The organism is Mycobacterium sp. ZZG, from assembly GCF_054786995.1.
The window spans coordinates 1-43,854 of the sequence record NZ_JBTBFV010000046.1; the positions used below are offsets into that span (position 1 = coordinate 1).

A 43,854-nucleotide genomic window follows, 5' to 3' on the forward strand; every position below is an offset into this window, starting at 1 on the left:
CTACCAGAACGCGATGCGCTGGTATCACTTCGACGCGTTCAGCCACATCCCCAAAGACCAGGCCACCGTCGGAGCCCTACGCAAAGCCGCCGAAGGACACGACGTCTCCATCCAAGCCCTATCCCACCATAAGGAGGGTGAACGAGGCGGCGGCGCAGGGCATTTCGATGCCCTCAGGGCAGCCGCCCGGGGGAATTCCGGCAGCGACTAGCTTTCGCCGAAATCGCATTCCATGCGCGAAAAGTCGCGCGATAGCCGCGTGGAATGCGATTTCGGCGGGTCGTTGAACATCAGCGCGTCAGCGAGTACCGGATCGGCAGGTGCTTGAGCCCTCCGACGAAGATCGTCGCGATGTGCTCGGGCTTGCCGGCCAGCTCGACCGACTTCAGCCGCGGCAGCAGCTCGGTGAAGAAGCTGTTGATCTCCATGCGGGCCAGCGCGGCACCCAGGCAGAAGTGCACGCCGTAGCCGAACGCGACATGCTTGTTGGGGTCACGGCCGACGTCGAAGGTGAACGGATCGGCGAACACATCCTCGTCCCGGTTCCCGGACGGGTATGACAGCAGAACCGACTCCCCCGCCGCGATTTTCACGCCGCGGACCTCGGCATCCCGCTGGGCGGTCCGCATGAATTCCTTGACCGGGGTCACCCACCGGATCATCTCTTCGGTCGCCAGCGGCATCAGGTCGGGGTTCTGCTGCAGCCGCCGCAACTGATCGGGGTTCTCGATCAGCGCCTGCAACCCGCCCGAGATCGTGGCGCTGGTGGTGTCGTGGCCGGCGGTGGCGACGATCAGGTAGTAGGAGACCGTGTCGATGTCGGACAGCGGTTCACCGTCGATACGGGCGTTGGCGATCGCCGAGGCCAGATCCTCGGTGGGGTGAGCCCGACGCGCCGCGGTGATCTCGTTGAAATAGTTGAACATGTCGAACAGCGCCAGCCCGCGTTCCTCCATCGAGGCCCCACGCTGAAGTTCGGCGTCGTCGTTGCCGAACAGTTCCTGCGTGTAGGTCAGCATCCGGCCGAAATCCGACTCCGGGATGCCCAGCAGGGACATGATCACATACAGCGGGAAGTTCACCGCGACCTCCTGCACGAAATCGCATTCGCCGCCGCGCTCGTACATCTGGTCGACGAAGGTCCTCGCCAGCTCGTCCACGCGAACCTTCAGCGCGCGCATGGCTTTCGGCCGGAACCAGTCCGCGCCGATCGCCCTGACCTTGCGATGCTGCGGATCGTCGAGATGAATCAGGGTGCTGATGCCCATGGATGCGTGCTGGGCGTCGCCTTCGGCGGTCGTCAGCACGGGCCGGGGCGAGTTCGTGAAGACGATGTTGTCGCGCTCGATGGCCATGATGTCGGCGTGCTTGGTGATGGCCCAAAACGGGTTGTAGCCGGCTACCTCGACCCACGACACCGGCGCGCTGGCGCGCAGGCGGGTCATCGCCGCGTGCAACCGCGCTTCGTCGGCGTAGGCGCTGGGATCGGCGAACACCTTGGCCGCCTCGTCGGCGATACGAACGCTCATCACATCTCCTTCATCATTCGCAGGCGCGCAAATCGGTGACCAGGTCGACCACCGTCGCCTCGTCGATGGACGGCGGAAAGCCCACCAGCACACGGTCGATCAGGCCGTCGCACCGTGCCCGGATCTTGTCCACCACGTCATCGACCAACGCGACGACGGCGAATTCTTCGAGGATGGCGTCGTCGACGAGCGACCCCATCGTGTCCCAGTCACCCAGCCGCGAGAGCCGGTGCATCTCGGTCTGCAGATCGCCCCAGCCGTGCAGCTCCAACACGTTTCGGTAGGCCGGCGTGGAGGCGTAGAACGCGATCTGCTTGCGGGTCGCCACCGCGGCCGTGGCCAGCTGCTGTTCGTCGTGGCCGGTGACGACGAACAACGGGCTGGCCACCTCGATGTCCGCGCGCTTACGGCCGGCCCGTTCGATCCCCCGCGTCAACGTCGGGACCGTGACCTCCCGGAGGTAGCGCTGCGTCGAGAACGCGTGCGCGAGTAGACCGTCGGCGACCTCGCCGCACATCTCGGTCATCCGGTCTCCCACGGCGGCGACGAAGACCAACGGATCGCCGTGCGGCTGGCCGGGCGGGACGAACATCGGCGTCATCAACTTATGGGTGTAGAACTCGCCGTCGAAGGCCAGCCGGGAGCCATCACGCCAGCACGCCCAGATCGCGCGCAGGGCGAGCACGAACTCCTGCATCCGCGCGACGGGCCTGCTCCACGGCATGCTGAACCGCTTCTCGATGTGCGGCTTGATCTGCGACCCCAGGCCGAGGATGAACCGCCCCTGCGAGTAGTCCTGCAGATCCCAACCGATCTGGGCCACCGTCATGGGGTTGCGCGCGAACGCCACCGCGATGCTGGTGCCCAGCTCGATGCTGTGCGTGTGTTCGGCGGCCAACGTCAGCGGCAGGAACGGATCATGATTGATCTCGGCCGTCCAGCAACCGTCGTAGCCCCGCCGTTCCAGCGTTCTCGCCGCGGCGGGAACCTGGGACAGTTGACTGACGACGGCAGCGTCCACCTTCAGGCCGCCTCCAGCACCCATGCTGAATGAAGCTACAGTAAGCAATTCAGTAAGGTCAACGCCGGAAGTCGCGTGCCGGCCGAGGACAGGAGTATGCGCATGGCCAGTGCCGAGGATTGGAAGGACACCCTCGACGAGCTCACGCGCCGGCGTGAGGTGTCCAGGGCCATGGGCGGCGACGAGCGCCTCGCCAGGCACCACGGCAAGGGCAAGCTCGACGCGCGCGGGCGCCTCGACCATCTGCTGGACAAGGGCTCCTTCCGCGAGTTCGGCACCCTGGTCGGCGGTGACATCGCCGCCGACGGCATCGTCACCGGCTCCGGTCTGATCGACGGCAGACCGGTGCTGGTCGGTGCGGAGGACTTCACCACGTTGGCCGGCAGCATCGGACCCGGCGGCAACGCGAAGCGGTACCGTCTGGCCGAACTGGCGCTGCGAGATCGCGTTCCGATGGTGATGCTGCTGGAGGGCGCAGGGTTCCGGCCCAGCGGCGAGCATTACGGGCGCACGCCCACCGACCTGCTGGCACAGGCACAGTGCTCTGGCAGGGTGCCGACGGTCAGCGGGCTGTTCGGACCGTCGGCCGGGCACGGCGCGCTGGTCGCGCCGGTGTGCGACTGGACGATCATGACCAACCAGGGCGCGATCTTCACCGCGGGCCCGCCGGTGGTGAAAGAGTCCACCGGCGAGGAGATCTCGAAGGAGGACCTGGGCGGCCCGTCGGTGGCGCTGGCCAGCGGGGTGATCCACAACCTCGGCCAGGACGATGCCGCGGTGCTCGACGACATCCGGCGCTATCTGTCCTACTTCCCGTCGAGTGCGTGGTCGTATCCGGCGCCGCGGCCGGCGAGCGAGTCGACCGCCCGCCGGGCCACCCCGGAGCTGCTGGAGATCGTGCCGCGTGGCAACCGCCAGGTGTACGACATGCGCGCGGTGCTCGACGTCGTATTCGACGACACCGCCTGGTTCGAGGTGCAGCCGAAGTTCGGGCCGGCGATGATCACCGCGCTGGCCCACCTCGGGGGCCACCCGGTGGCGGTGGTGGCCAACCAGCCCAAGGTGCTGGCCGGCTCGATCGACGCCGACGCCGCCGACAAGGCCGCGCACTTCATCATGGTCGCCGACGCGTTTCATCTACCGATCGTGTTCCTGGCCGACAACCCGGGGATGCTGCCCGGCAGCCGGTCGGAGAAGACCGGGGTGCTGCGCAGCGGGGCCCGCATGTTCGCCGCGCAGACGGCCGCGACGACGCTGAAACTGCATGTGACTCTGCGGAAGGCGTACGGCTTCGGGTCGATGGTGATGTCGCTGCTGGGCTTCGACAATCAGAGTGCGACGTTCGCGTACCCGGGCGCGACGATGGGCGCGATGAGCGCAGCGGCCCTGAGCCGGGCGTCGCACGCCACCGAGGACATCGAGGCCAAACTGCGCCAGGCCGAGGTGGACGCGTCGTTCCGGTCGGCGGGGCACCTCGGCTTCGACGACCTGATCCATCCCGAGGAGACGCGCGACGTGCTGCTCGACGCGCTCGAGCGTGGGCTCTACAGCCGGCAGCTCGCGGCGCAACCGGTGACCCGCACGGCGATCACCCCCTAGCCGCCAGGGATGTCGGCGTGTTCATCAGCACTGAGGCAGGACGGACACCCCGACCTCACGAGCTCCGGTAGGCGGCGATCACCGGCTCGAGTTCGTCGGGCGTGGCACCGTGCATGATCACCGCGTCGGCGCCGTAGTCGAATTCCTTGCGGACCCGGGCCGCGCACTGCTGCGGCGAGCCGGTGGCCGCGGGCTCCAGCCACTCGTCGGGGATCAGCGTGGCGATGTGCTCGATCTGCTCGGCGGTGGCCTTGTGGTCGATGCCGCCCCCGAAGGACTGCACCACCTTGTCGTCGCGGAACCGTTGCAGCACAGCCGGATCCCAGCCGTTGGTGTTGACCAGCAGGTCGCCGTACCCCTGCAGGTAGGTGGCCAGCCGGGCCACGGTTTTCTTCAACCGCAGTTCCTCGGGCAGGTGATCCCCGACCGTCGCGAAGCACGACCACACCCGCACCGACGCCGGGTCACGGCCGGCCCGTTCGGCGGCGTCCTTGACCGTCTTGACCGCGCGCTGCAGCGTCTCCGGGGTGAAGTAGGTATGCAGGATGACGTCGTCGAACTCGCGGCCGCCCAGCTCCAGTGTCTGCGGGCCGAACGCGACGATGGCCAGCCGGATGTCCTCGCGGAAGTCCGGATCCAGGAACAGCACCGGGTATTTGCCGAGCGGCCCGTCGTGGTTGAAGATCAGCTCGCCGCGCCAGAGCTTGCGCATCACCTGCGCGAAGTCCTCCATCTGCGCGGTGGTCACCGTCGGTATCCCGAAAGCGTTGTAGATCGCGCCGATACCGCGGCCGATGCCGAGGGTGAACCGCCCGCCGGAGAGCCGGTGCATGGTGGTGGCCCACGAACCGGTGATCAGCGGGTGGCGCGTGTTGTGGTTGGTGGCCGCGGTGGCGATCTGCATGCGGCTGGTGACGGCCAGCGCCGCGCCGGTCAATGACGAGGCTTCTTTGACGTTCCAGCGCTCGGAAATGAATCCCGTTCCGAAGCCCAGCTCCTCACCGCGACGGGCCTCGTCCATCAGCGTGGCGGGGCCCTCGCCGCCGGCTCCGGCCAGCAGGTAGAAACCGAGCTCCTCCGATACAGTGTCGTTTCCCGACGGCGCGTCGCTGCTTGCCTCCGACTGTCTCATTGCGATGTCGCTCCGCTCCCAGGCTTCGACGTCATGCCCAAACTCCTTGCTTGTAACCGCAATTCCAGACCTCGGTGATCCTGCCCTCGACGACGCGGAAGATCTCCATACTGCTGATCGTGTATTCGGTGCCGTCCTTGAGCGTCATCGGTGACTGGTACACGATCGCCACATGTTCGCCGTCGTCGCCGGCGACCACCAGGTTCAGGTCGAAACGGATGGTCTCGAACATATCCCAGTGATCGACGATGCGGGCCACCGCCTGCTCGTGGGTCAGAGTCGTCGACTCGCCGACATCGTGCCGGACCACCGTGTCGCCCATCAACTCCTCGGCGAGCGCGAGGTCGCGGTGATTCCAGACCACGAAGTTGTACTGCTCGACCACGTCACGCGCCGACCGCGTCATGCGAACACCTCCACGGCATCGATGTCGTCGACCGCGGCGACGGCGCGGGCAGTCAGCTCCAGACACAGTGCCCGGGAGCGCTCCGGCAGGGTGTCCCAGCCGATCAGGGTGATGACCGGGAGCACCATCACATAGGCCACCGCGAATCGATAGTGCCGCCAGGCGTCGTCGAAGCCGTAGGACGTGAGGCCCCGGTCCCGCAGCACCCCGAGATACTCCCGCACCAGCGACTCGTCGTGTCCCCGGCGCGCCGCGACCGGCAGACCCTGACTGACCAGGTAGCCGATGTCCGCGGCGCCGCAGCCCACCGACGCGAACTGGAAGTCGACGATCTTCAGACGGTCACCGTCGAAGAACATGTTGTCGGCGCGGATGTCGCCGTGCAGCAGCATCGAGTGCTCGGTCAGCGCCGACAGCGCCTGCGGGGCCGACTCGGCGAACCGGTCGGCGAAGCGCGCCACCCGGCGGGGCACGGCGGCGCCGGACTTGTCGCGGTATACCTGCCATCCCGGCGCGAACGCCGGCACCAGCAGGTCACGGACGACCGGCGTCGACAGACTCGGAAAGTCCTGCAGGACGCCGACATTCACCGGATCCGCTGACCACGCGTGCAGCGCCGCCAGAGTCGCGACCGCCAACCGCGCACGGTCGACCGACAGCCCCGCCAGATGGTCGGCATTGTCCCAGTCCCGCAGATCTTCGAGCAGCAGCACGAAATCGACGGAATCCTGGGCAATCCGGGCGGTGTAGACCCGCGGCGTGTCCATCGGGGCGCGCCCGGCCACGTCGCGGTAGAACCTGAGTTCGCGCCGGTAACCGTCGAGAAGTTCCATCGCACCACGCGCCTCGGACTCCGCGGGCAGTTTGGCGATCAGGCTGGCGGGCACCTCCCCGGTGCCGGTGAGGTACAGACGGTAGAGCAGAGACGAGAACCCCGAGTCCTCGGCGATCCGTTCGGCACGGACATCGGTCACCGTGCTCGCACCCGACAGTCCGGCATCGGTACGCAACGCCTCGGTCAGCCACCGTGGCGTGATCTCGGCGATGGAGCGGGGCACCGCCGCCGTCTCCCGCGCGTCGGTCATGCCACTCGAAGTCACCGTTGACCTCCCACACTTATTTGACGCCGCGCAACTAAGTTAGGGGTCCGGCGTTTAACATGCAAGGGTGCCTTCTCCCGCCGCAGGGTTGACCCAACCTCAGCGCCTTGAGCTCTCGGCTCGCAGACTCCTACAGGCCTCCGTGGCATTGATCGGCGAAAAGGGTTGGGAAGCAACGACAGCTGCGGAGATCGGGCTACGCGCCGGCTATAGCAGGGCGATGGTGCACGCCCGCTACGGCAGCAAGGACGCGCTGCTGGAAACCCTATTCGCCACCGAGTACGAGAAGAAGTTGAGCCCAGCGCCGGATCCCGGTTCCGACGGGCTGACCCAGGCGCTGGCGCATGTCGACCGGATCGCGCTGTTGCACGCCGAGGACCCGGACCTGTGCCGAGCAGTCTTCGTGCTGACCTTCGAAGCCGCCAAGACCAGCTCACAGGCGCATCCGTACATCCGCATGTGGCTCGAACGTGCAGCCAACACCGTCCAGGCCGGTCTGCGTCAGGGGATCGCCGACGGGTCCGTGCGGGCCGACGTCGATATCGCAAGAGCCGTCAACGATTTCGGCGCGTCCGTGTTGGGTACCGCATATCAGTGGATCATGCAGGCCTATCCGTACGACGTCGCCGAGGAACTGGCTTACGTACGAGGGCGACTGGTCAGCACCTACGGCGCCGGGTAGCGCGGGCATCACGCGAGTTTGAATCCGCGGTAACCCGCCTGCGCGACCTCGTCGCAGCGGCGACGGTACTCCGGGATGCCCGCGGTGTAGCCCATGTACATGCGCTTCTTGCCGGGCACGTTGCCGCCGTTGTACCACGAGTTGCACGACGGGTGTACGAGCACCGTGGGCGCCACCAGTGCGGTGGCATCGTCGATCCACTGCTGCTGGGCTTCGGGCAGCGCCTCGATGGTGTGGTAGCCATGTCCGCGCAGATAGGTCAGGCAGGCTCCGATCCATTCCACGTTCTGCTCCAACGGTGCGACGAAAATCGATGCCGCGGAGGGACTTCCGGGCCCCTGGATGGTGAACAGGTTCGGGAAGCCGGCGACCGCGAGACCGAGGTAGCTCAACGGCCCCTCCTCGGCCCAGAATCGCCCCAGCGACGCCCCGGCACGGCCGCGCACGTCGATCCGGCTCAGCGCGCCGGTCATCGCGTCGAATCCCGTCGCATAGATCAGCACGTCGAGTTCGTGCAGGCCGCGTTCGGTCTCCAGCCCGGCGCAACGCACCGACACGATGGGATCGTCGCGCAGGTCCACCAGCGTGACATTGTCGCGGTTGAAGGTCTCGTAGTAGCCCTGGTCGATGATCGGCCGTTTGCACGCGAATGGGTGGCTCGGTGTCAGCGCCCTGGCGGTGTCGGGGTCGGTGACGATGCGGGCCACGGCCTGCCCGTACAGCCGGGCGGCCATCTGGTTGGCCTCGATGTCGAAGAACAGGTCACCCCAGTTCAGCACACCCATGATGCCGTTCTCGTCGACCGCGCGCCGCCGCTCCTGCTCCGAGGCGGACTTCAGCGCCGGCTTGGTCAGCATCTCCAGCAGCACCGAGAATGCGCTCAGCCGCGCCGCGCCGACAGGATGTTCGCGCTGGGCGGCGCGGATCTGCGGGTAACGGGCCTTGAGCTCGTCGAGCTCGCCCGGTTCGAACTTGCGCACCTCCCAGGGCAGCGTGTAGGCCGGAGAACGTTGAAAAACTTTGAGCTGCATGGCTTCCCGCGCAACAACCGGGATCAGCTGAACCCCGGTGGAACCCGTGCCGATCACCCCGACCCGCAGACCGGTCAGATCGGCACCGCGCTCGGGCCAGCGGCTGGTGAACAACGAGCTGCCACCGAAGGTGTCCATGCCGGGTATCGACGGTTCCAGCGGCACTGACAGGATCCCGGTGGCGGCGACGACGAAAGGAGCCGCGAACGTCTCCCCCGTCCCCGTCTGCACCAACCACTCGCCGGCGTCCTCGTCGAATGTCATGGCCACGACGTCCATGCCGAACGCGATGTTGCGGCGCAGATCGAGCCGGTCGGCGACGAAGTTGAGATACGCCTCGATCTCCGGCTGGGCCGGCATGGTCTCGGTCCACACCCACTCCTGCTGGATCTCCTCGGAGAAGCTGTAGGAGTACTCGATGCTCTCGATGTCGCAGCGCGCCCCCGGATAGCGGTTGAACAACCACGTACCGCCCACGTCGTGCGCGCGCTCGAGCACCCGGACCCGCAGGCCGAGCTCGCGTAGGTGGTGCAGCGCGTAAAGGCCGGAGAAGCCGACCCCCACCACGAGTACGTCGAAGCGGGCCGCGCCATGTTCCATCGTCACGGTTCCTCCGGGCTCGACATACTGTCGCTGTTACAGTATCGATGCCCACAGGCACCCGTGGCGGATCCGCACAATCCGTTTCCGCCGTGCGCCGGATGGCCGCCGCAGCAGAGGAGTCGTCATGAAAGTCCCCTTCACCTGGAAGGTCACCGGGTGGTTCATGATCGGTTGGTCGGCCGAGTACGAGGTGGGCGAGGTCAAGGCGCTCAAGTATTTCGGCGAAGATCTGGCCGCATACCGCGACGAATCGGGTCGTCTGCACGTCCTGGAAGCGCACTGCAAACACCTCGGCGCGCACATCGGCCACGGCGGCAAGGTGGTCGGGGACTGCGTCGAGTGTCCGTTCCACGGCTGGCGCTGGGGCCCGGAGGGAGACAACACCTACATCCCCTACCAGCCGGACCGCCCCAACCGCGGTCTGCGATTGCGGTCCTTCCCGGTCAAGGAGCAGTACGGCTGCATCTTCGTGTGGCACCAGCCCCAGGGCAAGGAACCGCAGTGGGAACTGCCGGACATCTTCTGGAAGTTCCCGCAGTTCGAGACCGACGCGAACGCCTACTACCGGCCTTATCCGGAGTTCTCCAGCCGCGCGGACGCCATTCCGGTGCATCCGCAGATCGTCGCCGAGAACGGGCCCGACAGCTCGCACTTCCGCTATGTGCACGGCGCGTCGGTGACACCGGTCTGCCTGCACTGGGAACACGTCGACCAGGAGTGGCGGTTCCTGACCGGCTGGCCCGACGCGCGCAGCGACGACCCGGACGCGATGGCGCTGAAGATTCACAGCCACTTTTCCGGCCTCGGGTTCGCGATGAGTGCGTTCGAAGGTTCGTCGAACCACCGGCTGATCTTCGCCTGCACGCCGGTCGACGACGAGGTCTCGGACATGTTCTATTCGATCTGGTGGCCCAAGCTGATCGGGGAGACCTCTGATGTGCCGCCGCCCGAAGTGATCGAGAGGGTGCAGCGGCAGTTCCTCAAGACGGTGTGGGAGGACTGCGACATCTGGCGCTATCAGAAGTACGTGGAGAACCCGCCGCTGGCCAAGATCGACGCAAAGCCGTACATGGCGATGCGCAAGTGGGCGCAGCGGTTCTACGAGGTTCCCGCCGAGGTGCCGCCGGCGGGTACGACCACCGCATGAGGGTTCCCCTCGCCGAGCTCGTGGCGCCGGCGCATACCGCCGTGATCACCCAGGAATGTCAGGGCGCGGTGGTGGGGCCCGACGCCGGCCTGGCCGCGCTCGCCGACGAGGCGCGTCGCGAGGCGCTGCCCAACATCGCCCGGCTGTTGCCGGTGGCCCGCGCCGCGGGCGCATCCGTCGTGCACTGTCTGTTTCAGCGCCGCGCCGACGGGCGCGGAGCCAACCACAACGCCAAGATCTTCGCGCTGGGGGCCTCCGCTGTGGACATCACCCCGGGTAGTCCCGGCACCCAGCTGGTACCGGAGATCGACGCCCAGCCAACCGATCTGGTACTGCATCGGTGGCACGGGCTGGGGCCGATGGGCGGCACCGACCTGGACGCGGTCCTGCGCAACCTCGACGTGCGCACGATCGTCGCCGTGGGCGTGTCGGTGAACGTCGCGATCACCAACCTCGTCATGGACGCCGTCAACGCGGGCTACCGGGTGGTCGTCCCCCGGGACGCCGTCGCCGGGGTACCGGCGGACTATGCGGCCGCCGTCATCGACAACACGCTGTCGCTGCTGGCGACCGTGACCACCACCGACGAACTGCTCGACACCTGGAGGTAGCCCCATGGGCATACAACTTTCGGCCATCTGTCCACTCGGCGGGCGTCGCCGTCTAGAGTCCATCGCATGACCGAGTCGATTCAGTTCACCGTCCCGGCTGCCGCCGACGCCGTCGCGGCCGTGATCGGCGACCGCGAGTTCATCGTCCAGGGCGACCGTCGCTACACCTACGCGCAGATCGTGCAGCGTTCCAACCGGCTCGGCGCCTACCTGCACGCCCGGGGGCTCGGCTGCCATACCGAGCGTTCCGAGCTGCCGGGCCACGAGGTCGGTCAGGATCTGCTGGGCATCTACGCCCACAACGGTCCCGAATACATCGAGGGCATGCTCGGGGCGTGGCGGGCCCGCGTCGCGCCGTTCAACGTGAACTACCGCTACGTCAAGAGCGAGCTGCACTATCTGCTGTCGGACTCCGGCGCCACCGCGCTGCTCTATCACGGCGCATTCGCGCCGCGGCTGGCCGAAGTACTGCCCGACCTGCCCGACCTCAAGGTGCTCATCCAGATCGCCGATAATTCGGGCAATGAATTGCTGCCCGGCGCAGTCGATTACGAGTCGATCGTGGCCGACGAGCCCTCCGATCCGCCGCCAGTCGAACCGTCGCCCGACGACCTCTACGTGCTCTACACCGGCGGAACCACCGGCATGCCCAAGGGGGTGCTGTGGCGTCAGCACGACATCTTCATGACCTCGTTCGGCGGCCGCAGCCTCTACACCGGCGAGCTGATCTCGACGCTGGACGACGTCGCGCGACGGTGCGTGGAGTCTCCCGGCACCAAGCTCATGGTGTTGCCTCCGCTGAAGCACGGCGCCGCGCAGTGGGCGGTCTTCACCGCGATGAACACCGGTCAGACCGTGGTCTTCTCGCCGGTCACCAGCCACCTCGACGTCGACGACGTGATCGCCACCATCGAACGGGAGAAGGTGCTGGCGGTCACGGTGGTCGGCGACGCCATGGCCCGGCCGTTGGCCGAGGCGTTCGAACGGACCGACGCCGACCTGTCGGCGTTGGCCGTGGTGGCCAACGGCGGCGCACAGCTCACCCCGACCGCCAAGCAGCGCCTGATCGACGCCAAACCGAACCTGATGGTCGTCGACGGGGTCGGCTCGTCGGAGACCGGCGCCCAGATGACGCACATGTCGGCGCCGGGCGCGGTGTCGACCGGGAAGTTCACCGCCGGACCTGACACGTTCGTCGCCGCGGAGGATCTCGGCTCGATCCTGGAACCGGGCCATGACGGGATGGGCTGGCTGGCCCAGCGCGGCTACGTCCCGCTGGGTTACAAGGGCGACGCCGCCAAGACCGCGGCGACGTTCCCGGTGATCGACGGGGTGCGCTACTCGGTCCCCGGCGACCGGGCCCGACACCTCGCCGACGGGGCGGTCGAACTACTCGGCCGCGATTCGGTCACGATCAACTCCGGCGGCGAGAAGATCTTCGCCGAGGAGGTCGAGTCGGCCATCGCGTCGCATCCGGCCGTCGCCGACGTCGTGGTGGCCGGACGGCCGAGTGACCGCTGGGGCCAGGAGGTGGTCGCCGTGGTCGCACTCGCCGACGGCGCGAGCACCACCGCCGACGACTTGATCGAGCACGCCTCGGCGGTGATCGCGCGCTACAAGCTGCCCAAGGCAGTGGTGTTCCGGCCGGTGATCGAGCGCAGTCCGGCGGGTAAGGCCGACTACCGGTGGGCGCGGGAGCAGGTCGTCAGCGGTTCCTAAGTCGACGGCGGGTGCGCCGGTGGGCCATCCGCAGCCCCAGCGCGGTGGTCAGGCGCATCGAGGCCGGGAACGGTGGCGCCGCGCGACCGGTGATCGTGAACGGCAGATCGCTGCCGACCACGGTGCGGTAGTGGCTGAACGCGTCGAAACCCGCCTTGCCGTGGTAGGCGCCCATGCCGCTGCGACCCACCCCGCCGAACGGCGCCGCTGACGGAATCATCTGCGCGGCAAAGTCGTTGCGGGCCACACCGCCGCTTCGGGTGTGCTCGACGAACCACCGGAAATCGGCGTCATCGGGACCGAACCAGTAGGCCACCAGCGGTGCGGGGCGCGCGTTGACGTAGTCGACGACGTCGGCGATCCGGCGGTAGGGCCGCACGGTGAGCACCGGTCCGAACGTCTCCTCGTCGGCGATGCGCATGCCGTCGTCGACGTCGAGCACGATGGTCGGCGCGATCTTGCGAGTCCGGCGGTCCGGCAGCGTCTCGTTCGGTGGTGCCACCGTTTCCACCCGGGCGCCCTTGGCCCGGGCATCCTCGATGAGGGCGACGACGCGGTCGAAGTTCGCCTCGTTGACCGAGGAGCAGTAGTCGGTGTTGTCCACGATGGAGCCGAACATGTCTCGCAGCGTGTCGCGGGCGACCGCGACGAATTTCTCTAAGCGGTCGGCGGGCACGAACACATAGTCGGGGCACACGCACACCTGACCGCCGTTGATCATGCGGCCCTGCGCAATTCGGGTGGCCGCGCGGGCGAGGTCCGCGGCGGGCGCCACCACCACCGGGTTCTTGCCCCCGAGCTCGAGAGTCACCGGGACCAGGTTCGCAGCGGCCGCCTGTCCGACCAGCGCGCCGACACCCGGGGACCCGGTGAAGAACAGGTGGTCGAACGGCAGGGCGGCGAACTCCGCGGCCACCGCGGCGTCGCCGGTGACCACCGCCAGCTCCCCGGCGTCGAAGTAGGCCGGCGCCACCGCCTGCATCAGCGCAGCGGTCCGCGGCGTCACCTCCGACATCTTGATCATCACCCGATCGCCCGCCGCGAACGCCGCCGCCGCCGGCAGCACCACCAGGTTCAGCGGAAAATTCCAGGGTCCGATGATCCCGACGACCCCCAGAGGTGACGGTCGCACCTCGGCCCGCAACCCCAGCGGCCGGGCCGGGCGCATCAGTTTGACGGGTTTCATCCATTGCCGCACATGGGCTCTGGTGTGTTCGACCACCGAAATCATGCCCATGATCTCGGTGAAAAGTGTTCCGGCCCTTGGCCGGGTACCGTAATCGGCTGCCATCGCGTCGACGAAATCGTCGGCGTTGTCCAGCACGAGAGCCAACAGCCGGTCGATGCGGTTGCGGCGCGCAGCCTCGTCGGGAGGTCCGTCGGCGACGAACGCACTTCGCTGACGCCCGAGCAACTCCGCCATCGGTTCCGGCCGGCTCGCGGTCATACCGCCCAGCAGCACTGTCATGTCCGACCCCTCTGTCCGGCAACGCGTGCGGTAAGCGCAACGGTAACATCCGGCACGGCATTGCCGGCCGTCGGCGAGTTGTTTACAGTCGTCCTTACTGTCGACCATTCGGGAAATTGCGGAAGTCGTGCCCATGCAGGTTGAGAAGCGCAAGATCGTCGTCGTCGGAGCAGGTTCGGGCATCGGCGCGGCCGTCGCCGCGCACTTCCACGACAACGGTGACGACGTGCTGGCGGTCGATCTGCGCCCCAACGAGACACCCGCCGCGGCGCACGCGCAGTGCGATCTGCGTGACCCACAGAGCATCGCCGGCCTGCTCGCCGACCTCGACTCGGACTGGGACGTGCTCGCGCACGTCGCCGGGGTTCCGGGCACCGCGCCGGCCGACGACGTGCTGACGGTCAACTATCTGGGCATGCGCAAGATGGTCGAGGGCATGTTGCCGCGCATGCGCCGCGGCGGTTCGGTGGTCGCCGTCGCCTCGATCGCCGGCATCGGCTGGGAGCAGCGCCTCGACGAGCTCTCCGAACTACTGGCCGCCACCGATGCCGAGGGCGTCGCCGCCTGGCAGTCCCGCCAGGATCCGTCGTATCCGGTGTACACCACCTCCAAGCAGGCGGTGATCCTGTACGCCAAGCGGCTCGCCGGCACCGCGCTGGCCCGATACGGGGTGCGCGTCAACACCGTCAGCCCCGGGCCGGTGCAGACCCCGATCCTCGCCGACTTCGAACAGACGATGGGCAAGGAGATCCTCGACATACTGCGCGACACCTACGGCAGACACGGCACCGTCGAGGACATCGTGCCCGTCATCGCGTTTCTTGCCTCCGACGCCGCGAAGTGGATCAACGGCCAGGATGTGCATGTGGATTCGGGGTTCGTCACGTCGATGACGGCCGGCACGCCGATCACACTGTAGGGCGACGCTGTACACGTCGATACTGTAAGCGTTACAGTATTGGCGTGGATACTCCGGCGCAGGACCTCGCGAAGGGCGAGCCCATAGATCTGCGCGACCCCTACCCGATGTTCGCGCGCCGACGTGCCGACGGCGGGGTGTTCCGCGGGTCGGTGATGGACTGGTCGAAGACCCCTGACTCTCTACGACCCGAAAACCTGTACGCCGCGGTCTCCTTCGACGCCGTCAATCGGGTGTTCCGGGACGGCAAGGTGTTCAATTCACGGATCTACGATTCCACGATCGGACTGTTCATCGGCCCCACCATTCTGGCCATGGAGGGCAAAACCCATTGGCAGCACCGCAATCTGGTGTCCGCCGCGTTCAAGACGCGATCGCTGTGCCGGTGGGAACCGGAGATCGTGCGGCCGGTCGTCAACGGTCTGATCGACGAGATCGTCGACCGGGGGCAAGCAGACCTGGTGCGCGATTTCACCCTGGAGCTCCCCACCCGGGTGATCTCGCGGCTGCTCGGCCTACCCGGTGAGGACCTGCCGTGGTTCCGTAAGCGCGCCGTGGAACTGATCAGCTACACCATCAAGTACAAGCGTGCGTTCGAGGCGTCGACAGCGCTCAGGGACTACTTCCTCGCCCAGATCGACAAGCGCAGAGCCGCGCCGACCGATGACATCATCGGCGCTCTGGTGTCGGCCGAGATCGACGGCGAACGCCTCACCGACGAGGCGATCTACTCCTTCCTGCGCCTGCTGCTGCCGGCGGGCCTGGAGACCACCTTCCGTTCGTCGGGCAACCTGCTCTACCTGTTGCTGACCCATCGCGAGCAGTTCGAGGCCGTCAACGCCGACCATTCGCTGATCGGCGCGGCCATCGAGGAGGGGCTGCGCTTCGAGACCCCGCTGACGACCGTGCAGCGTTTCGCCAACGAGGACACCGAGGTTGACGGCGTCGAGATCCCGGCCGGCTCGGTGATCGATGTGTGCATCGGGTCGGCCAACCGCGACGAGGCCCGCTGGGAGCGCGCCGAGGAGTTCGACATCTTTCGCCCCCGGACCCCGCACCTCTCCTTCGCCGCCGGTGAGCACACCTGCATGGGCTTGCACCTGGCCAGGATGGAGACCCGCGTGGCCGTGGAAACCCTGTTGAGCCGGCTGTCGGAAATCCAGCTGATCACCGACGACGACCCGCACATCCACGGCCAGCCGTTCCGCTCCCCGACCGCGCTGCCGGTCACGTTCACGCCCGCCACGCAGTAGCCCCGCCTACCAGCGTCAGAATCCACGCCAAAGCACCGTACCGTCGCGGAATAGCATTCCTGGTCGCGAGGTGGTGATCAGCTGCGCCTGCGCTCGCGCCGGGCGATCGTCTTGGTCTCCAGGTACTGCTGGAATCCTTCGACCCCGCACTGTCTTCCAATGCCGCTGCTCTTGTAGCCGCCGAACGGGGCGTCGGCGCCGTAGAACATTCCGCCGTTTACGCCCAAGGATCCGGTCCGGACCCGGCGGGCGATGCTCATCCCACGCTCGGCCGACCGCGACATCACCGCACCGGCCAACCCGAAGGCGCTGTCGTTGGCGAGGCGCACGGCGTCGTCGTCATCGTCGAACGGCAGCAGCACCAGGACCGGGCCGAACACCTCCTGCTGCGCGATCGCGGCGCTGTTGCCGACACCGACCACCACGGTCGGCGCGACGTAGTGACCGTCGGCGAGATGCTCCGGCAGCCCCTCGACGGGACCGCCGCCCACGGTGATCTCGGCGCCTGCGGCGCGCGCCCCGTCGATCGCGGCGAGCACGCGGTCCCTCTGCGCGGCGCTGATCACTGGGCCCACCAGGGTGCCGGGGTCGACCGGATCCCCCACCGGCATGGCCGCGTACGCGGCGGTGATGTCGGCGACGGCCTGGTCGTACAGCGACCGATGGATGAGCATCCGACTGGTCGCGGCGCAGGCTTGCCCGGCGTGGACGCAGACTCCCATCGCGGTGGGGACGATCACCGCGGGGTTGGCGTCGTCGAGGACGATGGCCGCCGACTTCCCACCGAGCTCAAGGAGCATCCGTTTCATCGTGTCGGCGCCCTGGCGCATCAGCAGCTTGCCGACGGCGGTGGATCCGGTGAACGACACCAGGTCTACGCGCGGGTCGGTCCCGAGCAGACCGGCGACCTCATTGAACGGCGTGGGCACGACGTTGACCACCCCGGCCGGGATGTCGGTGTTCTCGGCGATGAGCCGGCCCAGCCGGGTGGCGTTCCACGGGGTGTTCGGATCGGGCTTGAGGACGACGGTGTTGCCGGCGGCCAGCGCGGGCCCGAGCTTGTTGAGGATGACCTCGATCGGGAAGTTCGACGGGGTGATCGCGGCGACCACGCCGACGGGCTCCTTGACCACCGTGCGGATGTTGCGCTCGCCGAACAGTCCGCCGCCGTCGAGCAGTCGCTCCCACTCGAACGCGTCGACCAGCGAAGCCGGGTAGCGCAGCGACTCGGCCAGCGGCCAGTCCAGCTGGGCGGATTCGGTCGTCATCACCGGGCAACCCACTTCGGCCACGAGTTCGGTTCGCAGATCGTCTTTTTCGGACTCGATCGCGTCCTGCAGCTGAGCCAGGCACCGTTTGCGCAACTCCCGGTTCGTCGACCAGTCGGTGGTGTCGAAGGCGGTGCGTGCCGCGGCGACGGCGCGTAGCATGTCCCGCTCGCCGGCCGCCGCGGTCACGCCGAGCACGGCACCGGTGGCCGGACTGCGGTTGTCGAACTGCGCGCCGGACTCGGCGCCGACCAACTCGCCGTCGATCAGCATCCGTCGCTCGGCCCGCCGCGCAGCACGCCGGCCCCAGTCGACACTGGTGTCGGTACCGTCGATTGTTTCGGTCACCGCGTCGCTCAATCGGACACCTCCGGGGCCGCCATTCTCGGATGCTCAACGGTAAACATTACAGTATTGACCCTCCGCTAGACTCCCCGACAAGCGCCGTTCGACACCGTCGTCCAGAAGGGGAATCCACGTGATCAAGGTGATGGAGGGCGTCCGCGTCCTCGAGGTTGCGCAGTTCACGTTCGTCCCGGCGGCGGGCGCGATCCTCGCCGATTGGGGCGCCGACGTCATCAAGGTCGAGCACCCCGTACGCGGTGACACCCAGCGCGGCTTCATCAACATGGGCGGGTTCGCGCTCGACCCGAATCGTCACCCGCTGATCGAGCATCCCAACCGCGGCAAGCGCAGCGTCGGCATCGACGTGTCCACGCCCGGCGGCCAGGAGGTTCTCTACGAGATCGCCAAGACCGCCGACGTGTTCCTGACCAACTACATGCCGGTCCAGCGCCAGAAGAACAAGTTCGACATCGAGCACATCCGCGCGGTCAACCCCAACATCATCTACGCCCGAGGCAGCGCCTACGGCGACAAGGGGCCCGAGCGCGACACCGGCGGCTTCGACGGCACCGCGTTCTGGACGCGCAGCGGTGTTGGGCACGCACTGACCCCCGAGGAGATCGGCGGCGCGCTCTCACAGGGGATTCCGGCGTTCGGCGACTCGATAGGCGGGATGAACATCGCCGGCGGGATCTCGGCGGCGTTGTTCCACCGCGAACGCACCGGCGAGGCCGTCGAACTCGACGTGTCGCTGCTGAGCACCGCGTGGTGGGCGGCGGGAGCCAGCGTGACGCAGGGCATGGAGACCGGTGAGACGATGCGCTCGCTGATGCCCGATTCGGTCGGCTCGGTCAACCCGTTCATGGCGAACTACCTGACTTCCGACGGCGGCACCATCAACCTGTGCATCGTGAGCCCGACCGGCTACATCCGCGACGCCTTCGAGCATCTCGGCCTGCCGGAACTGGCCGACGATCCGCGGTTCAACGACGTCATGCCGTTGATCGAGAACTCCGAGGAAGCGGCCCGGCGCATCGCCGAGTCGATCCGCAGCAGGCCGTTCGAGTACTGGCGCGAGCACCTGAAGACCATGAAGGGTCAGTGGGCGCCTTTCCAGAGTCTGGTCGACCTGGGCACCGACGAGCAGGCCCTGGCCAACGACATGGTCGTCGAGGTGGAGGCGAGCGACGGTGGCACGCCGTTCAAGGTGGTGCGCGGCCCGGTGCAGTTCAACCACGAGCCGCTGCAGACCACCCGGGCGCCGCAGGCCTCAGAGCACACCGAGATCGTGCTGATGGAGCTCGGGCTGGACTGGGACCGCATCGAGGCCCTGAAGGACAGCGGCGCCATCGCCTAGCCCAACCTCGCGCCGGAATGTCACACAGGTTCGACACGGACCGGTACGCCGGTCAGCCACGCCATTCCGGACAGCGATTCCACGTCACCGGGCTCGCTGGAGGTCAACTGGTTGACGTTGGGGCCGCCGGCCCGATTCGCGAGCTGCCATCCGCCGGATCCGTTGTGCCCCCAGCCGTGCGGCAGCGCGATCACCCCGGCCACGATGTCCTCGGTCAGCGTGACGGGCACGGTGATCCGGCCGTACGGTGAGCTCACCTGGACCTCGCTGCCATCGCCGATCGAGAGCTCGGCGGCGTCGTCGGCGTTCATCAGCCCGTGCGGGCTGCGGTCGCCACGCATCAGCAGCGGGGCGTTGTGCATCCACGAATTCTCCGAACGCGGCTCGCGCATCCCGATCATCCGCAGCGGGTAGTCCGCCGGCGCGTTCGGCACGGCCAGCATGGCGATCTCACGTTCGATGTCGCTGTGAGGCAGGTGGATCCGGCCGTTCAGGTAGGAGACCGTTTCCTTGAGCACCCCGGTTCTCAGATGCGGCAAGAGGACCGTCCCGTGCGGGTGGTCGCGCGTCAGCCGGGCGAAGGTCAGCCCGCCACGGCGCAGTCCGAAGCGGTCACCGCCCGCACAGAGACGGATGATCCCGTCGGCGAGCCGCCGCGGTGTGAACGGCACCCCGAGCCGCTTCGACACGCGTCCCGCCCCGATCAGGGCCGCGAAGACGCGTGACTGCCCCGACAACCGGTGTATCAGCTCGCCGACGATCTCCCACTCCTGCCGGGCCTGGCCCACAGGCGCGATCACCGCTTCGGTGGCCTGACGAAACGGTGTGGCCTGGAACGGCTGGAAGGTCAGCGGAAAGTCGTCGCGTTCGTACATGGTCGTCACCGGAAGGACGTAATCGCAGTGAGCCGAGGTCTCGGTCAGGTAGAAGTCCAATGCGACAGCTAGTTCCGACGAGTCCAGAGCCGCGGCGAGTTCATCACCGTTGGGCACCGACAACACCGGGTTGCCCGCACTGATGAACATCGCCCGGATCTGGCGCTCGCCCGGGGTGGTCATCTCCTTGGCCATCAGCGCCGCCGGCTCGGAGCCGATGACTGCCCGGAAGCCGCCGATGCGAGAACGCCGGCGCCGGTAGGTCCGCCGCAAGAGTGCGCCCATGCCGACGTTCACCCACCGCTGTCCCGGCAGACCCATTCCGCTGATGACCGAACCGCCCGGGACGTCGAAGTTGCCTGCGACGAGGTTGACGACGTCGATCAGGTAGGACGTCAGGGTGCCGTGCCGGCCGACACAGGTCCCCAGTCGCCCGTAGACGGCTGCGCGTGGGGTCGTCGCGAGGTCACGGGCCAGCCCGCGCACCACCTCGGGGTCGATCCCGGTGCGGGCCGCGGTGGCCTCGGGCTCAAACGGCGTCACCTGGTCCCCCAGCCAGTCGAGACCGTCTGCGCGGGTGGTGATTTCGCACGTGTGCGCAAGTTCCTCGGCGAACATCACGTGCAGCAGCGACAGCAACAGCAACGCGTCGGTGTCGGGCACGATGCCGCACCACTCGAACTGGGCCGCGGTCTCGGTCTTGCGGGGATCGATCACCACGACGCGGCCGCCCCGCCGGACGATGTCGTGCATCCGGTCCTTGATGCGCGGCGCGGTCAGGAAACTCCCGTGGGAAACCACCGGATTGGCGCCCATCACGACGAGGAGGTCGGTGCGGGTCAGGTCCGGAATGGGTACCGAGGTCGGGGTGCCGTAGAGCAGCTGACTGGCCATCAGCCGGCTGTTGGTGTCCTGCGAGGACGCTGTGTAGAAGTGGGTGCTCGCACCCAGGCCCTTGATGAAGGCAAGTATCGAGAGCACGTGCGAATAGCTGAACGCGCCCGGATTGCCCATGTACCAGCCGACGGCGCCAGGACCCCGGTCATGCAGCACCGTCGACAGCCTTGCGGTGATGTCGGTGAGCGCTTCCTCCCACCCCACCGGCACGAATCCGGCGGGTGTGCGCCGCATCGGCGTGGTCACCCGATCAGGGTCATTGACGACCCCGGTGAACGCGATGCCCTTCTGGCAGGCGAAACCGGCCGACAACGGATGCTCCTTGTCCGGGCGCAGCGCGGTCAGCGTGCCGTCCTCGACGGTGGCGATCATGCCGCACAGCGGCTCGCAGATCCGGCAGAACGTGCTCTTCTGGACCACCTCGGACATCCGATCGCCTTCCCGTGCTGATATTCGCTAGTCTGAGCACAATGCGCTGGATTGTCGATGGCATGAACGTCATCGGTTCGCGCCCCGACGGCTGGTGGCGCGACCGGCACCGCGCGATGGCCAACCTTGTGGAGTCCCTCGATCGGTGGGCGGCCGATGACGACGCCGAGGTGACGGTGGTGTTCGAACGTCCCCCGTCCCCGCCCATCGAGTCCACGGTGGTCGCGGTGAGGAGCGCACCGTCACCCGCACCGAACTCCGCCGACGACGAGATCGCCCGGATGGTTCGCGACGACCCGCATCCGGAGCAGATCCGGGTCGCCACATCGGATCGCGCATTGTCCGAGCGGGTTCGCGCGGCGGGTGCGACGGTCTTCCCGGCCGAACGCTTCCGCGAGCTCATCGACCCACGCTGAGTTTCACCGCAGGATCCGCACCCGAACGTTCACCCACGACTTCGTAGCGCGGCAGCTGCTGCCACTGAACGAGATGGCGCGCGAATGTCAGCGCCGCACTGCCCACCAGCTTCGTCACCGTTTCGGCCATCGCCTGCGTGCCGGACTCCGACATGTCGATCTGGTCCGGCTCACGGTGCAGCGCCTCGTCGACAGCCTGACCTGCTGCCGGTACTTCTCCGGCCACCCCAGCGTTCGGGCGATCGCATCGACCGGAAGTAGACCGAGAAGTCCTGCGGCACATCGAAACTGTCACCGCTGACCAGGCTGCGCATCACGTGGTGTTCCACGGGTCGATCGAGATGATCATCTTGGCCGCGACCCTCTCTCCCCGCCGGAGTCATGCTGTGCCTCCACGCCGGCCATGGCCGCGTCCTGTAAGCCATCCAGTTGTGCTTTCGGTAAAAGTCATCCTATCCTGCTGGTGGCCGCCGTGTGCAAGACAGGACGGGACGTGACCGACGCCTATTACGACCTCGTCGACTCCGACGACGCCCGCGGAGAGAAGTTCGCGGCATCCGACCACGTCATAAGCACGTGGGGATCCGACATGCAGAACGCCGCACCGGTGTCGGCACTGCTGGTCCGGGCGGCCGAGCGCTGCGCCCCGCGCGACGACATGCGTCTGAGCCGCGTCGTGGTCGATCTGCTGGGCCCGGTACCGGTCGCCGGCGACCTGTGGGTGCGCGCCGCCGTCGAACGTCCCGGCCGCAAGATCGAGTTGGTCGGCGCCGAGATGCTCGCGGACGGGCCGGACGGGACACCCAGGCCGGTCGCGACCGCATCGGCGTGGCGGTTCCAGCGATCGGAGGCCGGGCCGCTGCCGGACTCCCCCGCCAAACCGATGCGACCGGTCGGCGAGGGCCGGCGCCGCCTTCCCGACGACGGCGCTGAGCGGACTTACATCCAGAGCCTGGACTGGCGCTGGCTCAACGACATTCTCAACAGCGCGCGGGCCGAGTGCTGGGCGTGCCCGCTGGTCGACCTCGTCGCCGGCGAGGAGATGACTCCCGCTCAGCGTTTGTTCTCCGTCGCCGATATCGCCAACGGCATGGGCAGCCGGCTCGACACCGGCCGGTACACCTTTCTCAACACCGACCTCGCCGTGCACCTCCACCGGCTGCCGGCGGGCCCGTGGATCGGGGTCCGCTCGGAGAACCACTACGGCGACGACGGCGTCGGGGTGTCGCGCGGGATGTTGTTCGACGAAACCGGACCGGTGGCGGCCATCCAACAGGCACAGCTGGTCCGCCGGCGCCAGTAGGCCGTAACCGACACCGCGGAAAGGACTCTCACACCATGCACGACGTCGCGATCATCGGGGTCGGACTGCACCCGTTCGGCCGGTTCGAGGGAAAGACCGCCATGCAGATGGGGGTCGATGCGATCACCGCCGCCGTCGCGGATGCGGGTGTGTCCTGGAACGACATCCAGTTCGGCGTTGGTGGCAGCTGGACGGTCGCCAACCCGGATGCCATCGTCGGCATGGTCGGACTGTCCGGCATCCCGTTCACCAACGTGTTCAACGCCTGCGCGACGGCCGCAAGCGCCACCAAGGCCTGCGCCGACGGAATCCGCTTGGGCGACTACGATATCGGCATCGCAGTGGGGCTGGACAAGCATCCGCGCGGCGCGTTCACCGAAGATCCCGGCCTGGTCGGCATGCCCAGCTGGTACGCCGAGAACGGCCAGTACCTGACCACGCAGTTCTTCGGCATGAAGGCCAACCGCTACCTGCACGAGCACGGCATCAGCCATCGCACGCTGGCGAAGGTGGTCAACAAGAACCTGCGCAACGGCGCGCTCAATCCCAACGCGTTCCGGCGTAAGCCGATGGACGAGGACGTGATCCTGGACTCGCCGATGCTGAACTACCCGCTGACGCAGTACATGTTCTGCTCCCCCGACGAAGGCGCCGCCGCGGTGGTCATGTGCCGGGCCGACCTCGCGCACCGGTACACCGACAAGCCGATCTTCGTGCGCGCAGTGGAGGTCCGTACCCGCAAATACGGTGCCTACGAGGTGAATACGACGTTCGCACCGGTCGACGAGGATGTCGCGCCCACCGTCTACGCCTCCCGCGCGGCGTTCGAGAAAGCGGGTATCGAACCGTCCGACGTGGACGTGATCCAGTTGCAGGACACCGACGCCGGCGCCGAGATCATCCACATGGCCGAGGCCGGCTTCTGCGCCGACGGCGACCAGGAGAAGCTGATCAGCGACGGTGCCACCGAGATCGGCGGGGCGATGCCGGTCAACACCGACGGCGGGCTGCTGGCCAATGGTGAGCCGATCGGCGCATCCGGGCTGCGGCAGGTGCACGAAATCGTCCGGCAGTTGCGCGGGCAGGCCGGTGACCGGCAGATCCGCGGCGAGCCGAAGGTCGGTTTCGCACAGTTGTACGGAGCGCCGGGCACCGCGGGCGCGACGATCCTCACTACTTAAGACTTCCGCGAAATTGCATTCCAGCAGCGAAATATCGAGTAAACCCCTGCTGGAATGCAATTTCGGCGAGATTCAGGACGCTGTGCGCGGCGGTGAGTAGTTCGGCTTGCCCAGGCCCAGCACGTACTGCGCGATCATGTTGCGGAACACCTCCAGGGTGCCGCCGTAGATCCCGACCAGCGGCGCGAACCGGTAGATGTACTCGGACGCCCCGTCGTCGGCGGCGCCATCGGTGCCCACCGGCAACGCCGAGGCGGCGCCCATGACGTCCATCAGGTCCGGTGAGATGTCGCGCATGGTCTGCGCCAGCGCGACCCGGCCGAAGATCGACGGCGCCGACAGGGAAGCCTCGAGCCGGGCCACGCTGCGGCCCAGTCGGTAGGCGACGGCGCCGTCGTCGATCAGCCTTCGGCCGTTGGGGTCAGGGACCGTCGACTTCTGTGCGGTCTTATCGACCGCAGCGGCCATGAACATGGCCTGGTGCATCATGATCGACACGTCGGCCAGACCGTCGTCCGCGGCGGCGACGTCACCGTGCTCGGCGTTGAGCGGCTCGCGCACCACCGCCCACCCGCCGTTGACCTCGCCCAGCCGGTACCGGTCGTCGATTCGGACGTCGCTGTAGTAGACGATGTTGGTGCGGTCGCCGTCGACGGTGCGGATACCTTGGATCTCGATCCCCGGGGTATCCAGCGGCACCAGAAACATGGTGAGACTCTTATGTTTCGGCGCGCCCGGATCGGTGTTGGTGATCAGGAAGACGTACTGGCAATTGTGGGCGCCGGTGGTGAACATCTTCGATCCATTAATGATCCACTGGTCCCCGTCGCGCACCGCCCGGGTCTTACACGTCGCGACATCCGAGCCACCCTCGGGCTCGGTGTAGCCCAGGCACAACCGCACGTGCCCACTGTAGACACGCGGCAGCACTTCGTCTTTGAGCTCAGGTGAGCCGAACTTCTCCACCGACTTGGTGATCATCGCGGTGGTCCCGGACGTCACCCAGGGCACTTGGGCGCGGCGTTTCTCCAGTTCCCAGATCCGTCGCTGCACCCGTGTGAACGGCCGCTCGGTGGCCGGGTTCCAGTCACGATCGAGGTAACCCGCCGCGCCGAGCGCGAGGTGCACACCCTCATCGAAGTTGTCGCCGGTCTCCCGGTCCCGGCGGATCACCTCCTCGGTGACGATCTCGCTCAGGAAGGACCGGACCTCGTCCTGGAACTTCTGCTCGTCGTCCGAGAGCTCCACCCGTGAGAAATCCACTGTTCAGCTCCGTCCCTCGCGCTCGGCCACGATGCCGGCGATGTACTTGGCGGTGGCACCCGGATCGCCGCCGGCAACCGCCCACCCCCTGGCCCGAACCAGGTACGCCGTCGCGGCAGCCTCGGCGGAAACCCCGAGACCGCCCTGGACGTGGACGGCCATCGTGGCAGCCTTGGCAGCCTCCTCGGCCATGAACACGAACACCGACGGCGCCAGTTCCCGGCGTTCGTCGGGCTCGTTGTCGAGGAACCAGGCCGCGCGGCGAGCCAGGTTGCGGCCACCCTGCACGGTGATCGCGATGTTCGCCAGCGGATGCGAGATCGCCTGCAGCGTCGAGATCGGCACACCGAGCGTGTAGCGCGTCTTGGAGAACTCCGCAGCGATGGTCATGGTCTCCTCGACAAGTCCGACCAGTGCCGCACCGGTCAACAGGCGCCATTCATCCAGCGCGCGTCGGTATTCGGCCAGCGCCTCCGGCCCGCTGCCCAGCACCGTGCGGCTGTCGGCACCGGCGGGATCCACCCACGCCATCGGCAGCTTGCCGATGTTGTCGACCCGGGCCGGACGGGTCGAGAACCCGCAGAGCACGACGTCGTCCCCGTCGCGGACCACGACGTGGTCGGCGACGGAGCCCGCCGGGATCAACCTGACCCCGGAGCCGTTGTCCTGCTGCGGATCCAGTGCGACGATCTGCCGGCCGTCGACGATCTCGACGTCGACACCGCCGAGACGGGCCAGCAGCCGGGCCGCCACGACGTGGTCGATCCACGGCACCGGCGCCAGTGAGCGCCCGACCTCCTCGGCGACCAGCGTCAGGTCCACCAGCGTGGCCCCGTCACCGCCCACGGACTCCTGAAGCGCCATCGTCGTGGCCCCCATGGCGCACAACCGCTCCCACAGGCTCTTGTCGAAGCCGGACTCCTCGGCGGCGCGCACCGTCTCGATGGTGCAGCGGGTGGCGAAGAAGTCTCTATAGGCCGCCTGGAGGGCCTGATGGTCCTCGGACAGGCTGTAGTCCAGCCTGCGCAGTTCGTACCGGTCCACGGTCAGGTCTCCTGTTCTGCGGGGCCGAAGAAGAAGTCGTTGGCGTTGTTGTAGAGATAGTTGTCCAGGACATCGGGGGGCAGGTCGAGCGCGAGCGCCTCGGGGACGACGCGGCTCTGCCGCAGCACCGGCCAGTCCGAGGCGAAGATCACCTTGTTCTTGCCGCGGGTGCGCATGAAGTGAATCAGGCTGTCGGGCAGACGTTTCGGTGACCATGCCGAGGTCATGATGCGTAAGTTGGCGTACTTGATCAACAACCGGATCGCGACGTCCCACCACGGGTCCGCACCGTGGATCATGCACAGCTTCAACTCTGGGAAGCGCACACAGACTCGGTCGAGGTGGATCGGGTTCTGCACCTCGCCGGGAATCGGCGGTCCCGGCAGCCCGGTGTTGATGCACAGCGGCAGCCCGAGTTCGGCGCACTTGGTGTAGAGCGGATAGTAGACCGCATCACTGGGCGGGTACATGCCGTCACCCCAGAAGCTGGGTCCGACAACGGCATACGCCACCGGCAGGTCGGCGACGACCGCTGTGAGCTCACGTAGCGAGGGTATCGGGCGCAGCAGATTCACGCCGCCGACGGCGAGGGCGAACTTGTCCGGGCGTTCCTCGACGAACTTGCGGGCGGTGACAGAGGGCTTGGCGAGGTTGTCCATCAGGATGGCCTTCTCGACACCGTGCTCGGCCATCTCGTCGAGCAGCGCCGGCAACTCGACTTGGTCGTATAGGGAATGCGGACCCTTGAAGTAGTCGTCGCGGACCTTGAGCATGAACTCGGGTTGCTTGGCTGTCTCACCGAAGTGCACGTTGACCAGCGCATCAATGACGCGGTTGACCTTCGGGGTCACGGCTGACCCGCCAGCGTGTCCTGCTGTGTCACCTGGCTTTTCGCCCATCGATAGTCGGCCTTTCCGTTGCCCAACCGGCGCACAGTGTCGACAAAGAGGAATTCCTTGGGCGCCTTGTAGCGGGCCAGCGACGAGTGGCACGCCTGCCGCAGCGCCTCGGGCTCCACCACCGCGCCTGGATGCTTCTGGATCAGCGCGACGATCTCCTGACCCCAGCGCTCGCTGTCGCGACCGATCACCAGCGCGTCGGCGACGCCGGTGTGTGCGCGCAGCACTTCCTCGACCTCTTCGACGAAAACCTTCTCGCCGCCGGTGTTGATGACCAGCGAGTCACGCCCGTACAGCCGGATGGTGCCGTCGGCCTCCAGCGAAGCCCGGTCCCCGGAGATCACCACACGCCGACCGTCGACCGACGGGAACGTCCGCGCGGTCGCGTCGGCATCGTCGAAGTAGCCCAGCGGAATCCGGCCCTCCCGCGCCACCCAGCCGATCTCGCCGTCGCCAGGCTGCAAGAACCTGGTGCGGTCTTCGGACAGCAGGACCACACCGTCGCGCCGTTCGAAGGTGTCCTTGCGGTCATCGCGCAGGCTGCGCCCGAAGGCCATGTTCCCGGTCTCCGACGACCCGTAGCCGTTGATCAACGTGATCTGCGGAAGCAGCTCAAGCAGCGCGTCCTGGTGACGCTGGTTGGTTGCCGCGCCTCCGGTGCCGATCGCGAACAGCGACGACAGATCATAGGGGCGACACCGCAGCTCGGCGATCAGCGGTCCGGCGTACGCGTCGCCGACCATGGTCATCAGGCCGACCTTCTCGCGTTCGGCGGTGGCCAGCACCGCGGCCGCATCGAGTGTCGGTTTGTCGTACAGGATCACGGTCTGGCCGTTGAGCAGTGCCGCGAACGCGGTCCACATCCCGGCGGCGTGCATCAGCGGCGACACCGCGAACCAGGGCGGTCCGGCGTGCTGCACCTTGGCATGGATCTCGTCGACCGATTCGTGGTCGGCGCCGTTCATGGATACCACGTAGGTGTCGGATTGGCGCCACATCACGCCTTTGGGCCGGCCGGTGGTCCCGCCGGTGCAGATCATCATCACGTCGTCGGGCGACGGCGTGATCGGCTGGTCCGCCTCGCCCGCGACGAGCGCGTCGCCCAGGTTCACCGCACCGGTCAGCGCAGGCGCGTCAGAGCCGTCGTCGATCGAGATGATCACGTCCACGCCGTCGCGGGGCAGCACGTCGGCGAACTTCGCGCCGAGCGAGCGGTGGACGACGACCGCCCGGGGCCGCAGATACGCCAGCAGTTCGTCGACCTCGCGCGGCGTGTAGATGAAGTTGACGTTCACAGGTACCGCACGCGCCTTCAGCGCGCCGATCACCATGTCCGGGTACTGGTCGTTGTGCATGATCAGCGCGACGCGGTCCTGGCCGCACTCCCAGCCGTCGAGCGCGTCGCGCTCCTGGTGCGCGCCGATCCCGTTGGCGCTCAGGAAGTTCGCGAGCCGACGGGTGCGCTCGGCCGTCTGCGCGTACGTGCTCCGGCGGTCACCGCAGACCGTCATCAACCGGTCGGGTATCGCGTCGGCGATGGCGTCGACGACACTGCCGATCGTCCACTCGGACACCGTCACACTCCTCGCGTCCGGGGCATCGTCAGGTGGTGGTGATGTGTGCGCCGACGAGGGTGAGAGCGTTGTCGCGCATCACCTTGCGGGTGTCCTCGTGGCTGAACTCGGGGAACTGCGGAATGTCAGCGGTGAACGACGTGGGATCGGCCAACCCCTCCCCGTGCGGCCAGTCCGACCCGAACAGGATCTTGTCCACCCCGATGGTGTCGGCGAGCAGTTTGACGTCGTCCTCGTAGTACGGCGCGATCCAGACGTTGTTCCGCAGCTGCTCGAGCGGGTCCTCCTTGTAGTGGTGCGGCGCATTGTTCGCGGACTTCTTGAGCCGCTTGATCAGCCGGTACACGAAGTAGGAGCCGTTCTCGATGCTGGCCACCTTGAGCTTGGGGTGCCGGGTGAACACCTGGTGGACGATCATTGCGGCGATGGTGTCGTGGATGGCGCGATCGTCCATGATCACCATGTCGAGCGGATCGCGCTTGCCGAAGCCTTTGAACACCCCACTGCCGCCCCACAGGGCCGGGATGGCCATGTAGCCGGAGTCGGACAGGTGGAAGACCACCGGGACGCCCGCTTCGGCCAGCCGCGCCCACACCGGGTCGTGCACCGGATCGCCGAGCGAGCGGGGCCGGACTTCACCGGGCACCGGCGCAGGCCGCACGCACACGATCTTGGCGCCCCGGCTGAGGACGAACTCGACCTCCTCGACCGCCTTCGGCACGTCGGCCAGCGAGATGATCGGCGCGGCGAGGATGCGATGGTCCGGCCGGTCGAATCCCCAGTCCTCGTCGAGCCACAGGTTGAACGCGTGGACCGACGCCATGGTGGCCGGGATGTCGTGCTTGAGACCTTCCTCGACGCCGCACGCGAACGTCGGCAGCATGAACGCCGTCTCGAGGTTCTGCTTGTCGAGGATCGTCACCCGGGCGTCACGGTTCTGGTACTCGGGGTGGTCGGCGAGTCGATCGACCTTCATCAGCGAGGCGGGGTCGACGCCCTCGGGGATCTCACCCCGGAACAGCAGATCCAGGCAGCCCGGTTCGATGATCGGGTCGAAGGTGGGGTTCGGGATGAAGTGATTGATCACCCCGCCGAACACCGCGTAGGTGCGCTTGCCGTCGCTGAGCATCTGCACCCCGCGGCTGCGGAACTCCTTGGGCAGGTGCCGGGTGAACGAGTCGATCGGCTCGTAGTAGTGGTTGTCGACGTCGATCGCCCGGTAATCCAGTGGTTGTACCTTCGGATGCTGGGGTGGCAACGCGTCGTGCTCTGCAGTCATGGCGTCTCCTCCTTGAGCGGTGGGAAGCTGGGCGGTCTCTTCTCGAAGAAGGCGGTGATGCCCTCGATGAAGTCGGGACGGAGCATCGACTCGTGCATCAGTTTCTCCGCATCCGCACTCGCATCGTGCAGGTTTCGCACAGCGTCCCCAAAGATCTGCCGCTTGATCACCGCGAGTGAACTGGGCGCGCAATGGCGGGCCATGTCCTCGGCGTAGGCCAGGGTGTGCGTCATCAAGGCTTCGGGGGCGACGACGTCGGTGACCAGTCCGAGTTCTTTGGCCTCCTCGGCGTAGAACGTGCGTCCGGACAGCAGCAGGTCGGTCGCGGCGCCCCAGCCGACGATCCGCGGCAGGATCCATGAGATCCCGTACTCGGCGATCAGGCCGCGGCGGGAGAACGCGGTGGTGAACTTCGCGCCCGCCGCGGCGAAGCGGATGTCACACATCAGCGCCTGGGTGAAGCCGATGCCGGCGCAGGCGCCGTTGATCGCCGCGATCAAGGGTTTGCGCAACTGGGTGACGAAGTGCGGATGGCGTTCACCGACCAGCTGGGACACGTCGGTGTCGACCGGTCCCGCCTCCCCTTCGCCTCGCTCGCCGCGGCCGGCTTCGCTGATCGAGTCCAGGTCCCCCATGTCGGCGCCGGCGCAGAACGCCCGACCGTTTCCGGTGAGGACGATGACGCGGACGTCGGGGTCAGCCTCGGCACGGTCGATGCACCGGTAGAACGCGCGCGCCAGGCCCCCGCCCCAGGAGTTCATCCGTTCCGGCCGGTTCAGCGTCAGCACCGCGACGCCGCTGTCGCCCACCTCGTACAGCACCGGATCTTCGGCGGCGGCAGCCGGCTGTGCGGCGCGATCGACAGCGCTCACCGACAAACCTCCTCAGCTCGACAGATGCTCATACTGTACACCTATCGGTAGTGGCTTCTACAACCGCTCGGGCGGCTATTCGCCTGTCCGCCCGAGGTTCTGGTAAGCGACGCGAATCCGCTTCTGCGCCAACTCCGCAAGCTGATCCGGCCTCAACTCCCGGCGACGTCCGGATCCCCCCGATCAGGTGAAGTCGCTACCGCCGTCGACGTTGATGTTGGCGCCGGTCATGTACGAGTTCCGCCGCGACGCCAAAAACGCGACAACAGGCCCGATCTCGGTCGGCAGGCCGGCACGGGGCAGATGCGCGGGGTGGCCGAAATACTCATCGATCGCGGCCATCAGCGCATACGGGTCGCTGCCGTCGACGCCCACGGAGTCGGCCCAGCCGAGCAACGCCTCGGACGCGATACTGCCGGGCGAGACGACGTTGACCATGATCTCGTCCGGTGCCAGCAGAAGCGAAAGGTTTTTCGAGACGCTGGTGACCATCGCCTTCGCGGCGGTGTACGCCGGCAGGATCACACTCTGGCGCTGCGTCGAGTGCGCCGAGAAGTTCACGATGCGCGCCCACTCCGCCGCCCGCAGCAGCGGCAAGGCGGCGCGCACGCACCTCACCATGCCCATCGCACCCGCGTCGACGGCCCGGCTCCAGTCGGCGTCGGTCAATTCGTCGAACGTTCCGCGCACATCGGGGCCGACGGCGTTGACCAGGATGTTGAGCTCGCCGTTCCACCGCTCACCCAGTGCGGCGAACGCACGCTGAACGGCGGTGTCGTCGGTGGTGTCAGCCACCACCCCCACGGAATCCGGACTGCCCCGGCCCCGCAACTGCGCGGCCGCGTCGTCCAGCGCGTCGCGGGAACGGCCGATCAGCGCGACGCGCGCGCCGTCGTCGGCGAAGCACTGCGCAGCGGCCAGGCCCATACCGCGGTGACCGCCGACGACGACCGCGGTGGCGTCGCGCAGGCCCAGGTCCATTCAGACGTTCCCGTCCAGCCGAACCGACCCGCTCAGGTGCCCGTCCAGTTCGGCTTGCGTTTCTCGGCGAATGCCGTCGCGCCTTCCATCGCGTCCTTGGACGAGAAGACCGGGAAGGCGATCTCGCCCTGCTTCTTCCACATGTCGGCCTCGGTCCAGTCTGCCGACTTCACGATGACCTCCTTGGTCGCCGCGACCGCCAGCGGACCGTTGGCGGTGATCCGTTCGGCCAGCGCCAGTGCGCCGTCGAGCGCCCCGCCCGGTTCGGTCAACACGTTGACGAAGCCCCACTGCGAAGCCTCCTCGGCGGTGAAGCTGTCGCCGGTCAGCGCGAGTTCGAGCGCTTTCTGATACGGGATTCGCTTCTGCAGCCGCAGCAGGCCGCCGCCCGCGGCCACCAGCCCGCGCTTGACCTCGGGAATGCCGAACTTCGCGTTCTTGGCAGCCACGATCAGATCGGTGGCCAACACGATCTCGGTGCCACCGGCCAGCGCGTAGCCCTCGACCGCGGAGATCACCGGCTTGCGCGGCGGACGCTCGGTGAACCCGATCCCGCGACCTTCGATGGCGGGCACCTCGCCGGCCATGAACGCCTTCAGATCCATCCCGGCGCAGAAGTTGCCGCCCGCGCCGGTGATGATCGCCACCGACAGCTCAGGGGTGCCGTCCAGCTCGTCCATCGCGTCGGCCAGGCCTTGGGCCACCGCGAGGTTGAAGGCGTTGCGCGCCTCCGGGCGGTTGATGGTGATGATCAGAACCCGGTCCCTGCGTTCCAGAAGAACCTCGTCAGCCACGTGTCGCCCTTCACTTTTCGAGTGGGATGTCGTCGCGTATCGCTGGAAAAGCTTACTATAGGACTTACAGTAAATGGTCGGAACCGCGACGTGGGTTCCGGTCGGAACCCACCGGTAAGGTCGCGCAGACGACGACGCAGCGAGCTGACCGCAAAGACGCAGGCCAGCGTACCTATGCCGGTGGATTCCCGACCGGCCGCCCCGCCCGACGGCGCTGCGGACGCAGCATCGAGACGATGGAGGTGCCCCAGTGGCGAAGCAGGCGACCGCGGAGAAGCGGCAACGGCGTGAGCGCGGGTCCATCAATCCCGACGACATCATCAAGGGCGCTTTCGAACTCGCCGAACAGGTCGGCATCGACAACCTGAGCATGCCGCTGCTGGGCAAGCATCTCGGCGTGGGCGTCACCAGCATCTACTGGTACTTCCGCAAGAAGGACGATCTGCTCAACGCGATGACCGATCGCGCGTTGCGTCAGTACGCGTTCGCCACTCCGTATGTCGAGGCCAAGGACTGGCGCGAGACGCTGGCCAACCATGCCCGGTCGATGCGCCACACGTTCAACGGCAACCCGATCCTGTGCGACCTGATTCTGATCCGTTCGGCGTTGAGCCCGCGTGCGGCGAAAGTGGGTGTGCAGGAGGTGGAGAAGGCGATCAGCAGCCTGGTCGAAGCGGGCCTGTCCCCCGAAGACGCCTTCGACACCTACTCCGCGATGTCTGTCCACGTGCGCGGATCGGTGGTGCTGCAGCGTCTGCGCGAGAAGAACCTCGCCGGCGAGGACGGCCACGGCGACATCGACGACACCATGGCGATCGACCCGGAGTCCGCCCCACTGCTGGCCGCAGTCACGCAGAAGGGTCACCACCTGAGTGGATCAGACGACCGCAACTTCGAGTTCGGCCTGCAATGCATCCTCGATCACGCCGACCGCCTCATCGAGCAGAACGTCAGGCCCGCACGCAAAACCGCGAAAGCCCCCGCCCGTAAGCGTTGATCTCCCTTCGCGCCGAAATCGCATTCCACGCGGTCGTTACGCGACCTGACCCGCATGGAATGCGATTTCGCCGAAGGTGTTAGACCTCGATGACGACGCCGCCACCCTGGCCGCCGCCGGCGCACATCGCGGCGACACCGATGCCGCCGCCGCGGCGCTGCAGTTCGTAGACCAGCGTCGTGACCATACGGGCGCCGGAGGCGGCGATGGGATGCCCGAGGCTGCAGCCGCTGCCCGAGAAGTTCACGAGTTCCTCGTCGATGCCGTACTCCTTGCAGGCCGCGATCGGGACGGACGCGAACGCCTCGTTGATCTCCCAAAGGGCGACGTCGGACGGCTTCAGCCCGGCCCGGTCGAGCACCCTGCCGATGACCTTGACTCCGCCCAGGCCGGTGTCGCGCGGCGCCACGCCCACCGCACCCCACGCCCTGACCTTGGCCATCACGTCGAGGCCGTTCGCAGCGGCGTAGTCGGCCTCGACGAGGGCCACGCCCGCGGCGGCGTCGTTGGTGCCGCTGCTGTTGCCCGCGGTGATCGAGAAGCCGTCGATCTCGGGGTGCAGCACCTTCAAGCCCGCCAGCTTCTCCACGGTGGTGTCGCGACGCGGGTGCTCGTCGACGCTGAAGTCGATGACCGAACCGTCGAACTGCTCGACCTTGAGCGGCACGATCTCGTCGACGAACTTGCCGGCGTCGATCGCGGCGACGGCACGCTGGTGGGACCGGGCGGCCCATGCGTCCATCTCCTCGCGGGTGATGCCCGCGGCCTGCGCGGTGTTCCAGCCGACGGTGATGGACATGTCCCTGGTCGGCGCGTCCGGCGTCTCGACGTGCGTGGGCGGCATCCACCGCTCCTCGAACTTCAGCTCGGGGCCGGGGATGCGCCAGTTCACCAGCGGGGTCATCGACAGCGACTGCACGCCACCGGCGATCAGCACCCGCTCCATGCCGGAGCCGATCTGGGCAGACGCGTTGCCGATCGCGGTGAGGCTGCCGGCGCAGTGCCGATTCACCGATTGACCGGGCACATGCTGCAGTCCGGCGGCATCGGCGGCGTAGCGTGCGAGATCGCCACCACCGTAATGGGATTCAGCGAAGATGATGTCGTCGATGTCGGCGGGGTCGACGCCGGAGCGGCGGATGACCTCGGGCAGCACCGTGGTGATCAGGGTTTCGGGCGGGGTGTTGACCAGTGTGCCCTTGAACGAGCGGCCGATGGCCGTCCGGGCAGCACCGACGATGACGGGTGTTGGCATGCTCTTCGACCTCGGTTTCGTGACAGACAGACGTTACAAAACTAACAGATAATGTAGTGTCGACAGAAGGTGAGCCAGATCACTCGGCGTGGGAGTCGGGGTATAGCTCGGGCTCCGGGACGTGGAAATGCTCGTCACGCAGCCGGAAGGCCTCTCTCGTCCCGTGCTGCGCACGCGTCTTGACGAAGTTGAACTCACCCTCGGCGAACTGCAGGTTCGTCCCGTATGCGTGGAACAGGTAGCTCGCGACCTCTTCGCCCTGATAGGCCTGACTCTGCTCGACGAGCCGGAACGCCTCCTTGGCGATCACCACACCGTCGGCCGGCATTTTCGCGGCCTTCTCGGCCCAGTACCGCGCCCTGGCCGGCACCGCGGCAGCGTCACAGGTGTCGGTGAACACGCCCAGGTGCTCGACATCCCCGGCCGAGATGACGTCACCGGTCAGCAGCAGCCGCCGGGCCAGCACCGGGCCCAGCCGGTGGAAAAACATGTGCAAGCTACCCAGCGCGGGCCCGAGGAATCGGGTGGCCGGCATGCCGATCCTGGTGTCGCGGGCGATCACCGAGATGTCGGTCATCAACGCCATCTCGAACCCACCGCCCAGCGCGTACCCGCTGATCTGCCCGACGGTGACCTTCGGGAAGCCCATCAGGTTGTGGTAAAAGCCGAAGGACTTGCGGTCCACTGTCAGCCGCCGACGCTGACTGGGCCGCCTGGCCTCAGGAGCGCCCTGGTCGCGCCCCGACCCGCCATACCAGCCGTACGCGTTGTTCATATCGGCGCCGGTGCTGAACACGCCGTCGGCCCCGCGCAGCAACACCACGGTGATGTCGTCGTCCTCGGCGACGTCGTCGAGGTAGCGTGCGAGCAAGTTCCGCATCGAGGCGTCGTAGGAGTTGCGCCGCTTCGGGTTGTTCAGCGTGATGGTGGCAATGCGCTTGTCGCGATCGACCTCGAACAGCACGCGGCCGTCATCGGTGCTCGTCATGGTGAATCCTGTCGTCGTGGGGTGTCAACGGTCGTGATTGGCGATCAGCTTCGCTTCGATGGTTCTGTCCGAGCCGACGGCCAGGGTGTTGCGGCGGGCGGCGGCGAGGTGATCCTGCGCCAATCGCACTGCGCGTGAGGAGTTTCCGTCGACGATCGCCTCGACGATCCGCTGATGATCGCGCAATGCCGCGCGCATGATCTTCGGCCGCATCGGTTCCTCGGGGTGGCATTCGTCGCTCCACACCGAGGACTCGTGCGCTGACCAGATGACCTCCAGCGACCCGATGAGCAGGATCATCGACTCGTTGCCGCACCGCGCCACGACCGCTTCGTGAAACCGGCGAGCGTTGGGCACATAACGAGACGAGTGATCGAAATGCTCGACCTGCGCGTCGATCGCCGCCTGCAGGTGAGGAACCACCTCGGTCAGACGGTCCTCACGCGCCGCGCACATCCCGGCACAGATCGGTTCCAGATGCAGCAGCGCCTCGCTGACGTCGGTCGGGGTGGCCGAGCGGGTCTGCAACACCATGCCGATCATCTGTGCGGTGCGCTCAGCCGAGGGCAGGTGCACGACCGCCCCGCCGACGTTGCCGCGCCGCACCGAGATCAGACCGTCGGACTCCAGGATGTGGACGGCCTCCCGCACGGCGGGCGGACTGACCCCGAATTCGGCGAACAGGGCCTCCTGTGAGGGCAGCACGTCGCCCGCCTTGAGCCGCCCGGTCAGGATGTCGTCACGCAGCCGGGACGCCACGAGTTCTGCGACCCGTGGCTGGCGAATACGCGGTGCCGGCACTGTTCCCTCGACGGCCTTTCCTTGCTAAGTTGTACAAGATACTAATCGTAGTGCCAACTGTATGGCTATCTGTATAGCTTTTCCGCAGCGCCTGAAGGGACGGTGCCTGGTGCGAGACGACGCCGGCGCGGTGCGAGTCGTCAGGGACGACGCGGTCCTGCGGATCATTCTCGACCGACCCGCCCGGCGAAACTCGCTGAGCCACCCGATGATCGACGATCTGGTCGCGACCCTGACCTGCGCCGCCTCGGACGACTCGGTGCGTGCGATCCACCTGACCGGCGCCGGCGAGGATTTCTGCTCCGGCGCCGATTGGGTCGCCACCAACAGCAGTGGCCGCAGACCGAGGCCGGGCAACCTCGTCCGGCGTATCCCGCACGCGGCCAACCGGGTTGTCGAATTGATCGCCGCAATTCACCTGCCGGTGGTGTGCACCGTGCGCGGCTGGGCGGTCGGGCTGGGCGCCAATCTCGCCCTCGCCGCGGACTTCACCCTCGCCACTCCCGAGTCGAACCTGTGGGAACCGTTCGTCGACCGCGGCTTCAGTCCGGATTCCGGCTCGACCTGGCTGCTACCACGCCTTGCCGGTGTGGCGCGCGCCAAACGCATGCTGCTGCTGGGCGAGAAGGTGACCGGCGCCGACGCCGCGGACTGGGGGCTGATCCATCAGGCGCTCCCGGCCGACGAGATCGACGCGGCGGCAAGCGACTTGGTGGCCCGGCTGGCATCGGGACCGACGGTGGCGCTCGGGCTGGCCAAGCAGGCGATCAACTACGGCCTGCACGCGACCCTGCCCCAGTCCATGGCCCACGAGTTGGCGAGTCTGGAACTGGCCTGTCGGACAGCAGATTTCAAAGAGGGACTGGCAGCGTTCCGGGCTCGCCGCGCTCCCGATTTCAAGGGCGAATGAGGAAAGAAGACACGTGAGTCCCCACACCTACGACACCATCGGCTACGAGGTCGACGGACACAAGGCCACCATCACGCTGAACCGGCCCGAGGCACTCAACGCGCTGTCCCCGCACATGATCGGTGAACTGCGGGCGGCCTACGACGAGGTGGAGAACGACGATGACGTGTGGCTGATGATCGTCACCGGGACCGGCCGGGCGTTCTGCACCGGCGCGGACGTCAAGGAGATCCCGGAGGACGGCAAGGTCATCTACGAACGGCCCTATCTGTCGACCTACGACCAGTGGGAAGCCCCGCAAGAGGGCACACCCCCGTTCCGCCGGATGGCCAAACCGGTGCTCGCCGCGATCAACGGGATCTGTTGCGGCGCCGGGCTCGACTGGGTAACGACCGGGGACATCGTGATCGCGTCGGACAAGGCCACCTTCTTCGACCCCCACGTCAGCATCGGGTTGGTCGCCGCCCGGGAGATGGTGCGACTGGCCCGCGCCTTGCCGCGGTCGGTGGCCCTGCGGATGGCGTTGATGGGTAAGCACGAGCGCATGAGCGCCGAGCGCGCCTACGAACTGGGAATGGTGACCGAGGTCGTCGAACACGACAAGCTGCTCGAGCGTGCCCACGAAATCGCCGACATCGTGAACTCCAACGCCCCCCTCGCGGTGCGCGGCACCCGGCTGGCCATCCACAAGACCCTCGACCTACCGCTCCTGGAGGGCGAGATCCTCGCCGAGACATTCCGCGAGCGCGTGGTGCGCACCGAGGACGCCCAGGAGGGACCGCTGGCCTTCGTCGAGAAACGCACCCCCAACTGGCAGTGCCGATGAGCGCCGGCCCGAAGATCACAAGCCCCCGATGACGTTCGACACGGTCCTGCTCGACCTCGACTACCAAGCCCGCGTCGGCACGGTCACCCTCAACCGGCCGGACACGCTGAACTCCTTCAACCGCACGATGTGCGAGGAGATGAAGGACGTCTGGCGGATCCTCAAGGCCGACGAGGACATCAACGCGGTGGTGTTGCGCGCCGCGGGTGAACGGGCCTTCAGCGCCGGCCTGGACATCCGATCCAGCTACGGGCAGCCCGAAATCGTCTGGAATCACGAGGATCCCGGCGAGCTGCTGAGCCCCAAATGGCAGAAGATGTGGAAGCCGGTGGTGTGCGCCGTGCAGGGCATGTGCACCGCCGGCGCGTTGTACTTCGTCAACGAGGCCGACATTGTGATCTGCTCGCAGGGGGCGACGTTCTTCGACTCCCACGTCAGCGCCGGGCTGGTGTCCGCACTGGAGCCGGTGGGCCTGATGCGCCGGGTCGGCCTCGGTGACACACTGCGAATGGCGTTGATGGGCAACGACGAACGCGTCGGTGCACAGACCGCGCTACGCATCGGCCTGGTCACCGAAGTGGTCGCCGAGAACGAGCTGTGGGAACGCGCACACGAGATCGCCGCGACGGTCGCAGCCAAGCCCCCGACCGCCACCCAGGGCACGGTGAAAGCGATCTGGGAATCGCTGGACAAACCGTACCGCGCGGCGATGGACCAGGGCCTGATCTACACCAGGCTCGGCAACCCGATCGCCCAGGCAGAGCTGGCCGAGCGCCCCGTCCCCAAGACCCCGCCGCGGATCCGCTGATGCGGCATCGGCTTTCGCAACGAATCGACGATGTCCTGGCTCTGGACCCGGCGGGACAGGCGATCCAGTTCGACGGCCGGTGGACCACCTGGGAGCAGGTCGGGACCGTGGCGCACCGCATCGGTGACCTCGTCGGCACCGCTCGTGCGGGGATCATGCTGCGTAACAGTCCCGCCCACGTGGCGGCACTTCTGGGTGTACTCTCCGGCGGCGGCACCGTCGTCGTCATCAATCCGGCCCGCGGGGACGACCGCACCCGGTCGGACATCCAGGCGCTGCGGCTGCCGATCATCATCGGTTCCTCCCAAGACCTCGCGACCTCGGCGCCGGACACGACGGCGACCACGGTGACCATCGACGGACTCGATGAGCCGCCGAAGCTGCGCCTCGGCAGCGCCTCCGACGACGCGGGCCGCCCGGGAGTGGCGGTGTGGATGCTGACCAGCGGCACCACCGGCCCACCCAAGCGGGTCGATCTCACCTACGACATGCTGGCCCGCAGCGTGTTGGGCGCCGATTCCGACGCGGCGGCACCGACCGAGCTACGGCGCAGCGTGGCGATCGTGAACTCGCCGCTGGTGCACGTCGGCGGGGTGTATCGGGTGCTGCTGTGCCTGGCCGAGGCACGACCGTTCGTGCTGTTGCCGAAGTTCGACCTCAAGCAGTGGGCCGACGCCGTGCGTGAGCACCGCCCCCGCGCCGTGTCGCTGGTACCGGCGGCACTGAGGATGGTGCTGCACTCCGATCTGACCCGCGAGGATCTGGACGGCATCCGTGTCGTGACGTCGGGGACCGCCCCACTATCCGCCGATGATGCCGACGCGTTCACCGAGAAGTTCGGCATCCCGGTGCTGACCTCCTACGCGGCAACGGAATTCGGCGGCGGTGTGGCCGGCTGGACGCTGACGGACCACCAGAGATTCTGGCGAGACAAACGTGGCAGCGTCGGTAGGGCCAATCCGGGCGCACAGCTGCGCGTCGTCGACGACAGCGGCGCGCCTGTGCCGCCCGGGCAGCAGGGTCTGCTGGAAGTCATTCCGGCCCAGATGGCCGGCAGCCGTGACTGGATGCAGACCACCGACCTGGCCCGCATCGACGAAGACGGATTCGTGTGGATCCTCGGGCGCGCCGACCAGGCGATCATTCGGGGCGGGTTCAAGGTGATGCCCGACGACGTCAAGAGCGCGCTCGAAGGACATCCCGCGGTGGCCGGCGCCTCGGTGGTCGGGCGGTCGGATCCACGGCTCGGCGAAACCCCCGTCGCGCTGGTCGAGTTGCGCCCCGGTATCCACGCAGCACCGGACGAGCTGCTGGCTTACCTGCAGACCCGGCTGGCGCGCTATGAGATCCCGAGCGAGCTGGAGATCACCGACGCCATTCCGCGCACCCCGTCGGGAAAACCCGACCTGGTCGCCGTGCGCTCCCACTTCGCGCCGTCGTGACCGCTGTCCCGGTGACCGTCGCCGAAGTGCTGCGCCGGCAGCGGACGCCGCCGGACAAGCCCTTGCTGATCTGCGATCGCACCCGCCTGAGTCACGGCCAGGCCGTTGAACGCTCGGCCGTGCTGGCTCGGAAGCTGGTCGCACTCGGCGTCGGAAAAGGCACGCACGTCGGCCTGCTGTACCCCAACGGCGCCGACTTCGTCGTCGCGATGCTGGCGGCCACCCGCATCGGAGCCGTCGCGGTTCCGTTCTCCACGTTCGGCACCGTGCCGGAGATGCACAGGCAGTTGGTGCACAGCGACGTCTCGGTGCTGCTGGCCGCGCGCAGCTTTCGCTCCCGCGACTACGTGCAGACGCTGACCGACGCCGTCGGCGCACCGCTGACAACCGGATCTGTCTTCACCGCCACCGCACCGGTGCTGCGGCACGTGCTGTTCGACACCGAAGACGATGTCGCACATGCCGGATCCATCGACGAAGCATCGCTGCGTGCCCTGGAGGACGACGTCGAGGGCTGCGACCCGATGGCGATCATCTACACGTCGGGGTCGACCAGTGATCCCAAGGGCGTCGTGCACACCCACGCGGCGCTGCTGGCACATCAACGCAGTCTCAACGAGATCCGCGGACTGACCGCCGACGATCGCCTGTTCTGCAACTCGCCGTTCTTCTGGATCGGAGGATTCGCGTTCGGCCTGCTGGCCGTCCTGGTGGCCGGTGCCACGCTGATCTGCTCCAATGCCACCGACGCGGCCGACACCCTCGACCTGCTCGAGTCCGAGAAGCCCACCCTCACCAACGGATTCGTCGCCGGCATCGCGCACCTGCCACGCCATCCCAGCTTCGCGCACCGCGACCTGTCCTCCATGCGGCGCGGCAATCTCTACCCCATCATGGCCGTCGACGCGCGACCGGCCGACCCCGAACTGCGGCACAACATGCTCGGGATGACCGAGGCGGGCAGCGTCGTGCTTCTCAGCGGCGACGAGTCCGATCAGCCGGAGTCACGCCGCGGCTCGTTCGGGTTCCTGGCTCCCGGGTTCGAGGCGCGGATCGTCGACCCCGACACCCGCGCTGACGTCGAGGTGAACGCTCTCGGGATCCTTCTGCTGCGAGGGCCGTTCCTGATGCAGGGCTATTGGGGCCGTGCCCGCGAGGACTGTTTCGACGGCGACGGCTGGTTCGACACCGGGGATCTGGTGCGGCGCGACAGCGACGGCGTGTACTACTTCGTCGGGCGGGCCGGCGCGATGATCAAGACCGCGGGCGCAAACGTAGCTCCCGCCGAGGTGGAGAAGGCGATCACCGCGGTGATCCCTGATCCGGATGCCGCCGTCCATGTCGTCGTACTACCCGATGTCGAACGTGGTCAACTCGTCGCCGCCGTGATCGCGACCGGCAGCGGCGCCCCGGTCGACCTGCCCAGCCTTCAGCGCGCACTGCGCCCCGAGCTGTCGGCATACAAGATCCCCCTGCGGGTCATCGCGGTGCGGCACGCCGAAATCCCGACGCTGTCCAGTGGCAAGGCGGATCTCGCCGCCCTGCGAGGACTTTTCGATGACTGACACGATCGACGCACTGCTGCGCGCGCACGCCACGCGCCACGGCGCCAAGGACGCGATCGTCGACCCCGCCGAGCGGATCAGCTACGCCGAACTCGACAGGCTCACCCGAGAGTTCGGCGCAGCGATGGTCGCAGCGGGCATCGGCAAGGGTGCGCGGGTCGGGCTGTTGATGCCCAACGGTGTGGCGTGGGCGCGGATCGCGTTGGCGCTGATGCGGATCGGGGCCGTGGTGGTACCGCTGAGCACCTTGCTCACCCGCCGGGAACTGTCGGCGCAGCTGCGCACCGCCTCGGTCCAGCATCTGATCGCCGTCGGCGAGTTCCGCGGCCACCGCTATCTCGACGACCTGGACGCCCCTCCCTCGCTGCGGACGGTGCGGACGCCCGGGCAGGTGTTCGCGCTGCCCAGCCATCCGGCAGCCGCCGAGGTCGCCGAGGCGATGTCGCGGGGTGTGCGGCCTGCCGACCCGATGAGCATCGTGTTCACCTCCGGAAGCAGCGGTGCGCCCAAGGGCGTGTGCCACTCGCACGGCAACGCGATCGGTGCGGTTCGGGCCGGTCTCGTCGCACGCTGCATCGACGCCGACACCCGGCTGTACCTGCCGATGCCGTTCTTCTGGATCGGCGGTCTGGGCGCAGGGCTGCTGTCCGCGCTGACGGCGGGAGCGACGCTGATCACCGAGCCGGTGCCACAACCCGAGTCGACCCTGCGCCTCATCGCAGACGAGCGGGTCACGCTGTTCCGCGGCTGGCCGGACCAGGCCGAGGCATTGGCGCGGCACCTGCCGGCGGCGGGGGTCGAGCTGACCGAGCTGCGGGCGGGCAGCCTCGACGCGTTGCTCCCGGCGCCGTTGCGGTCCCGGCCCGGAGCCCGGGCCAGGTTGCTCGGGATGACCGAGTCGTTCGGGCCGTACTGCGGATACCCGGCCGACACCGACATGCCCGAAACCGCCTGGGGCAGTTGCGGCAAACCGTTCGATGGCATGCAGGTGCGCATCGTCGACACCGACTCCGGTGAGCCGGCGCCGACGGGTGCGGTCGGAATGATCCACATCCGCGGTCCTCACGTGATGCGCGGTATCTGCCGCCGCAGCCGTGAAGAGATCTTCACCGCCGACAGCTGGTATCCCACAGGCGATCTAGTGTCCTGAGTCATTAATTGCGATCTAGTTGTTAGACTGGGTTGTGCCGACACCTCATGCCGCGAAGATTGTCTTGACCACTGACGAGCGGGCCGAGTTGGAGGGGTGGGCGCGGCGACGATCC

General features: G+C 67.4%; 38 protein-coding genes and 2 pseudogenes. 19 read left to right on the plus strand and 21 right to left on the minus strand.

Annotation, left to right across the window (positions count from 1 at the left end):
• A pseudogene (locus ACXMYJ_RS21455) lies at positions 1 to 211 on the plus strand (amidohydrolase family protein); the annotation flags it as partial.
• A 79-nt stretch (positions 212 to 290) separates the two neighbouring features.
• Here the strand turns inward: ACXMYJ_RS21455 and ACXMYJ_RS21460 are convergent.
• Positions 291 to 1,529, minus strand: a complete 1,239-nt coding sequence (locus tag ACXMYJ_RS21460) for a cytochrome P450 (protein WP_460358792.1) — start codon at positions 1,527 to 1,529, stop codon at positions 291 to 293.
• A 13-nt stretch (positions 1,530 to 1,542) separates the two neighbouring features.
• Positions 1,543 to 2,574 (minus strand): LLM class F420-dependent oxidoreductase, encoded by a 1,032-nt coding sequence (locus ACXMYJ_RS21465; RefSeq protein WP_260751283.1) that lies wholly within the window; start codon positions 2,572 to 2,574, stop codon positions 1,543 to 1,545.
• Positions 2,575 to 2,652: 78 nt separating this feature from the next.
• Between ACXMYJ_RS21465 and ACXMYJ_RS21470 the strand changes: the two genes are divergently transcribed.
• A complete protein-coding gene (locus ACXMYJ_RS21470) occupies positions 2,653 to 4,149 on the plus strand; it encodes an acyl-CoA carboxylase subunit beta (protein ID WP_260751282.1) in 1,497 nt (498 codons plus the stop codon).
• Positions 4,150 to 4,204: 55 nt separating this feature from the next.
• Here the strand turns inward: ACXMYJ_RS21470 and ACXMYJ_RS21475 are convergent, their stop codons facing one another.
• The 3 genes from ACXMYJ_RS21475 to ACXMYJ_RS21485 are packed head-to-tail and all read right to left on the minus strand — an operon-like array spanning position 4,205 to position 6,772.
• Positions 4,205 to 5,281, minus strand: coding sequence for a TIGR03857 family LLM class F420-dependent oxidoreductase (locus ACXMYJ_RS21475; protein ID WP_260751281.1), 1,077 nt, complete (start codon positions 5,279 to 5,281; stop codon positions 4,205 to 4,207).
• Between the two features lie 31 nt (positions 5,282 to 5,312).
• Positions 5,313 to 5,687 carry a nuclear transport factor 2 family protein gene (locus tag ACXMYJ_RS21480; protein WP_460358795.1) on the minus strand — a complete coding sequence of 125 codons (375 nt, stop codon included), beginning with the start codon at positions 5,685 to 5,687 and terminating at the stop codon, positions 5,313 to 5,315.
• Entirely contained in the window at positions 5,684 to 6,772 is a 1,089-nt protein-coding gene (locus tag ACXMYJ_RS21485; RefSeq protein ID WP_260751278.1) for an ecdysteroid 22-kinase family protein, read from the minus strand. The genes ACXMYJ_RS21480 and ACXMYJ_RS21485 overlap by 4 nt, the downstream gene beginning before the upstream one ends.
• Positions 6,773 to 6,854: 82 nt before the next feature.
• Between ACXMYJ_RS21485 and ACXMYJ_RS21490 the strand changes: the two genes are divergently transcribed.
• Positions 6,855 to 7,469 carry a TetR/AcrR family transcriptional regulator gene (locus ACXMYJ_RS21490; protein ID WP_260751277.1) on the plus strand — a complete coding sequence of 205 codons (615 nt, stop codon included), beginning with the start codon at positions 6,855 to 6,857 and terminating at the stop codon, positions 7,467 to 7,469.
• A gap of 8 nt (positions 7,470 to 7,477) precedes the next feature.
• Here ACXMYJ_RS21490 and ACXMYJ_RS21495 read toward each other — a convergent pair whose 3' ends face one another.
• On the minus strand, positions 7,478 to 9,100 hold the full coding sequence (locus ACXMYJ_RS21495; RefSeq protein WP_460358821.1) for a flavin-containing monooxygenase: 1,623 nt from the start codon (positions 9,098 to 9,100) through the stop codon (positions 7,478 to 7,480).
• Between the two features lie 127 nt (positions 9,101 to 9,227).
• On the opposite strand from ACXMYJ_RS21495, the gene ACXMYJ_RS21500 reads away from it, so the two are divergent.
• The 3 genes from ACXMYJ_RS21500 (at position 9,228) to ACXMYJ_RS21510 (ending at position 12,580) form a co-directional block, all read left to right on the plus strand.
• A complete protein-coding gene (locus tag ACXMYJ_RS21500; RefSeq protein WP_460358797.1) occupies positions 9,228 to 10,250 on the plus strand; it encodes an aromatic ring-hydroxylating oxygenase subunit alpha in 1,023 nt (340 codons plus the stop codon).
• A complete protein-coding gene (locus ACXMYJ_RS21505; protein ID WP_460358799.1) occupies positions 10,247 to 10,861 on the plus strand; it encodes a cysteine hydrolase family protein in 615 nt (204 codons plus the stop codon). Before ACXMYJ_RS21500 ends, ACXMYJ_RS21505 begins: the two co-directional genes overlap by 4 nt.
• A 66-nt stretch (positions 10,862 to 10,927) precedes the next feature.
• Positions 10,928 to 12,580 carry an acyl-CoA synthetase gene (locus ACXMYJ_RS21510; RefSeq protein WP_460358801.1) on the plus strand — a complete coding sequence of 551 codons (1,653 nt, stop codon included), beginning with the start codon at positions 10,928 to 10,930 and terminating at the stop codon, positions 12,578 to 12,580.
• Here the strand turns inward: ACXMYJ_RS21510 and ACXMYJ_RS21515 are convergent.
• Complete coding sequence (locus ACXMYJ_RS21515) at positions 12,567 to 14,048, minus strand: aldehyde dehydrogenase family protein (RefSeq protein WP_460358803.1); 1,482 nt, start codon at positions 14,046 to 14,048, stop codon at positions 12,567 to 12,569. The genes ACXMYJ_RS21510 and ACXMYJ_RS21515 overlap by 14 nt on opposite strands.
• A gap of 133 nt (positions 14,049 to 14,181) precedes the next feature.
• On the opposite strand from ACXMYJ_RS21515, the gene ACXMYJ_RS21520 reads away from it, so the two are divergent.
• Together ACXMYJ_RS21520 and ACXMYJ_RS21525 are read left to right on the plus strand one after the other, a co-directional pair.
• Complete coding sequence (locus tag ACXMYJ_RS21520; protein ID WP_460358804.1) at positions 14,182 to 14,967, plus strand: 3-alpha-hydroxysteroid 3-dehydrogenase; 786 nt, start codon at positions 14,182 to 14,184, stop codon at positions 14,965 to 14,967.
• Positions 14,968 to 15,011: 44 nt separating this feature from the next.
• Complete coding sequence (locus ACXMYJ_RS21525) at positions 15,012 to 16,220, plus strand: cytochrome P450 (RefSeq protein ID WP_460358805.1); 1,209 nt, start codon at positions 15,012 to 15,014, stop codon at positions 16,218 to 16,220.
• Positions 16,221 to 16,297: 77 nt separating this feature from the next.
• Here ACXMYJ_RS21525 and ACXMYJ_RS21530 read toward each other — a convergent pair whose 3' ends face one another.
• Positions 16,298 to 17,761, minus strand: coding sequence for an aldehyde dehydrogenase family protein (locus ACXMYJ_RS21530; protein WP_460358822.1), 1,464 nt, complete (start codon positions 17,759 to 17,761; stop codon positions 16,298 to 16,300).
• Between the two features lie 217 nt (positions 17,762 to 17,978).
• On the opposite strand from ACXMYJ_RS21530, the gene ACXMYJ_RS21535 reads away from it, so the two are divergent.
• Positions 17,979 to 19,190 (plus strand): CaiB/BaiF CoA transferase family protein, encoded by a 1,212-nt coding sequence (locus tag ACXMYJ_RS21535; RefSeq protein WP_460358824.1) that lies wholly within the window; start codon positions 17,979 to 17,981, stop codon positions 19,188 to 19,190.
• A 20-nt stretch (positions 19,191 to 19,210) separates the two neighbouring features.
• Here ACXMYJ_RS21535 and ACXMYJ_RS21540 read toward each other — a convergent pair whose 3' ends face one another.
• Positions 19,211 to 21,391, minus strand: a complete 2,181-nt coding sequence (locus tag ACXMYJ_RS21540) for a molybdopterin-containing oxidoreductase family protein (RefSeq protein WP_460358806.1) — start codon at positions 21,389 to 21,391, stop codon at positions 19,211 to 19,213.
• A gap of 41 nt (positions 21,392 to 21,432) precedes the next feature.
• Between ACXMYJ_RS21540 and ACXMYJ_RS21545 the strand changes: the two genes are divergently transcribed.
• Positions 21,433 to 21,807: an NYN domain-containing protein gene (locus tag ACXMYJ_RS21545; RefSeq protein ID WP_460358807.1), complete on the plus strand. Its 375-nt coding sequence runs from the start codon at positions 21,433 to 21,435 to the stop codon at positions 21,805 to 21,807.
• Here ACXMYJ_RS21545 and ACXMYJ_RS21550 read toward each other — a convergent pair.
• Positions 21,791 to 22,033 carry a hypothetical protein gene (locus ACXMYJ_RS21550; RefSeq protein ID WP_460358808.1) on the minus strand — a complete coding sequence of 81 codons (243 nt, stop codon included), beginning with the start codon at positions 22,031 to 22,033 and terminating at the stop codon, positions 21,791 to 21,793. The genes ACXMYJ_RS21545 and ACXMYJ_RS21550 overlap by 17 nt on opposite strands.
• Positions 22,034 to 22,300: 267 nt before the next feature.
• On the opposite strand from ACXMYJ_RS21550, the gene ACXMYJ_RS21555 reads away from it, so the two are divergent.
• Together ACXMYJ_RS21555 and ACXMYJ_RS21560 are read left to right on the plus strand one after the other, a co-directional pair.
• Positions 22,301 to 23,110 carry a thioesterase family protein gene (locus ACXMYJ_RS21555; RefSeq protein ID WP_460358809.1) on the plus strand — a complete coding sequence of 270 codons (810 nt, stop codon included), beginning with the start codon at positions 22,301 to 22,303 and terminating at the stop codon, positions 23,108 to 23,110.
• 35 nt (positions 23,111 to 23,145) lie between these two features.
• A complete protein-coding gene (locus ACXMYJ_RS21560) occupies positions 23,146 to 24,291 on the plus strand; it encodes a thiolase family protein (RefSeq protein WP_460358810.1) in 1,146 nt (381 codons plus the stop codon).
• Between the two features lie 72 nt (positions 24,292 to 24,363).
• Here ACXMYJ_RS21560 and ACXMYJ_RS21565 read toward each other — a convergent pair whose 3' ends face one another.
• The 8 genes from ACXMYJ_RS21565 to ACXMYJ_RS21600 all read right to left on the minus strand — a co-directional run bounded on the left by ACXMYJ_RS21565 (position 24,364) and on the right by ACXMYJ_RS21600 (position 32,997).
• Entirely contained in the window at positions 24,364 to 25,554 is a 1,191-nt protein-coding gene (locus ACXMYJ_RS21565) for an acyl-CoA dehydrogenase family protein (RefSeq protein WP_260751262.1), read from the minus strand.
• 3 nt (positions 25,555 to 25,557) lie between these two features.
• Positions 25,558 to 26,598, minus strand: a complete 1,041-nt coding sequence (locus ACXMYJ_RS21570) for an acyl-CoA dehydrogenase family protein (RefSeq protein WP_460358811.1) — start codon at positions 26,596 to 26,598, stop codon at positions 25,558 to 25,560.
• Positions 26,599 to 26,600: 2 nt separating this feature from the next.
• A complete protein-coding gene (locus ACXMYJ_RS21575) occupies positions 26,601 to 27,371 on the minus strand; it encodes an amidohydrolase family protein (protein WP_460358826.1) in 771 nt (256 codons plus the stop codon).
• A 74-nt stretch (positions 27,372 to 27,445) separates the two neighbouring features.
• Positions 27,446 to 29,071, minus strand: coding sequence for an acyl-CoA synthetase (locus tag ACXMYJ_RS21580; protein ID WP_260751259.1), 1,626 nt, complete (start codon positions 29,069 to 29,071; stop codon positions 27,446 to 27,448).
• A gap of 28 nt (positions 29,072 to 29,099) precedes the next feature.
• On the minus strand, positions 29,100 to 30,350 hold the full coding sequence (locus ACXMYJ_RS21585) for an amidohydrolase family protein (protein ID WP_260751258.1): 1,251 nt from the start codon (positions 30,348 to 30,350) through the stop codon (positions 29,100 to 29,102).
• On the minus strand, positions 30,347 to 31,222 hold the full coding sequence (locus tag ACXMYJ_RS21590; RefSeq protein WP_460358812.1) for an enoyl-CoA hydratase: 876 nt from the start codon (positions 31,220 to 31,222) through the stop codon (positions 30,347 to 30,349). Before ACXMYJ_RS21590 ends, ACXMYJ_RS21585 begins: the two co-directional genes overlap by 4 nt.
• 183 nt (positions 31,223 to 31,405) lie before the next feature.
• Positions 31,406 to 32,203, minus strand: coding sequence for an SDR family NAD(P)-dependent oxidoreductase (locus tag ACXMYJ_RS21595; protein ID WP_260751256.1), 798 nt, complete (start codon positions 32,201 to 32,203; stop codon positions 31,406 to 31,408).
• Positions 32,204 to 32,235: 32 nt separating this feature from the next.
• Entirely contained in the window at positions 32,236 to 32,997 is a 762-nt protein-coding gene (locus ACXMYJ_RS21600; RefSeq protein WP_460358813.1) for a crotonase/enoyl-CoA hydratase family protein, read from the minus strand.
• A 250-nt stretch (positions 32,998 to 33,247) separates the two neighbouring features.
• Between ACXMYJ_RS21600 and ACXMYJ_RS21605 the strand changes: the two genes are divergently transcribed.
• Entirely contained in the window at positions 33,248 to 33,994 is a 747-nt protein-coding gene (locus ACXMYJ_RS21605; RefSeq protein ID WP_460358815.1) for a TetR/AcrR family transcriptional regulator, read from the plus strand.
• Positions 33,995 to 34,073: 79 nt separating this feature from the next.
• Here the strand turns inward: ACXMYJ_RS21605 and ACXMYJ_RS21610 are convergent, their stop codons facing one another.
• The 3 genes from ACXMYJ_RS21610 to ACXMYJ_RS21620 form a co-directional block, all read right to left on the minus strand.
• Positions 34,074 to 35,249: a thiolase family protein gene (locus tag ACXMYJ_RS21610; RefSeq protein WP_443188771.1), complete on the minus strand. Its 1,176-nt coding sequence runs from the start codon at positions 35,247 to 35,249 to the stop codon at positions 34,074 to 34,076.
• Positions 35,250 to 35,328: 79 nt separating this feature from the next.
• On the minus strand, positions 35,329 to 36,237 hold the full coding sequence (locus tag ACXMYJ_RS21615; protein WP_460358817.1) for an enoyl-CoA hydratase/isomerase family protein: 909 nt from the start codon (positions 36,235 to 36,237) through the stop codon (positions 35,329 to 35,331).
• A gap of 24 nt (positions 36,238 to 36,261) precedes the next feature.
• Entirely contained in the window at positions 36,262 to 37,038 is a 777-nt protein-coding gene (locus tag ACXMYJ_RS21620; RefSeq protein WP_460358818.1) for a FadR/GntR family transcriptional regulator, read from the minus strand.
• 109 nt (positions 37,039 to 37,147) lie between these two features.
• Here ACXMYJ_RS21620 and ACXMYJ_RS21625 point away from each other — a divergent pair, with 109 nt between their 5' ends.
• The 6 genes and pseudogenes from ACXMYJ_RS21625 to ACXMYJ_RS21650 all read left to right on the plus strand — a co-directional run.
• Complete coding sequence (locus ACXMYJ_RS21625) at positions 37,148 to 37,948, plus strand: enoyl-CoA hydratase-related protein (protein ID WP_460358819.1); 801 nt, start codon at positions 37,148 to 37,150, stop codon at positions 37,946 to 37,948.
• A 13-nt stretch (positions 37,949 to 37,961) separates the two neighbouring features.
• A complete protein-coding gene (locus tag ACXMYJ_RS21630; protein ID WP_460358820.1) occupies positions 37,962 to 38,774 on the plus strand; it encodes an enoyl-CoA hydratase/isomerase family protein in 813 nt (270 codons plus the stop codon).
• A gap of 28 nt (positions 38,775 to 38,802) precedes the next feature.
• Positions 38,803 to 39,582: an enoyl-CoA hydratase/isomerase family protein gene (locus tag ACXMYJ_RS21635; protein ID WP_443188766.1), complete on the plus strand. Its 780-nt coding sequence runs from the start codon at positions 38,803 to 38,805 to the stop codon at positions 39,580 to 39,582.
• Complete coding sequence (locus ACXMYJ_RS21640; protein ID WP_443188765.1) at positions 39,582 to 41,024, plus strand: class I adenylate-forming enzyme family protein; 1,443 nt, start codon at positions 39,582 to 39,584, stop codon at positions 41,022 to 41,024. The genes ACXMYJ_RS21635 and ACXMYJ_RS21640 overlap by 1 nt, the downstream gene beginning before the upstream one ends.
• An 11-nt stretch (positions 41,025 to 41,035) precedes the next feature.
• Positions 41,036 to 42,589, plus strand: coding sequence for a class I adenylate-forming enzyme family protein (locus tag ACXMYJ_RS21645; protein WP_460358827.1), 1,554 nt, complete (start codon positions 41,036 to 41,038; stop codon positions 42,587 to 42,589).
• Positions 42,582 to 43,730, plus strand: a pseudogene (locus ACXMYJ_RS21650) (class I adenylate-forming enzyme family protein); the annotation flags it as partial. The gene ACXMYJ_RS21645 and the pseudogene ACXMYJ_RS21650, both read left to right, overlap by 8 nt.
• Between the last annotated feature and the right edge of the window lie 124 nt (positions 43,731 to 43,854).

Excerpts from the sequence above, each read along its gene's own strand:
- ACXMYJ_RS21460 (WP_460358792.1), bottom strand. The coding sequence starts at position 1,529 with ATGAGCGTTCGTATCGCCGACGAGGCGGCCAAGGTGTTCGCCGATCCC.
- ACXMYJ_RS21465 (WP_260751283.1), bottom strand. The coding sequence starts at position 2,574 with ATGGGTGCTGGAGGCGGCCTGAAGGTGGACGCTGCCGTCGTCAGTCAA.
- ACXMYJ_RS21470 (WP_260751282.1), top strand. The coding sequence starts at position 2,653 with ATGGCCAGTGCCGAGGATTGGAAGGACACCCTCGACGAGCTCACGCGC.
- ACXMYJ_RS21475 (WP_260751281.1), bottom strand. The coding sequence starts at position 5,281 with ATGAGACAGTCGGAGGCAAGCAGCGACGCGCCGTCGGGAAACGACACT.
- ACXMYJ_RS21480 (WP_460358795.1), bottom strand. The coding sequence starts at position 5,687 with ATGACGCGGTCGGCGCGTGACGTGGTCGAGCAGTACAACTTCGTGGTC.
- ACXMYJ_RS21485 (WP_260751278.1), bottom strand. The coding sequence starts at position 6,772 with ATGACCGACGCGCGGGAGACGGCGGCGGTGCCCCGCTCCATCGCCGAG.
- ACXMYJ_RS21495 (WP_460358821.1), bottom strand. The coding sequence starts at position 9,100 with ATGGAACATGGCGCGGCCCGCTTCGACGTACTCGTGGTGGGGGTCGGC.
- ACXMYJ_RS21500 (WP_460358797.1), top strand. The coding sequence starts at position 9,228 with ATGAAAGTCCCCTTCACCTGGAAGGTCACCGGGTGGTTCATGATCGGT.
- ACXMYJ_RS21505 (WP_460358799.1), top strand. The coding sequence starts at position 10,247 with ATGAGGGTTCCCCTCGCCGAGCTCGTGGCGCCGGCGCATACCGCCGTG.
- ACXMYJ_RS21510 (WP_460358801.1), top strand. The coding sequence starts at position 10,928 with ATGACCGAGTCGATTCAGTTCACCGTCCCGGCTGCCGCCGACGCCGTC.
- ACXMYJ_RS21515 (WP_460358803.1), bottom strand. The coding sequence starts at position 14,048 with ATGACAGTGCTGCTGGGCGGTATGACCGCGAGCCGGCCGGAACCGATG.
- ACXMYJ_RS21520 (WP_460358804.1), top strand. The coding sequence starts at position 14,182 with ATGCAGGTTGAGAAGCGCAAGATCGTCGTCGTCGGAGCAGGTTCGGGC.
- ACXMYJ_RS21530 (WP_460358822.1), bottom strand. The coding sequence starts at position 17,761 with ATGCTGATCGACGGCGAGTTGGTCGGCGCCGAGTCCGGCGCGCAGTTC.
- ACXMYJ_RS21535 (WP_460358824.1), top strand. The coding sequence starts at position 17,979 with ATGGAGGGCGTCCGCGTCCTCGAGGTTGCGCAGTTCACGTTCGTCCCG.
- ACXMYJ_RS21540 (WP_460358806.1), bottom strand. The coding sequence starts at position 21,391 with ATGTCCGAGGTGGTCCAGAAGAGCACGTTCTGCCGGATCTGCGAGCCG.
- ACXMYJ_RS21545 (WP_460358807.1), top strand. The coding sequence starts at position 21,433 with ATGCGCTGGATTGTCGATGGCATGAACGTCATCGGTTCGCGCCCCGAC.
- ACXMYJ_RS21560 (WP_460358810.1), top strand. The coding sequence starts at position 23,146 with ATGCACGACGTCGCGATCATCGGGGTCGGACTGCACCCGTTCGGCCGG.
- ACXMYJ_RS21575 (WP_460358826.1), bottom strand. The coding sequence starts at position 27,371 with ATGCTCAAGGTCCGCGACGACTACTTCAAGGGTCCGCATTCCCTATAC.
- ACXMYJ_RS21585 (WP_260751258.1), bottom strand. The coding sequence starts at position 30,350 with ATGACTGCAGAGCACGACGCGTTGCCACCCCAGCATCCGAAGGTACAA.
- ACXMYJ_RS21595 (WP_260751256.1), bottom strand. The coding sequence starts at position 32,203 with ATGGACCTGGGCCTGCGCGACGCCACCGCGGTCGTCGTCGGCGGTCAC.
- ACXMYJ_RS21610 (WP_443188771.1), bottom strand. The coding sequence starts at position 35,249 with ATGCCAACACCCGTCATCGTCGGTGCTGCCCGGACGGCCATCGGCCGC.
- ACXMYJ_RS21615 (WP_460358817.1), bottom strand. The coding sequence starts at position 36,237 with ATGACGAGCACCGATGACGGCCGCGTGCTGTTCGAGGTCGATCGCGAC.
- ACXMYJ_RS21635 (WP_443188766.1), top strand. The coding sequence starts at position 38,803 with ATGACGTTCGACACGGTCCTGCTCGACCTCGACTACCAAGCCCGCGTC.
- ACXMYJ_RS21640 (WP_443188765.1), top strand. The coding sequence starts at position 39,582 with ATGCGGCATCGGCTTTCGCAACGAATCGACGATGTCCTGGCTCTGGAC.